Source organism: Kitasatospora sp. NE20-6 (genome assembly GCF_045862635.1).
Genome location: NZ_BPRL01000038.1, coordinates 57,113 through 114,569 on the forward strand (window position 1 = coordinate 57,113; position 57,457 = coordinate 114,569).

At 73.3% G+C, this 57,457-nt stretch carries 51 protein-coding genes and 1 tRNA gene (2 of these 52 cut by a window edge); 40 read left to right on the forward strand and 12 right to left on the reverse strand.

What is annotated here, in order from left to right:
* Positions 1-547 carry the end of a DUF6745 domain-containing protein gene (locus SNE206_RS24525; RefSeq protein ID WP_407915658.1) on the forward strand. It extends 617 nt beyond the left edge of the window, so only the last 547 of its 1,164 coding nucleotides appear in the window; its start codon lies off the left edge, out of view; it ends in the stop codon at positions 545-547.
* A 211-nt stretch (positions 548-758) separates the two neighbouring features.
* Positions 759-1,619 carry a fumarylacetoacetate hydrolase family protein gene (locus SNE206_RS24530; RefSeq protein ID WP_407915659.1) on the forward strand — a complete coding sequence of 287 codons (861 nt, stop codon included), beginning with the start codon at positions 759-761 and terminating at the stop codon, positions 1,617-1,619.
* Between the two features lie 94 nt (positions 1,620-1,713).
* Here SNE206_RS24530 and SNE206_RS24535 read toward each other — a convergent pair whose 3' ends face one another.
* Positions 1,714-2,640, reverse strand: a complete 927-nt coding sequence (locus SNE206_RS24535) for a TetR/AcrR family transcriptional regulator (RefSeq protein ID WP_407915660.1) — start codon at positions 2,638-2,640, stop codon at positions 1,714-1,716.
* A gap of 248 nt (positions 2,641-2,888) precedes the next feature.
* On the opposite strand from SNE206_RS24535, the gene SNE206_RS24540 reads away from it, so the two are divergent.
* The 3 genes from SNE206_RS24540 to SNE206_RS24550 all read left to right on the forward strand — a co-directional run bounded on the left by SNE206_RS24540 (position 2,889) and on the right by SNE206_RS24550 (position 7,378).
* Complete coding sequence (locus SNE206_RS24540; protein ID WP_407915661.1) at positions 2,889-4,601, forward strand: DUF885 domain-containing protein; 1,713 nt, start codon at positions 2,889-2,891, stop codon at positions 4,599-4,601.
* Between the two features lie 192 nt (positions 4,602-4,793).
* Entirely contained in the window at positions 4,794-6,314 is a 1,521-nt protein-coding gene (locus SNE206_RS24545; protein ID WP_407915662.1) for an MFS transporter, read from the forward strand.
* A gap of 263 nt (positions 6,315-6,577) precedes the next feature.
* The gene (locus SNE206_RS24550) at positions 6,578-7,378 is read left to right on the forward strand and encodes a trypsin-like serine peptidase (RefSeq protein ID WP_407915663.1); all 801 of its coding nucleotides are present in this window, start codon (positions 6,578-6,580) and stop codon (positions 7,376-7,378) included.
* On the opposite strand, the gene SNE206_RS24555 is transcribed toward SNE206_RS24550, so the two are convergent.
* Positions 7,362-7,961: an ATP-binding protein gene (locus SNE206_RS24555; protein ID WP_407915664.1), complete on the reverse strand. Its 600-nt coding sequence runs from the start codon at positions 7,959-7,961 to the stop codon at positions 7,362-7,364. The two genes, SNE206_RS24550 and SNE206_RS24555, sit on opposite strands and share 17 nt — an antisense overlap.
* Before the next feature lie 82 nt (positions 7,962-8,043).
* Here SNE206_RS24555 and SNE206_RS24560 point away from each other — a divergent pair, with 82 nt between their 5' ends.
* Positions 8,044-8,811: a GntR family transcriptional regulator gene (locus SNE206_RS24560; protein WP_407915665.1), complete on the forward strand. Its 768-nt coding sequence runs from the start codon at positions 8,044-8,046 to the stop codon at positions 8,809-8,811.
* 165 nt (positions 8,812-8,976) lie between these two features.
* On the opposite strand, the gene SNE206_RS24565 is transcribed toward SNE206_RS24560, so the two are convergent.
* Positions 8,977-9,048, reverse strand: a tRNA-Arg gene (locus SNE206_RS24565).
* A gap of 165 nt (positions 9,049-9,213) precedes the next feature.
* On the opposite strand from SNE206_RS24565, the gene SNE206_RS24570 reads away from it, so the two are divergent.
* From SNE206_RS24570 to SNE206_RS24705, 28 genes are all read left to right on the forward strand, one after another.
* Complete coding sequence (locus SNE206_RS24570) at positions 9,214-9,687, forward strand: response regulator (RefSeq protein WP_407915666.1); 474 nt, start codon at positions 9,214-9,216, stop codon at positions 9,685-9,687.
* A gap of 82 nt (positions 9,688-9,769) precedes the next feature.
* A complete protein-coding gene (gene argS, locus SNE206_RS24575; protein WP_407915667.1) occupies positions 9,770-11,425 on the forward strand; it encodes an arginine--tRNA ligase in 1,656 nt (551 codons plus the stop codon).
* Positions 11,426-11,514: 89 nt separating this feature from the next.
* Entirely contained in the window at positions 11,515-12,909 is a 1,395-nt protein-coding gene (gene lysA / locus SNE206_RS24580; RefSeq protein ID WP_407915668.1) for a diaminopimelate decarboxylase, read from the forward strand.
* A 129-nt stretch (positions 12,910-13,038) separates the two neighbouring features.
* Positions 13,039-14,331: a homoserine dehydrogenase gene (locus SNE206_RS24585; RefSeq protein ID WP_405011575.1), complete on the forward strand. Its 1,293-nt coding sequence runs from the start codon at positions 13,039-13,041 to the stop codon at positions 14,329-14,331.
* A gap of 6 nt (positions 14,332-14,337) precedes the next feature.
* Positions 14,338-15,429: a threonine synthase gene (thrC, locus tag SNE206_RS24590; protein WP_407915669.1), complete on the forward strand. Its 1,092-nt coding sequence runs from the start codon at positions 14,338-14,340 to the stop codon at positions 15,427-15,429.
* 323 nt (positions 15,430-15,752) lie between these two features.
* The gene (gene thrB, locus SNE206_RS24595) at positions 15,753-16,670 is read left to right on the forward strand and encodes a homoserine kinase (protein WP_407915670.1); all 918 of its coding nucleotides are present in this window, start codon (positions 15,753-15,755) and stop codon (positions 16,668-16,670) included.
* Positions 16,671-17,227: 557 nt separating this feature from the next.
* A complete protein-coding gene (gene rho / locus SNE206_RS24600) occupies positions 17,228-19,381 on the forward strand; it encodes a transcription termination factor Rho (RefSeq protein WP_407915671.1) in 2,154 nt (717 codons plus the stop codon).
* A 150-nt stretch (positions 19,382-19,531) separates the two neighbouring features.
* Positions 19,532-20,644, forward strand: a complete 1,113-nt coding sequence (locus SNE206_RS24605) for an LCP family protein (protein WP_407915672.1) — start codon at positions 19,532-19,534, stop codon at positions 20,642-20,644.
* A gap of 121 nt (positions 20,645-20,765) precedes the next feature.
* Positions 20,766-20,990: a 50S ribosomal protein L31 gene (rpmE, locus tag SNE206_RS24610; RefSeq protein WP_407915673.1), complete on the forward strand. Its 225-nt coding sequence runs from the start codon at positions 20,766-20,768 to the stop codon at positions 20,988-20,990.
* Between the two features lie 108 nt (positions 20,991-21,098).
* The gene (gene prfA, locus SNE206_RS24615; protein ID WP_407915674.1) at positions 21,099-22,175 is read left to right on the forward strand and encodes a peptide chain release factor 1; all 1,077 of its coding nucleotides are present in this window, start codon (positions 21,099-21,101) and stop codon (positions 22,173-22,175) included.
* A gap of 18 nt (positions 22,176-22,193) precedes the next feature.
* Positions 22,194-23,060, forward strand: a complete 867-nt coding sequence (gene prmC / locus SNE206_RS24620) for a peptide chain release factor N(5)-glutamine methyltransferase (protein WP_407915675.1) — start codon at positions 22,194-22,196, stop codon at positions 23,058-23,060.
* A gap of 92 nt (positions 23,061-23,152) precedes the next feature.
* The gene (locus SNE206_RS24625) at positions 23,153-23,800 is read left to right on the forward strand and encodes an L-threonylcarbamoyladenylate synthase (protein ID WP_407915676.1); all 648 of its coding nucleotides are present in this window, start codon (positions 23,153-23,155) and stop codon (positions 23,798-23,800) included.
* Positions 23,801-23,832: 32 nt separating this feature from the next.
* Entirely contained in the window at positions 23,833-24,471 is a 639-nt protein-coding gene (locus SNE206_RS24630; protein WP_407915707.1) for a protein-tyrosine-phosphatase, read from the forward strand.
* 332 nt (positions 24,472-24,803) lie between these two features.
* Positions 24,804-26,096: a serine hydroxymethyltransferase gene (gene glyA, locus SNE206_RS24635; protein WP_407915677.1), complete on the forward strand. Its 1,293-nt coding sequence runs from the start codon at positions 24,804-24,806 to the stop codon at positions 26,094-26,096.
* A 236-nt stretch (positions 26,097-26,332) separates the two neighbouring features.
* The gene (locus SNE206_RS24640; RefSeq protein ID WP_407915678.1) at positions 26,333-27,697 is read left to right on the forward strand and encodes an MraY family glycosyltransferase; all 1,365 of its coding nucleotides are present in this window, start codon (positions 26,333-26,335) and stop codon (positions 27,695-27,697) included.
* Between the two features lie 286 nt (positions 27,698-27,983).
* Positions 27,984-28,415: a hypothetical protein gene (locus SNE206_RS24645; protein WP_405011563.1), complete on the forward strand. Its 432-nt coding sequence runs from the start codon at positions 27,984-27,986 to the stop codon at positions 28,413-28,415.
* 264 nt (positions 28,416-28,679) lie between these two features.
* On the forward strand, positions 28,680-29,507 hold the full coding sequence (gene atpB / locus SNE206_RS24650; protein ID WP_405011562.1) for a F0F1 ATP synthase subunit A: 828 nt from the start codon (positions 28,680-28,682) through the stop codon (positions 29,505-29,507).
* 81 nt (positions 29,508-29,588) lie between these two features.
* Positions 29,589-29,816, forward strand: a complete 228-nt coding sequence (gene atpE / locus SNE206_RS24655; protein ID WP_355650837.1) for an ATP synthase F0 subunit C — start codon at positions 29,589-29,591, stop codon at positions 29,814-29,816.
* Between the two features lie 41 nt (positions 29,817-29,857).
* Positions 29,858-30,412 carry a F0F1 ATP synthase subunit B gene (locus SNE206_RS24660; RefSeq protein WP_407915679.1) on the forward strand — a complete coding sequence of 185 codons (555 nt, stop codon included), beginning with the start codon at positions 29,858-29,860 and terminating at the stop codon, positions 30,410-30,412.
* Entirely contained in the window at positions 30,409-31,224 is an 816-nt protein-coding gene (locus SNE206_RS24665) for a F0F1 ATP synthase subunit delta (RefSeq protein WP_407915680.1), read from the forward strand. The genes SNE206_RS24660 and SNE206_RS24665 overlap by 4 nt, the downstream gene beginning before the upstream one ends.
* 161 nt (positions 31,225-31,385) lie before the next feature.
* On the forward strand, positions 31,386-32,960 hold the full coding sequence (gene atpA / locus SNE206_RS24670) for a F0F1 ATP synthase subunit alpha (RefSeq protein WP_407915681.1): 1,575 nt from the start codon (positions 31,386-31,388) through the stop codon (positions 32,958-32,960).
* A gap of 32 nt (positions 32,961-32,992) precedes the next feature.
* Entirely contained in the window at positions 32,993-33,907 is a 915-nt protein-coding gene (locus SNE206_RS24675) for a F0F1 ATP synthase subunit gamma (RefSeq protein WP_407915682.1), read from the forward strand.
* Between the two features lie 2 nt (positions 33,908-33,909).
* Positions 33,910-35,355 carry a F0F1 ATP synthase subunit beta gene (gene atpD / locus SNE206_RS24680; protein WP_407915683.1) on the forward strand — a complete coding sequence of 482 codons (1,446 nt, stop codon included), beginning with the start codon at positions 33,910-33,912 and terminating at the stop codon, positions 35,353-35,355.
* Positions 35,356-35,540: 185 nt separating this feature from the next.
* The gene (locus SNE206_RS24685) at positions 35,541-35,924 is read left to right on the forward strand and encodes a F0F1 ATP synthase subunit epsilon (RefSeq protein ID WP_407915684.1); all 384 of its coding nucleotides are present in this window, start codon (positions 35,541-35,543) and stop codon (positions 35,922-35,924) included.
* Positions 35,925-36,066: 142 nt separating this feature from the next.
* Entirely contained in the window at positions 36,067-36,567 is a 501-nt protein-coding gene (locus SNE206_RS24690) for a DUF2550 domain-containing protein (protein ID WP_407915685.1), read from the forward strand.
* Between the two features lie 21 nt (positions 36,568-36,588).
* Positions 36,589-37,161: a cob(I)yrinic acid a,c-diamide adenosyltransferase gene (locus SNE206_RS24695; protein WP_407915686.1), complete on the forward strand. Its 573-nt coding sequence runs from the start codon at positions 36,589-36,591 to the stop codon at positions 37,159-37,161.
* Positions 37,162-37,259: 98 nt separating this feature from the next.
* The gene (locus SNE206_RS24700) at positions 37,260-38,441 is read left to right on the forward strand and encodes a sensor histidine kinase (RefSeq protein ID WP_407915687.1); all 1,182 of its coding nucleotides are present in this window, start codon (positions 37,260-37,262) and stop codon (positions 38,439-38,441) included.
* Positions 38,438-39,094, forward strand: coding sequence for a response regulator (locus SNE206_RS24705; RefSeq protein WP_407915688.1), 657 nt, complete (start codon positions 38,438-38,440; stop codon positions 39,092-39,094). The genes SNE206_RS24700 and SNE206_RS24705 overlap by 4 nt, the downstream gene beginning before the upstream one ends.
* 19 nt (positions 39,095-39,113) lie before the next feature.
* Here the strand turns inward: SNE206_RS24705 and SNE206_RS24710 are convergent, their stop codons facing one another.
* A complete protein-coding gene (locus tag SNE206_RS24710) occupies positions 39,114-39,425 on the reverse strand; it encodes a hypothetical protein (protein ID WP_407915689.1) in 312 nt (103 codons plus the stop codon).
* A gap of 191 nt (positions 39,426-39,616) precedes the next feature.
* On the opposite strand from SNE206_RS24710, the gene SNE206_RS24715 reads away from it, so the two are divergent.
* The 3 genes from SNE206_RS24715 to SNE206_RS24725 all read left to right on the forward strand — a co-directional run bounded on the left by SNE206_RS24715 (position 39,617) and on the right by SNE206_RS24725 (position 43,570).
* The gene (locus SNE206_RS24715) at positions 39,617-40,483 is read left to right on the forward strand and encodes a 3-hydroxyacyl-CoA dehydrogenase family protein (RefSeq protein WP_407915690.1); all 867 of its coding nucleotides are present in this window, start codon (positions 39,617-39,619) and stop codon (positions 40,481-40,483) included.
* Between the two features lie 326 nt (positions 40,484-40,809).
* Positions 40,810-41,181 (forward strand): STAS domain-containing protein, encoded by a 372-nt coding sequence (locus SNE206_RS24720; RefSeq protein ID WP_405011551.1) that lies wholly within the window; start codon positions 40,810-40,812, stop codon positions 41,179-41,181.
* A gap of 181 nt (positions 41,182-41,362) precedes the next feature.
* A complete protein-coding gene (locus SNE206_RS24725; RefSeq protein ID WP_407915691.1) occupies positions 41,363-43,570 on the forward strand; it encodes an ATP-binding protein in 2,208 nt (735 codons plus the stop codon).
* A 69-nt stretch (positions 43,571-43,639) separates the two neighbouring features.
* On the opposite strand, the gene nucS is transcribed toward SNE206_RS24725, so the two are convergent.
* The gene (gene nucS / locus SNE206_RS24730; protein WP_405011549.1) at positions 43,640-44,299 is read right to left on the reverse strand and encodes an endonuclease NucS; all 660 of its coding nucleotides are present in this window, start codon (positions 44,297-44,299) and stop codon (positions 43,640-43,642) included.
* Positions 44,300-44,855: 556 nt separating this feature from the next.
* On the opposite strand from nucS, the gene SNE206_RS24735 reads away from it, so the two are divergent.
* Complete coding sequence (locus SNE206_RS24735; protein ID WP_407915692.1) at positions 44,856-45,248, forward strand: SCO5389 family protein; 393 nt, start codon at positions 44,856-44,858, stop codon at positions 45,246-45,248.
* A 58-nt stretch (positions 45,249-45,306) separates the two neighbouring features.
* On the opposite strand, the gene SNE206_RS24740 is transcribed toward SNE206_RS24735, so the two are convergent.
* Positions 45,307-46,440, reverse strand: a complete 1,134-nt coding sequence (locus tag SNE206_RS24740; protein WP_407915708.1) for an LLM class flavin-dependent oxidoreductase — start codon at positions 46,438-46,440, stop codon at positions 45,307-45,309.
* Between the two features lie 331 nt (positions 46,441-46,771).
* On the opposite strand from SNE206_RS24740, the gene SNE206_RS24745 reads away from it, so the two are divergent.
* Positions 46,772-47,092, forward strand: a complete 321-nt coding sequence (locus SNE206_RS24745; RefSeq protein WP_407915693.1) for an ATP/GTP-binding protein — start codon at positions 46,772-46,774, stop codon at positions 47,090-47,092.
* A 49-nt stretch (positions 47,093-47,141) separates the two neighbouring features.
* Here SNE206_RS24745 and SNE206_RS24750 read toward each other — a convergent pair whose 3' ends face one another.
* Positions 47,142-47,906: an ABC transporter permease gene (locus tag SNE206_RS24750; RefSeq protein WP_407915694.1), complete on the reverse strand. Its 765-nt coding sequence runs from the start codon at positions 47,904-47,906 to the stop codon at positions 47,142-47,144.
* Positions 47,907-47,908: 2 nt separating this feature from the next.
* A complete protein-coding gene (locus SNE206_RS24755; protein ID WP_407915695.1) occupies positions 47,909-48,928 on the reverse strand; it encodes an ABC transporter ATP-binding protein in 1,020 nt (339 codons plus the stop codon).
* A 91-nt stretch (positions 48,929-49,019) separates the two neighbouring features.
* On the opposite strand from SNE206_RS24755, the gene SNE206_RS24760 reads away from it, so the two are divergent.
* Complete coding sequence (locus SNE206_RS24760) at positions 49,020-49,814, forward strand: alpha/beta fold hydrolase (protein ID WP_407915696.1); 795 nt, start codon at positions 49,020-49,022, stop codon at positions 49,812-49,814.
* A gap of 61 nt (positions 49,815-49,875) precedes the next feature.
* Here the strand turns inward: SNE206_RS24760 and SNE206_RS24765 are convergent, their stop codons facing one another.
* The 4 genes from SNE206_RS24765 to mce form a co-directional block, all read right to left on the reverse strand.
* Positions 49,876-51,180 (reverse strand): esterase-like activity of phytase family protein, encoded by a 1,305-nt coding sequence (locus tag SNE206_RS24765; protein ID WP_407915697.1) that lies wholly within the window; start codon positions 51,178-51,180, stop codon positions 49,876-49,878.
* 138 nt (positions 51,181-51,318) lie between these two features.
* Entirely contained in the window at positions 51,319-52,248 is a 930-nt protein-coding gene (locus SNE206_RS24770) for a cellulose-binding protein (RefSeq protein ID WP_405011542.1), read from the reverse strand.
* Between the two features lie 107 nt (positions 52,249-52,355).
* Complete coding sequence (locus tag SNE206_RS24775) at positions 52,356-56,765, reverse strand: hypothetical protein (protein WP_407915698.1); 4,410 nt, start codon at positions 56,763-56,765, stop codon at positions 52,356-52,358.
* A 484-nt stretch (positions 56,766-57,249) separates the two neighbouring features.
* Positions 57,250-57,457, reverse strand: the end of a protein-coding gene (gene mce, locus SNE206_RS24780; RefSeq protein WP_405011541.1) for a methylmalonyl-CoA epimerase. Its footprint extends 224 nt past the window's final position; 208 of the gene's 432 nt are visible here — the last part of the coding sequence; its start codon lies off the right edge, out of view — the gene reads right to left on this strand; it ends in the stop codon at positions 57,250-57,252.

Below are 57,457 nucleotides of genomic sequence, written 5' to 3' on the forward strand. Positions count from 1 at the left end.
ACCCGGCGGCCTCGGCCCGCTGGCCGAGGTCGCCGCGCAGACCGGCTGGTGGTGGCCGTACGAGGGGGTCGTGCTGATCGCCGAGCGCCCGGTCGCCCTGCACCGCGACGAGGCCGGCCGCCTCGACCGCGCCGACGGCCCGGCGCTGGCCTTCGCCGACGGTTTCGCCCTGCACGCATGGCGCGGCATGCCGGTGCCGGCCGACTTCCTCGCCGACCTGGCCGGGGTGACCGCCGAACGGATCCGCACCGAGGCGAACGCCGAACTGCGGCGCGTGATGCTGGAGTTCCACGGGTACGACCGCTATCTCGCCGAGTCCGGGGCCGAGCCCGTGCACCGCGACGACACCGGGGTGCTCTGGCGGATCCAGCTGCCCGGCGACGAGGCGGTCGTCATGGTGGAGGTGGTCAACTCCACCGCCGAGCCGGACGGCACGTTCCGCACCTACTGGCTGCGCGTGCCGCCCTCCACCCGCACCGCCCGGGCCGGCGTCGCCTGGACCTTCGGGGTGACCGAGGAGGAGTACCGGCCGCAGCGCGAGACCTGAGCAGGCCGTCCCGCCCCGGCCCCGCGTCCGGCGGTGTCAACCGTACGGGCCCCCGATTCCGGCCCCGCCGCGCGGAGCCGACTTCGGAGGAACTCGCCCACGCGCACTCCCTGGTTCGCCGGGGAGCGCCGTTGATATACCTCGGATGCACAGCGCGGGCCGGTGATCGGCACCCCCGCCGACCTGCCACGAGACAAGGCGGTGACGGTCAGTGAAGTTCCTCCGTGTCGGCCCCGCGGGCTCCGAGCGGCCCGCCGTTCTCGGACCCGACGGCGCCGCGTACGACCTGTCGGCCCGCGTTCCCGAGATCGACGGGGCGTTCCTCGCCGGGCTCGGCCCGGCGGCCGCCGCAGACCTTGCGGCCCTGGCCGCCTCCGGCACGCTGCCGCGGATCGACCTCGACGGCGTACGGATCGGCGCGCCCGTCGCCCGGCCCGGCAAGGTCGTCGGCATCGGCCTCAACTACCGTGACCACGCGGCCGAGGCGGGTGCCGCGATCCCCTCCGAGCCGGTGGTCTTCCTCAAGCCGGGCAACACGGTCGTCGGCCCGTACGACGAGGTGCTGGTGCCGCGCGGCAGCCGCAAGACCGATTACGAGGCCGAGCTCGCCGTCGTGATCGGCCGCACCGCCCGCTACCTGGAGACCGACGCCGAGGCGGCCGCCGCCGTCGCCGGCTACGCCGCCGTCAACGACGTCACCGAACGGGCCTTCCAGCTCGAACACGGCGGCCAGTGGGCCAAGGGCAAGGCGGCGGAGACCTTCACCCCGCTCGGCCCCTGGCTGGTCACCCCCGACGAGGTCGGCGACCCGCAGCGTCTCGGGCTGCGGCTCTGGGTCAACGGCCGGCTGCGGCAGGACGGCTCCACCGCCGACATGATCTTCCCGGTGCTGGAGATCGTCCGCCACCTCAGCCGGTTCATGGTGCTGGAGCCCGGCGACGTCGTCGTCACCGGCACCCCGGCGGGCGTCACCCTCGGCCACCCCGGTGCGGCGTTCCTGCAGCCCGGCGACGTGGTCGAACTCGCCGTCGACCGGCTCGGCCGGCAGCGGCAGGTGTTCGGAGCCGCTTGAGCGCGGGCTGCCTGCGCGTGGGCCGCCTGAGCGTGGTCCGCTGCGCGGGGCCGCCGCGCCGTGCCTCGGGGTGTGCCTCGGGGTGTGCCCGGGCTCACGCCGGGTCCGGGCGGTCGCCCGGCCCCGGCAGCAGGCCGCGCAGCCGTGCGACCAGCAGGCCCGCCGGCCCGTCCGGGCGCTCCATCGCCAGCAGCCCGGCCAGCATCTCCGCGGTCTGCGGGTCGTGGGCCGCCGTCGCCGCGCTCATCGCCACGAACTCGTCGACGAGCCAGTCCCGCAGGGACTCCGGCGGGATCTGCCGTCCCTCGTCCAGCCAGCTCAGCGCGGTCGCCTCGACCACCGAGATCCAGGCCCGCACCAGCAGGGTCAGCCGCGGCCCCGCCGAGCGCACGCCGAGGTGGCGCAGCGTCTTGCGGAGCGCGATCCGGCGGACCTCGTCGACGATCGACGTGGTGCGCCCGGTCTCCACGACCGAACCGCCGCGGAGCAGCGCGCCGTAGCCTGCGGCGTGTCCGGCCACGAACGCGAAGTAGCCGTCCAGCACCTCGGCCAGCTGCTCGGTGGGCGTGCCCACCCCCGACACCCGGAACCGGCGGCTCAGTTCGTCGGCCGCGGTCCGCAGCGCGGCCTCGTAGAGCTGCTGCTTGCCGCCCGCGAAGTACCGGTACACCAGCGGCCGGGAGGCACCCGCGGCCTGCGCCACGTCGTCCAGTCCGACCTCCTCGGGGGCCCGGGTGCTGAAGAGCTCCAGCGCCACCGAGATCAGCTGCTCGCGGCGCTGCTCCACCGTCAGCCGCCGGTACCCGGACCTGCGCGGCCGGTCCGCGCCCGCCGCGCCGTCGCCCGCCGCAGCGCCGGCCGTCCCGCTGTCGCTCGCCGTCCCGCTGTCGCCCGCCGCGGCGCTGCCCGCCGCGCCGTCGTCCCCCGCCGCGCCGCCGTGCGGGGCGGACGCGCTGCCGCCGTTCTCCACGGAGCGCGAGGCCCGTCCGGCACCGCGCGCGGGTACGTCTCTGACTGCCATGCCCGCCAGCCTAGGCCCTGCCCGGAACCGGTGTCCGGGGCCGCTGCCGGCCGGTCCGCGCGGGGCGGACGCGGTGTCCACCGCCCGTCCTCGGCCAACACGTTGGGCGTGCTCACGGGCAGGCCCCGTGACACCGCGGGGTCGGGGCGCCGGGCGGTCGGCGGCCCCCGTGTCCGACCGTCCGTCAAACCTGCGAGAGGCAGCCCTGAGGGTCTTGAAATCGCCCGGCGCTGCGACAGGATGGCCGAATGGTCCAAGAACCGATCACCCTCGACGTCGACGGCACCACCCCCCGCCGTATTGCCGACGCCTATGTCCACGCCCTCGCCGAACTCGACCCGCTGACCGCGGTCTACCTCGGCCTCAACCCGGATGACGACCGCATCACCGACCTCTCACCGGCCGGCCGCGCGGCGATCGTCGGCCTCGCCCGGACGACCCTCGCCCGGCTCGACGCCGCCGAGGCCGCGGGTGCCGCCGCCGACGACGCCGAACGCCGCTGCGCCCGTCTGCTGCGCGAACGGCTCTCCGCCGAACTCGCGCTCCACGAGGCGGGCGAGGACTTCCGCTCGCTGCGCAACCTCGGCTCGCCCGTGCACGACGTCCGTGAGGTCTTCACCCTCATGCCCACCGGCACCGAGGCGGAGTGGGAGCTCGTCGGCCGCCGCCTGGCCCGCGTGCCCGCCGCCCTGGAGCAGTACCGCAGCACCCTCGCCGAGGGCATGGACCGCGGCCTGCTGTCCGGTCCGCGGCAGGTCACCACGGTGGTCGGCCAGATCGCCGAGTGGCTGGAGGGCGAAACGCCGGGCGGCTGGTTCGGCGCGTTCGTGCAGGACGCCCCCGAGTCGCTGCGCGAGCGGCTGACCGCGGTCGCGGTCGAGGCGTCCGGCGCGCTCGCCGCGCTGCGGGACTGGCTGCGCGACGTGTACGGTCCGGCGGCGTCCGGCACCTCCGACACGGTCGGCCGGGAGCGGTACGCCCGCTGGGTCAGCTACTGGACGGGCGCCGAGCTCGATCTCGACGAGGCGTACGGCTGGGCCTGGGAGCAGTTCCACGACCTGGACGCGCAGATGCGCGCCGAGGCGGAGAAGGTGCGGCCCGGCGCGACCCCGATGGAGGCGATGCGCTGGCTGGAGAACGAGGGTCCCGCCATCGAGGGCGCGGAGAGCGCCCGCTCCTACCTCCAGGGCCTGATGGACCAGGCCATCGGCGACCTCCAGGGCACCCACTTCGATCTTGCCGAGCCGCTGCTGCGCGTGGAGTCGAGAATCGCGCCGGTCGGCAGTGCCGCCGCGCCCTACTACACCCAGCCGTCGCTCGACTTCTCCCGTCCCGGCCGCACCTGGCTGCCCACGCTGGGCCGCGAGTCGTTCCCGGAGTGGGACCTCGTGTCGACGTGGTACCACGAGGGCGTCCCGGGCCATCACCTGCAGCTCGCCCAGTGGACGTACATCGCCGACCGGCTCTCCACCTACCAGGTCAGCCTGGGCGCGGTCAGCGCCAACCTGGAGGGCTGGGCGCTCTACGCGGAGCGGCTGATGGACGAGCTCGGCTACCTCACGGACGCGGGGCACCGGCTCGGCTACCTCAACGCCCAGATGATGCGCGTGCTGCGGGTCATCGTCGACATCGGCATGCACGCCGGCCTGGACTTCCCCGCGGACTCCCCGTACCGGCCCGGCGAGCCGATGCACCCGGACGACGCACGGGAGTTCTTCGGCCTGTACTGCGGGCTCTCCGCCGACTTCCTGGACAGCGAGCTGGTCCGCTACCTGGGGATGCCCGGCCAGGCCATCGGCTACAAGCTCGGCGAGCGCGCCTGGCTGCGCGGCCGGGCCGCCGCCCGGGCGGCGGCGACGGCCCGCGGTGAGGAGTTCGACCTCAAGGCCTGGCACATGGCCGCCCTCTCGCAGGGTTCGCTCGGCCTGGACGACCTGGTCGCCGAGCTCTCCGCGCTCTGACGGGCGCCGGGGCCGCGGATCCGGTCCTGCGGAGGGCGGAGTTCCGCCGCAGGACCGGGCAGGTTTAGGACTTTAGTCCCAATTCGTACATTTCTGCACAAACCGCCTTGCCGTCGGGCGGTCCGAGGGCTTGTCTGGAGGAGGCGCTGCGTGCGCCCCTCCTCCCCCATCCTCTCCGGAAGGCGGCCCCCGGTGTCCCTCCAGCACGCACAGGACGAGGAAACGGTCGACCCCCGCCGCTGGTGGGCCCTGGCGGTCATCGCCATCGCCCAGCTGATGATCGTCCTCGACGCGACCATCGTGAACATCGCCCTGCCGTCCGCCCAGAAGGCGCTCGGCATATCCGACGCCAACCGGCAGTGGGTGATCACCGCCTACACCCTCGCGTTCGGCGGCCTGCTCCTCCTCGGAGGCCGCATCGGCGACCTCTACGGCCGCAAACGCACCTTCACCGTCGGCCTGATCGGCTTCGCCCTCGCCTCGGCGATCGGCGGCTTCGCCACCGAACCGTGGATGCTGTTCGGGGCCCGCGCCCTGCAGGGCGCCTTCGGCGCGGTGCTCGCGCCCTCCGCCCTCTCGCTGCTCTCCAACACCTTCTCCGACCCGCGGGAGCGCGCGACCGCGTTCGGCATCTTCGGCGCACTCGCGGGCGGCGGCGCCGCCATCGGCCTGATCATGGGCGGCCTGCTCACCGAGTACCTGAACTGGCGCTGGTGCCTCTTCGTCAACATCCCGATCGCCCTGGGCGCCGCCGTCGCCGCGTTCTACCTGCTCAAGCGCGACCACATCGAGAAGGGCCGGAGGATCAGGCTCGACCTGCCCGGCGCCGTCCTCGGCTGCGGCGGCCTGCTCGCGATCGTCTTCGGCACCTCGGAGGCCGTCAGCCGCGGCTGGGGCGACTGGCTGGTGCTGACCTGCCTCATCGGCGGCGCCGTCCTGCTCCTCGTCTTCGTGCTCTTCGAGCGCCGCACCACGCACCCGCTGCTGCCGCTGCACATCGTCGCCGACCGCAACCGCGGCGGCGGAGCGATCGCCGTCGGCCTGGCGGTGATCGGCATGTTCGGCCTGTTCCTCTTCCTCACCTACTACATGCAGGTCGTGAAGGGGTACTCCCCGATCATGGCGGGCGTCTCCTTCCTGCCGATGACCGCCGCGATCGTCATCAGTGCCACCGGCATCGCGGCCCGCCTCATGACGCGGGTGCCCACGCGGACCCTCGTCGTGCCCGGCCTCCTGCTGGCGGCGGGCGGCATGGCCTGGCTGACCCAGATGAAGGTCGACAGCCCGTACGTCGGCATGGTGCTGCCCGCCGAGATCCTGCTCGGCCTGGGCATGGGCCTGGTCTTCATGCCGTCGATGAGCCTCTCCACCCTCGGGGTCGCCCCGCACGAGACGGGCGCGGCCTCCGCCATCATCAACAGTGCCCAGCAGGTGGGCGGTTCGATCGGCACGGCGCTGCTCAACACCATCGCCGCCAGCGTCACCGCCTCCTGGCTGGTGGGCCGCGACGCCGCGGATCCGCTCGTCGTCAACGAGGGCGCGGTGCACGGCTACGCGGTCGCGACGACGGTCGCGATGGGCATCCTGCTGGCTGCCTCCGTGATCGCCTTCTTCATGATCGACCACAGGCCGGCGCCCGGTGAGGCCGCCGACGCGGGAGCGGAGACCCCGTCCAGGGCCGCCGCCGCGGGGGCGTCCCCCGAAACCCCCTGACGCCGCCCGCCGCCCGCTGCCCGCTGCCCGCCGCGCACCGCCTGCACCACCCGCGCCCGTCGCACAGCAGCGGCGCGGGCGGTGCCGGACCCGCCCGGCGCGCGCCGCCGACGACACGCCCGTCGCGCGCGCTGGACGCCGACCCACCGGGAACGGGATCGTGTACGGATTCTCACCGGGTTCCCATCCGGTGATCACCTGACGGTCGGCCCCGTCGAGCAGGCTGGGCCCACGACCGCCCGTGGCCAGGAGGGGTACCGCCGATGAGCCGTGACCGGATGCCGCGCCGCGCCCTGCCGCCGGCCGTCGGCCGCACCCTCCTCCTCCTGGCGGTGCTGCTGCTGATCGGCGCCAACACCCTGGGACTGTCGCTGGTCGGGGTGCCGGTGGGCGCGGTGGCGTCCGCCCGGACCACGCTCGGCACGACCGCCGTCGCCCCGGCCGACGGCAGTGCGGCCCGGGTGGGTGCGCTGTTCACCGGCGGCGTCGGGCCCGGCCGTCACTTCTGCTCGGCGAGCGTCCTGCAGAGCCCCACCCGCGACCTGGTCGTCACGGCCGCGCACTGCGTCGGCACCACCGACGGGCTGCTCTTCGTCCCCGGCTACCGCGACGGCGCCGCCCCGTACGGCAGCTGGAAGGTCACCCGGATCTTCACGACCGCCGGATGGTCCGCCGCCCGCGATCCTGACGAGGACTTCGCCGTGCTGCGGATCGCCCCGAACGGCGGGCACCGCATCGAGGACGTCGTCGGCGGCAACGCCCTCGGCCTGGACGACACCCTCACCCGGACCGTCCGGCTCTACGGCTACCCCTCCCGCAGCGAGGCGCCCCTGCTCTGCACGAACGCCGTCACCGCGTACTCCGCGACCCAGCGCCGCATCGAATGCCCGGGGTACCCCGGCGGCACCAGCGGCGGCCCCTGGGTCAGCACCCGGACGGGCGAGGTGATCGGCGTGATCGGCGGCCACCAGGAGGGCGGCGACACCCCCGACGTCTCCTACACCGCCTACTTCGGCGCGGCCCTGGCCGGCCTCTACCGCCAGGCCGTCACGGGCACCGCCTGACGGCCGGCCCCGGCCGCCGCACGGGAGCGGGCGCGGGCGCGGGCACGCCGGCCGGGACGGCGGGCCGCGGCCGGGGGAGCGCGGGCCCGTCGCCGCAGACCGGGACGCCGGACACGCCGGGCGCTGCGGACCGGCCGCCGGACCACGCCCGGTGCGGCGCGGCCGGCCCCGCCGCGGGACCCAGCTCGGCCCACACGGTGCGCCGCCCGCCGGCCTCGCCGCTCGCACCCCACCGGTCGGCCAGCGCGTCGACGATCGTCAGGCCCCGCCCGAAGTCCGTCAGCTCCTCCGGCGAGCGGTACGTCGGCTCGCCGTCGAGCGGGCCGTCGTCCGTCACGGCGATCCGGGCGGTGACCCGCCGCCACCGCAGCTCGATCCAGAGCGCACCGGCCGCGCCGGACCGGCTGTGCACGATGGCGTTGGTGGCCAGCTCGGAGACGATCAGCTCGGCGTCGTCCGCCTGCGGGAAGGGCCGGAGTGCCTCACGGGCCATCCGGCGCGCGGCCCGTACGGTCTCGGGCACCCCGGGAAAACGGGCGATCCACATCATGCGGCCGCACCCCTCCGATATCTCTGCGCTCACGTCCCGCTACGTTCGGTACATCTCGAATACGAGCTTGAAAGCTCGGGAGCGGGATTGTCAAGCTGATCGGAGGAACCGAGAGATGGGGGTCGACGTGGGCGAACTGGGGCGACCGGCCTACCTGAGGCTGGCCGACGTGCTGCGGGCGCGGATCCTGTCCGGCGACTACACCCCCGGCTCGCGGCTGCCGAGCATCGCCGAGCTCGGCCGTGACCACGAGGTCTCCGAGCAGCCGGTCCGCCAGGCCCTCCGCGTGCTCGCCGCCGAAGGACTCACCGAGGGGCGCCCCGGCTCGGGCACGTACGTCCGGTTCCGCCCGGCCCCGGCCCGGATCCCGCGCGAACGCCACGACGCCGCCGGCAGCCCGTTCGCCGCCGACGGCACCGCGGAGGGCGGCCCGCCCTGGACGCACGACTCGCAGAAGTCCTACGCGACGCGCGGGCTCGCCGACCGCCTCCGGATCTCCGAGGGCGACCCGATCATGCAGACCCAGTACGTCAGGGCGGCCGGGGACGGCCCCGCCCGGCTCTCCACCAGCTGGGAGCCGCTCGCCCTGACCGGCGGCACCACCGCGGCCCTCCCCGAGCTCGGGCCGCTCGCCGGCCGCGGCGTCGTCGAGCGCATGGCCCTGATCGGCCTCACCGTCACCCGGGTCACCGAGGACGTCACCGCCCGGCCCGTCCTGGAGGCCGAGTCGGTACCGCTCGGCATCCCCCTCGGCGCCACCGTCCTCGCCGTCGAGCGCACCCACTGGGCCGGCGACCTCCCCGTCGAGACCGCCGACATCGTGCTCGCCGCCGACCACTGCCGGCTCTCCTACGAACTCGGCGTCCGCACCCCCCGCGGCTGACCCCGGCCCGGCGCGGCATCCGCGCGTGCGGGCTGGCGGACCGTCACCCGGGCCGGCGGCCGAGGAGCACGGGCCGGGACGACCGGCCCCGGCCGGAAAACGACGAAGGCTCAGATCTGCGGATCAACTCCGCCGATCTGAGCCTCACTTGCACTTCCTTCGAAGTGCCCCCGGTAGGATTCGAACCTACGCACCCGCCTCCGGAGGGCGGTGCTCTATCCCCTGAGCTACGGGGGCCTGTCGGCCGTCGCGACTTGCTGCGACGTGGAGAACACTACCAGGCCCGGGGCGTGATCCGTGCAAGGGTTTGCGCGGTCGGCGGCGCGGTGGGCGGCGGGCCGCCGGCGGCGGAAACGGGCAAAGGCCGGACGCGGCGGTGGGGGCGCGGCTACCCTCGGTGATGTGCCGGGAACGTCCGGGCGGGTCCTCGTGGTGGACGACAGCGAGGTGATCCGCCAGCTGATCAGAGTGAACCTGGAGCTAGAGGGCTTCGAGGTGGTCACCGCCGCCGACGGCGCCGAGTGCCTGGAGGTCGTCCGCCGGGTGCGCCCGGACGTGGTGACGCTGGACGTCATGATGCCGCGGCTCGACGGGCTGCGGACGGCGGCCCGGCTGCGGGCGGCGCCCGAGACGTCGGCGCTGCCGATCGCGATCGTGAGCGCGTGCACCCCGGCGGATCTCGACCGGGGGGAGTCGGTCGGGGTCGACGGCTACCTGGCGAAGCCGTTCGAGCCGGCCGACCTCGTGACGCTGGTGCGGAGGCTGATGCCCGCAGGCACAGACACAGCCGCAGGCGCGGCCGGGTCGGGCCGGGTCGACGCCGGGCCGGTGGAACGGTCGGTGGAATTCCGCTCTCGGCGAACAGATCGGGCTTGACGGTGCCCCTCACCGGTGCAACGCGTCTCAACGGGTAAACCGGGTGGCGGTCGGGCACCCCGTCTCGCCTACGCTTGGCGTCGTGACACCCGCAGAGCTTTCCCAGGCAGTCCAGGCCGCAGTGAGCGCCGCCGTCGAGGCGGGCGAGCTGGCCGTCGCCGTGCCCGAGCACGTGACGATCGAGCGGCCCAAGAACAGGGACCACGGCGACTACGCCACCAACGTGGCCCTCCAGCTCGCGAAGCCGGCCGGCCGGCCGCCGCGAGCCGTGGCGGAGCTCGTCGCCGACCGCCTGCGCGGGATCACCGGTGTGGCCGGGGTCGACATCGCCGGCCCGGGCTTCCTCAACATCACCCTGGACGCCGCGACCCAGGGCGAGCTGGCCCGCATGATCGTCGAGGCCGGCGAGGCGTACGGCCGCAACGAGGCGCTCAAGGGCCTGCGGATCAACCTGGAGTTCGTCTCGGCCAACCCGACCGGCCCGATCCACATCGGCGGCGTCCGCTGGGCGGCCGTCGGCGACTCGCTGGCGCGGGTGCTCAAGGCCACCGGCGCCGAGGTCTCCACCGAGTACTACCTCAACGACGCGGGCGTGCAGATCACCAAGTTCGCCGCCTCGCTGCAGGCCGCCGCGAACGGCCGCGAGGTGCCGCAGGACGGCTACGTCGGCGAGTACATCGGCGACATCGCGAAGGCGATCACCGACGGTGTCCCCGGCGTCCTCGACCTGCCCGAGGACGAGCAGCTGACGGTCTTCCGCACCGAGGGCCTCCGGCTCATGGTCGCGGAGATCAAGCGGTCGATGGACGAGTTCGGGGTGCAGTACGACACCTACTTCTCCGAGCAGAGCCTGCACGACTCGGGCGCCGTCGAGAAGGCCATCGACCGGCTGCGCGAGCAGGGCCACGTCTTCGACCGGGACGGCGCGATCTGGCTGCGCACCACGGACTTCGGCGACGACAAGGACCGCGTCCTCATCAAGGCCGACGGCGAGACGACGTACTTCGCCGCCGACGCCGCCTACTACCTGAGCAAGCGGGACCGCGGTTCCGAGGTCTCCGTCTACATGCTGGGCGCGGACCACCACGGCTACGTCAACCGCCTCAAGGCCATCGCGGCCTGCGCCGGCGACGACATGGACCGCAACATCGAGGTCAAGATCGGCCAGTTCGTCAAGATGGTCCGTGACGGCCAGGAGGTCCGGCTGTCCAAGCGGGCCGGCAACATCATCACGATCGACGACGTCGTCGACTGGATCGGCGTGGACGCCGCCCGCTACATGCTGGCCCGCTCCTCGACCGACTCCACCATCACGATCGACATCGACCTGGTGACCAGCCGGTCCAGCGAGAACCCGGTCTTCTACGTGCAGTACGCGCACGCCCGGATGTGCTCGGTGCAGCGCAACGCCGCCGAGAAGGGCATCGTCCGCAGCGCGGACTTCAAACCCGAGCTGCTCTCCACCGAGTGGGAGTCCGTGCTGCTCGGCCAGCTCGGCGAGTTCCCGCGGGTGCTGGCCTCGGCCGGCGAACTGCGCGAGCCGCACCGGGTGGCGGTGTACCTGGAGAAGCTCGCCCGGGAGTACCACCGGTTCTACGACCACTGCCAGATCCTGCCCAAGGGCGACGAGGAGGTCACCGACCTCACGCACGCGCGCCTCTGGCTCGCCGACGCCACGCGCACGGTGATCGCCAACGGGCTGACGCTGCTGGGCGTCTCCTCGCCCGAGCGGATGTAAGTACGACCCCCAAGCGCACGGAGGGGGCGGTGGACGGTCGACGGAGACCGCTCACCGCCCCTCGCCATAAGCCAAGGAAGTAACCACAGATGAGCCGCTCCGCCCACCCCGCCGGCCCGCGCCACGGTGACGTCCTGCCCGAGGGCCACTACCAGGCCCCGCCGGCCGACCTGAACGCGCTCGACCCCAAGGTGTGGTCGCGCACCGTCGCCCGCGGCGCCGACGGTGCGGTCACCGTCGGCGGCCTCGACGTGAAGGAGCTGGCGGCGGAGTTCGGCACGCCGGTCTACGTCATGGACGAGGCGGACTTCCGCGCCCGGGCCCGCGCCTGGCGGGACGCCTTCGGTGCGGACGCGGACGTCTACTACGCCGGCAAGGCGTTCCTCTCCAAGGCGGTCGTCCGCTGGCTGCGCGAGGAGGGCCTCAACCTCGACGTGTGCAGCGGCGGCGAGCTGGCCGTGGCGCTGGCGGCGGGCATGCCGGGCGAGCGCCTGGCGCTGCACGGCAACAACAAGTCGGTGTCGGAGCTGGAGCAGGCGGTGAAGGCGGGCGTCGGCCACGTCGTCGTCGACTCGTACGAGGAGATCGAGCGGCTGGCCGTCGTCGCCGAGCGGCAGGGCGTGCGGCAGCCGGTGCTGATCCGGGTGACGGTGGGCGTCGAGGCGCACACCCACGAGTTCATCGCCACCGCGCACGAGGACCAGAAGTTCGGGCTGTCGCTGAGCGGCGGTGCCGCGGCGGAGGCCGTCCGCCGGGTGCTGGCGCACCCGGAGACGCTGGAGCTGCGCGGCATCCACTCCCACATCGGCTCGCAGATCTTCGACACGGCGGGGTTCGAGGTGGCGGCCCGCCGGGTGGTGGGGCTGCTCGCCGAGGTCCGGGACGAGCACGGCGTCGAGCTGCCGGAGATCGACCTGGGCGGTGGCCTGGGCATCGCGTACACGAGCGACGACGACCCGCGCGAGCCGGCCGAGATCGCGGCCTCGCTGGCGGAGATCGTCCGCCGCGAGTGCGCCGGCGCCGGCCTCACGCCGCCGCGGCTGTCGGTGGAGCCGGGCCGGGCGGTCGTCGGCCCGACCACGTTCACGCTGTACGAGGTGGGCACGGTCAAGCCGCTGGAGGGCCTGCGCACGTACGTCAGCGTGGACGGCGGCATGTCGGACAACATCCGCACCGCGCTGTACGACGCCGCCTACTCCGTCGCGCTGGTCTCGCGGACGAGCGAGGCCGAGCCGATGCTGGCCCGCGTGGTGGGCAAGCACTGCGAGTCGGGCGACATCGTCGTGAAGGACGCGTTCCTGCCCGCCGACCTGGTGCCGGGCGACCTGATCGCGGTGCCGGCGACCGGTGCGTACTGCCGCTCGATGGCGAGCAACTACAACCACGCCCTCAAGCCTCCCGTGGTCGCCGTCGTGGACGGATCGGCCCGGGTCATCGTCAGGCGCGAGACGGAGGAGGATCTCCTGCGCCTCGATATCGGCTGACGAAATTCTTGTCTCAGAACGTGGACCGGCCGTAGATCTGTGCGGAAAGTCCCGGAGACTGGTGGAGACCGAATACCGTCGGGCATCGGGAATTGCCCGAGGGAGACCGAGAATGCAGAGCGGAGTCGGATGATGCGTACGCGCCCGCTGAAGGTGGCGTTGCTGGGCTGTGGTGTGGTGGGCTCCGAGGTGGCGCGCATCATGACGACGACGGCCGACGACCTCGCCGCGCGGATCGGTGCACCGGTCGAGCTGGCGGGCATCGCCGTGCGCCGGGCCGGCCGCCCGCGGCCCGGGGTGCCCGAGCACCTGATCACCACCGACGCGGAGGCCCTGGTCGGCCGCGGCGACATCGACGTGGTGATCGAGGTGGTCGGCGGCATCGAGCCGTCCAAACAGCACATCCTCTCCGCCTTCGCGAACGGCGCCTCGGTGGTCTCCGCCAACAAGGCGCTGCTCGCCCAGGACGGCGCCGAGCTGCACGAGAAGGCCTCCGCGGCGGGCGTCGACCTCTACTACGAGGCCGCCGTGGCCGGGGCGATCCCGCTGATCCGGCCGCTGCGCGAGTCGCTGGCCGGCGACAAGGTCAACCGGGTGCTGGGCATCGTCAACGGCACCACCAACTTCATCCTCGACAAGATGGACTCCTCCGGCGCCGGGTACTCCGAGGCCCTGGAGGAGGCCACCGCGCTCGGGTACGCCGAGGCCGACCCGACCGCCGACGTCGAGGGCTTCGACGCCGCCGCGAAGGCCGCGATCCTGGCCGGCATCGCCTTCCACACCCGGGTGACCGCCGCGGAGGTGTACCGCGAGGGCATCACCGAGGTCACCGCGGCCGACATCGCGTCCGCGAAGCAGATGGGCTGCGTGGTCAAGCTGCTGGCGATCTGCGAGCGGGCCGCCGACGGCGCGTCGGTGACCGCCCGCGTGCACCCGGCGATGATCCCGCTGAGCCACCCGCTGGCCTCGGTCCGCGAGGCGTACAACGCGGTGTTCGTGGAGTCCGAGGCCGCCGGCCGGCTGATGTTCTACGGGCCGGGTGCCGGTGGCGCGCCGACCGCCTCCGCAGTGCTCGGCGACCTCGTCGCGGTCTGCCGCAACCGGATCAACGGCGCGACCGGCCCCGGCGACTCCGTGTACACCCGGCTGCCGGCCAAGCCGATGGACGAGGTCGTCACCCGGTACCACGTCAGCCTCGACGTGGACGACCGTGCGGGCGTGCTCGCCCAGGTCGCGTCGGTCTTCGCCGAGCACGGCGTGTCGATCGACACCGTGCGGCAGCAGGGCCGCGACGGCGACGCCTCGCTCGTCGTGGTCACCCACCGCGCCACCGACGCCGCGCTGTCGGCGACGGTCGACAAGCTGCGCGCGCTGGACAGCGTGCGTGACGTGGCCAGCATCATGCGGGTCGAAGGGGAGTAATCGATCATGAATGCCGTCATCGCCAGAGGCGCCCACACGCAGCAGTGGCGCGGCCTCATCGAGGAGTACCGCGACCGGCTGCCGGTCAGCGACGCGACGCCCGTGGTCACCCTGCTGGAGGGCGGCACGCCGCTCGTCCCGGCCCGGGTGCTGTCCGAGCGCACCGGCTGCGACGTCTACCTCAAGGTCGAGGGCGCCAACCCGACCGGGTCCTTCAAGGACCGCGGCATGACGATGGCCATCTCGAAGGCGAAGGAGGACGGCGCCCAGGCCGTCATCTGCGCCTCCACCGGCAACACCTCCGCCTCGGCCGCCGCGTACGCGGTGCGCGCGGGCATGGTGCCGGCGGTGCTGGTGCCGCAGGGCAAGATCGCGCTCGGCAAGATGGGCCAGGCCATCATCCACGGCGCGAAGATCCTCCAGGTGGACGGAAACTTCGACGACTGCCTCACGCTCGCCCGTGAGCTGTCCGAGAAGTACCCGGTGGCGCTGGTCAATTCGGTCAACCCGGTGCGCATCGAGGGCCAGAAGACCGCGGCCTTCGAGATCGTCGACATGCTCGGCGACGCCCCCGACATCCACGTCCTGCCGGTCGGCAACGCGGGCAACATCACCGCGTACTGGAAGGGCTACCGGGAGTACGCCGCGGACGGCATGTCCGCCCGCAAGCCGCGGATGTGGGGTTTCCAGGCGGCCGGGGCGGCCCCGATCGTCGACGGTGCCCCGGTGCTCAAGCCGGAGACCCTGGCGACCGCCATCCGCATCGGCAACCCGGCCTCCTGGGACTTCGCGCTCGCCGCGCGGGACGACTCCGGCGGCCTGATCGACAAGGTCACGGACCGTCAGATCCTGACCGCCTACCGCCTGTTGGCGTCGCAGGAGGGCGTGTTCGTCGAGCCGTCCTCGGCGGCCGGCGTGGCCGGCCTGCTGGCCAAGGCGGAGGCCGGGCTGGTCGACCCGGGCCAGCGCATCGTCTGCACCGTCACCGGCAACGGCCTCAAGGACCCGGACTGGGCGGTCGCCGGTGCGCCGCAGCGCCCGGAGATCGTGCCGGTCGACGCGTACGCCGCCGCCCAGCGCCTCGGACTGCTCGACTGACGGCCGCGGAGCCGCCCGACACGGCGGGCCGACCCTTTCGGGGGTCGGCCCGCCGTTGTGCGTGGATGACACGTACGTGTTGATTCATCCGCGATTTCCCCGCCCATTTCCCCGCCGTTTTCGGCCGGAAACGGCAACACGGCGGATCAATGGGGAGCGGGGTGTACCGCTGTGGAACCTCTCTTCGATAGGCTGGTTCCGACGGGACACGCGTGGACGCGTGCTCTCCCGCTCCGCCGGGTCCTGCAGTCCAGGCTCCGCAGCCGTACCACCGCTGGCCCCACCCCACCGGGCAGCCCTCACTCCCCAGGAGAGTCCACCGCATGGCCGGTCCTGCGTTCCGTGCCGCCGCCGTCCGGGTCCGGGTCCCCGCGACCAGCGCCAACCTCGGCCCCGGCTTCGACGCCTTCGGACTCGCCCTGGGTCTCTACGACGACATCGTCGTCCGGGTCGCCGACTCCGGGCTCTCCGTCGACATCGCGGGCGAGGGCGCCGACAACCTCGCACGTGACGAGCGCCACCTGGTCGTCCGCTCGATGCGGGCGGCCTTCGACCGGCTCGGCGGACAGCCGCGCGGCCTGGAGGTCGTCTGCGCCAACCGCATACCGCACGGCCGCGGCCTCGGCTCCTCCTCCGCCGCGATCTGCGCCGGCATCGTCGCCGCCCGCGCCGTCACCATCGGCGGCAGCTCCGCGCTGGACGACGACGCGCTGCTCGCCCTGGCCTCCGAGATCGAGGGCCACCCGGACAACGTCGCCGCCTGCCTGCGGGGCAACTTCACGGTGGCCTGGACGGCCGAGGACGGCGCGCACACCATCGTGCTGGACCCCTCCGACCGGGTCGTCCCGGTCGTCTTCGTGCCCGCGACCGAGGTGCTCACCGCGACCGCCCGCGGCCTGCTGCCCAAGACCGTCCCGCTGTCCGACGCCGCGGTCAACGCCGGTCGGGCGGCCCTGCTCGTGGAAGCCCTCACCCGCCGTCCCGAGCTGCTGCTGACCGCCACCGAGGACCGCCTCCACCAGGACTACCGGGCCTCCGCGATGCCCGACAGCGCCGCCCTCGTGGCCGCGCTGCGCGCGCAGGGGGTGCCCGCCGTCATCTCCGGTGCCGGCCCCACCGTGCTGGCCCTCTCCGACGAGGCGGGCGCCGACAAGGTCCTCGGTCTCGCCGGGCCCGAGTTCGCCGCGCACCGGCTGGAGTTGGACCGCACCGGCGCCTGCGTCCTGCCGCTCGACGTGTGAGCGGAAACGGGATGCGGACGGACCCGCGGGGACGGACACGATTGACAGGAACTGGGCTGGGGAATGTGTCAGGGGGTCGGTAGTGTTAACCTCAATGCTGCACCAGGTGCCCTCCGGGGCTCGGTGCGCCACGTCCCGATCCCGCCCCTTCAGGTTCGCAGTGTTCGCACCTGCAGGGTCCGGAAGGACGGGACCACGATTTTCCGGGAGCCCACCACGGCGCGTACGCAGCCTGCCTGCGCGACTGCGGCGCATCCCGAAGCCGTGACGGCACCTGACTCCCACCCGCGGCCTCCGGACTGAGGCACGGGCGGGCGGAGCCCGAGGTACCGCCACGCGGCGGGGGCCCGGGAACCACAACAGGCAGCGAGGCCGGCACGAGACCGGCCCACCGCGCCGATTCGCACCACAGTGCACCGCACATCGCAGCTTCTCCCGATCGGCTGGTCCTTTCGGGGGACAACCGCCTCGGACCAGCGTGATTCGGCGTTGGTCAGGACAGCACAACCGGTCGCCGAGCCAGACAGGCCGACGTCCGCTCCAGGGAAGGACCCTTAGTGAGCGACACCACCGATCTGATGGGCGCGCGCCCGGACGCCGAAGCGTCGGACGCAGCCGCCGCCCCCGCGGCCCCGGCCAAGCGCCGTCGCAGCGCTGCCGCAGGCCTCGACGGCCTGGTCCTGGCCGAGCTTCAGAAGCTCGCCACGGGCCTCGGTATCAGCGGAACCGGACGGCTGCGCAAGAGCCAGCTCATCGAGGCGATCAAGGAGAAGAGCGGCGGAGACCCGCTGCTCGCCGGCGCCGCGGCGCCCGCTCCGGCCGCCAAGCGCGCCGCCGCCAAGGCCGCCCCGGTCGAGGAGGCGCCCGCCGCCGCCCCGGCCGCCGCGGAGAAGCCGGCCCGCCGCACCCGTACCGCTCCCGCCGCGGCCGCGGCCGCCGAGGAGCAGCCGCAGGCCCAGATCGACATCCCGGTCCAGGCCGCCGCGGAGGCCGCTCCGGCCCGCGCCGAGCGCACCCGTCGCCGTGCGACCTCCGCCGCGGGTGCCCCCGTCGCCGAGGCCGCCGAGTCGGCCGGCGCGGTCGTCGCCGAGGCCAAGGCCGAGACCCGTTCCGAGGCCAGGACGGCCGAGCCGCGCACGTTCGACGGCGAGGGCCGTACCGAGCGCCGTGACCGCCGTGACCGCCGTGACCGCCGCGACGTGGGCGAGCGCACCGAGGCCGTCGAGGCCCAGGACGCCGACTCGCGCGAGTCCCGCCGTGACCGCCGCAACCGCCGTGACCGCGACCGGGCCGAGCGCCAGGGCGGCCAGGGCGGCGGCCAGGGCGGTCAGGGCGGCGGCCAGCCGCAGCAGCAGGCCGGCACCCAGCAGGAGCAGGCCCCCCGCCAGGGCGGCCAGACCGCCGGGCAGGGCCAGCAGCCGCAGGCCGGCGGCTACGACGACGACGAGTTCGGCGACGGCCGCCGCGGCCGCCGCGGTCGTTACCGCGACCGCCGGGGCCGTGGCAGCAGCGGCAGCGGCAGCGGCCGTCGCGAGGGCTTCGACACCGGCGCCCCCGAGCCGCAGATCGGCGAGGACGACGTCCTGATCCCCGTCGCGGGCATCCTCGACATCCTCGACAACTACGCGTTCGTGCGGACCTCCGGCTACCTGCCGGGCCAGAACGACGTCTACGTCTCGCTCGCCCAGGTGCGCAAGCACGGCCTGCGCAAGGGCGACGCCATCACCGGTGCGGTGCGCCAGCCCCGCGACGGCGAGCGCCGCGAGAAGTTCAACGCGATGGTGCGCCTCGACTCGATCAACGGCATGGACTCGGAGGGTTCCCGGAACCGTCCCGAGTTCGGCAAGCTGACCCCGCTCTACCCGCAGGAGCGGCTGCGCCTGGAGACCGACCCGGGCGTGCTGACGACCCGGATCATCGACCTGGTGTCGCCGATCGGCAAGGGCCAGCGCGGTCTGATCGTCGCCCCGCCGAAGACCGGCAAGACGATGATCATGCAGGCGATCGCCAACGCGATCACCCACAACAACCCCGAGTGCCACCTGATGGTCGTCCTGGTCGACGAGCGTCCGGAGGAGGTCACCGACATGCAGCGGTCGGTGAAGGGCGAGGTCATCTCCTCGACCTTCGACCGCCCGGCCGAGGACCACACCGTCGTCGCCGAGCTCGCCATCGAGCGCGCCAAGCGCCTCGTGGAGCTGGGCCACGACGTGGTGATCCTGCTCGACTCCATCACCCGCCTGGGCCGCGCCTACAACCTGGCCGCGCCCGCCTCCGGCCGCATCCTGTCCGGTGGTGTCGACTCGACCGCGCTCTACCCGCCGAAGAAGTTCTTCGGTGCCGCGCGCAACATCGAGAACGGCGGCTCGCTGACGATCCTCGCCACCGCCCTGGTGGAGACCGGCTCCCGCGCCGACGAGGTCGTCTTCGAGGAGTTCAAGGGCACCGGCAACATGGAGCTCAAGCTCGACCGCAAGCTCTCCGACAAGCGGATCTTCCCCGCGGTGGACGTCGACGCGTCCTCCACCCGCAAGGAGGAGATCCTGCTCGGCAAGGAGGAGCTGGCGGTCACCTGGAAGCTCCGCCGGGTGCTGCACGCGCTGGACTCGCAGCAGGCCATCGAGCTGCTCCTCGACAAGATGAAGCAGACCAAGAGCAACGCCGAGTTCCTGATGCAGATCGCCAAGACCACTCCCGGTTCCGGCGACTGACAGGGCTCGTCCCCGGGTGGGCCCCGGACCGCTTCGGCGGTCCGGGGCCCACCCGTTTTCCGGTGCCGCGGCGGGCGCCGGCCGTCCACCGGTCGGCGGTCGGGGGATTCCCTTATGCTCGAATGACCCGTTCGAGAGAAATGGGATGAAATGACCGACAAGCCGAAGCCCCGCAGCAGGCGCCGCCGCGTCCTGCGGATCGCGGTGTTCTCGGCGGTCGGACTGCTGCTGATCGGCGCCGGCGCGGCCGGCTACGCCTACTGGAAGCTCAACGGCAACATCCGCAGCGTCGACATCGACACCCAGCTCGGCACCGGACGCCCGCCCGCCTCCGTCGGCGGCGCCTTCAACCTGCTGGTGCTCGGCTCGGACTCCCGGGCCGGCGCGAACGGCTCGCTGGCCGGCGGCGCGGTCGGCGACGGCGCCCGCTCGGACACCGCCATGGTCGTGCACGTCAACCGCGAGCACAGCGCCGCGTCGGTGGTCAGCATCCCGCGGGACACCCTGGTCGCCCGGCCCGCCTGCACGTCCCCCGAGGGAACCCCCGTGGCGGCCGTGCGCAGCGCGATGTTCAACTCGGCGTACGAGGTCGGCGGCCCCGCGTGCGCGGTGAAGACCGCGGAGAAGCTGACCGGCCTGCGGATGGACCACTTCGTCGAGATCGACTTCGCCGGGTTCGCCAGGCTGGTCGACGCGATCGGCGGTGTGGACGTCACCACCACCGTCGCCATCTCCGACCGGGACAGCGGCCTGCACCTGGCGCCCGGCCACCACCACCTGGCCGGGGCCGAGGCGCTGGCCTTCGTCCGCACCCGGCACGGCGTGGGCAACGGCAGCGACCTCGGCCGGATCGAGCTCCAGCAGCAGATGGTGCGGTCGATCATGGAGCAGGTGGGCACGGTCGGGGTCACCTCCAACCCGGCCCGGCTGTGGTCGCTGGCGGACAAGCTCACCAGTGCCATGACGACCGACTCCGACCTCGCCTCGGTCAGCGCCCTGGTGGGCCTCGCGAACACGCTCAAGGGCATCGGCCCCGCCCAGCTGACGATGGTCACCCTGCCGGTCGTGACCGCCCCCGTGGACCCCAACCGGGTGGTTCCGCGCACGCCCCAGGCCGGGCTGCTGTGGGCCTCCCTGCAGGCCGACACGGGGGTGCCGGAGGCGGTCGTCAGCGTCCAGCCGTCCAACCCGGCCGACACCACCCCGAGCGCCCCGGCCGCCTCGGGCGTCCGGGCCCCGGCCGGGGGCGGCCCGCGGGAATAGCCGCACCCGGCTCCCGGTTTGGGAAGATGCGGCCGGTGCTGGCACACTGGTCCGTCGGTCCCGGTTCACGTGCGGCTGCCTGCCGCCGACCCGGGCCCCTCCCGATCACTAGGAGATTCCCTTGAAGCCCAACGTTCACCCCGAGTACGTCGTGACCAAGGTCACCTGCACCTGCGGCAACGAGTTCACGACCCGCTCGACCGAGACCAGCGGCGAGATCCGCGCCGAGGTCTGCTCCGCCTGCCACCCGTTCTACACCGGCAAGCAGAAGATCATGGACACCGGCGGTCGCGTGGCCCGCTTCGAGGCCCGCTTCGGCAAGAAGCTCAGCGGCGGCAAGGCCTAGCGCTTCCACGGCGCCGGTCTCGGCGCTCCCGCATCCACCGCGGGGGCGCCGGGCCGGCGCCGTTCGCATCCCCGTCCCAACCGCACTCCCGGGAAGTAGGCCCATCCGATGTTCGAGGCAGTCGAAGAGCTCCTCGTCGAGCACGCCGCCCTCGAGATGCGGCTCGCCGACCCGGCGGTCCACGCCGACCAGGCCAACGCCCGCAAGGCCGCGAAGCGCTACGCCGAGCTGACGCCGATCGTCACCGTCTACCGCGCGTGGCGGCTGGCGGGCGAGGACATCGCCACCGCCCGCGAGCTCGCCGCCGAGGACCCGGACTTCTACGCCGAGGCGAAGACCGCCGAGGCGCGCCGTGACGAGCTCACGGAGGAGCTCCGGGTGCTGCTCGTGCCGCGCGACCCCAACGACGACAAGGACGTCATCCTGGAGGTCAAGGCGGGCGAGGGCGGCGAGGAGTCCGCGCTGTTCGCCGGCGACCTCCTGCGGATGTACCTGCGCTTCGCCGAGCGGGTGGGCTGGAAGACCGAGCTCATCGACGCCAACGAGTCCGACCTCGGCGGCTACAAGGACGTCTCCGTCGCCGTGAAGACCCGCGGCGGGGCCGAGCCCGGCCAGGGCGTCTGGGCCCGGCTCAAGTACGAGGGCGGCGTGCACCGCGTGCAGCGCGTGCCGGCCACCGAGTCGCAGGGCCGCATCCACACCTCCGCCGCGGGCGTGCTCGTCACCCCGGAGGCCGAGGAGGTCGAGGTCGAGGTCCACGCGAACGACCTGCGGATCGACGTCTACCGCTCGTCGGGCCCCGGCGGGCAGTCCGTGAACACCACCGACTCCGCCGTCCGGATCACCCACCTGCCGACCGGTATCGTGGCTTCCTGCCAGAACGAGAAGAGCCAGCTCCAGAACAAGGAGTCGGCCATGCGCATCCTGCGCTCGCGGCTGCTGGCCGCCGCCCAGGAGGAGGCCGAGCGGGAGGCCTCGGACGCGCGCCGCAGCCAGGTCCGCACCGTCGACCGCTCCGAGCGCATCCGCACGTACAACTACCCGGAGAACCGCATCTCCGACCACCGCACCGGCTTCAAGTCGTACAACCTGGACCAGGTCCTGGACGGCGACCTGAGCCCGGTGATCCAGTCCTGCGTGGACGCCGACGCAGCGGCCAAGCTGGCCGCCGCCCAGGAGAACTGAGTACGAGGGGTCGGTCGGATGAACCTGCTGCTCGCCGAGGTGGCCCAGGCCACCCAGCGGCTGGCCGCCGCCGGGGTGCCGTCACCGCGCTTCGACGCGGAGGAGCTCGCGGCGCACATCCACGACGTCAAGCGCAGCCAGCTGCACACCGTCGCGGACGCCGACTTCGACGCCCGGTACTGGGCGGCCGTCTCGCGGCGCGAGGCCCGTGAGCCGCTCCAGCACATCACCGGGCGGGCGTTCTTCCGCTACCTGGAGCTGGAGGTCGGGCCCGGCGTCTTCGTGCCCCGGCCCGAGACCGAGAGCGTCGTCGAGTGGGCCATAAACGCGGTCCGCGACATGGACGTCGCCGAGCCGCTCGTGGTCGACCTGTGCACCGGCTCCGGCGCCATCGCGCTCGCCCTCGCCCAGGAACTGCCGCGCTCCACCGTGCACGCCTTCGAGCTCGACGAGGGCGCGCTGGCCTACACCCGGCGCAACGTCTCCGCCAGCCCCGACCGCGCCCGCGTCTCCCTGCACGAGGGCGACGCCACCCGCGCGTTCGAGGGGGAGCACGGCTGGGAGGGCCGCTTCGACCTCGTGATCAGCAACCCGCCGTACATCCCGCTCACCGAGTGGGAGTACGTGGCGCCCGAGGCCCGTGACCACGACCCGCAGATGTCGCTGTTCTCCGGCGAGGACGGCCTCGACACCATCCGCGGCATCGAGCGCGTCGCCGCCCGGCTGCTGCGCCCGGGCGGTGCGGTGGTCATCGAGCACGCCGACACCCAGGGCGGCCAGGTGCCGTGGATCTTCAACGAGGAAGCCGGCTGGACGGACGCCGCCGACCACCGCGACCTCAACAACCGCCCGCGCTTCACCACCGCCCGGAAGGCGACGCTGTGAGGCCCCGGCGGGAACCGGCGGTGCACCGCACCGCCGCGTGGATTTCGTGAGTTCACCGTGTTCGCTGTGATGTTCGGAAGGGGACCGCACCGATGAGCCGCCGCTACGACTGTGCCGATACCGGGGACCGCGCCACCGGACTGCGCGAGGCCGCCTCGGCGATCCGCCGGGGCGAGCTCGTCGTGATGCCCACCGACACGCTGTACGGCATCGGTGCCGACGCGTTCTCCCCGGAGGCCGTCGCCGCCCTGCTGGACGCCAAGGGCCGCGGCCGCTCCATGCCGTCCCCGGTGCTCGTCGGCTCGCCGACCACCCTGCACGGCCTGGTCACCGACTTCTCCGAGCAGGCCTGGGAGCTCGTCGACGCCTTCTGGCCCGGCGGCCTGACCCTCGTCGCCCGGCACCAGCCCTCGCTGCGCTGGGACCTCGGCGAGACCCGCGGCACCGTCGCGGTGCGGATGCCGCTGCACCCCGTCGCCCTGGAGCTGCTCAACACCACCGGCCCGCTCGCCGTCTCCAGCGCGAACAAGACCGGCGGCCCGTCGCCGGCCACCTGCGACGAGGCCCAGGAACAGCTCGGCGACGCCGTCTCGGTGTACCTCGACGGCGGCCGGGCCGACCACGCGACGGCGTCCACCATCGTCGACGTCACCGGCAAGATCCCCGTCGTGCTGCGGGCCGGCGCGATCAGCGTCGAGCAGCTGAGGGAGGTCGTCCCGGACCTGGAGGCCGGCAGTTGACCGCTGCGTCGCTGTACGCCGCGGGCCCCGGAATATCCCCGTACGCGGCGGTCTCCCCGCGTCCGGTGGACGGCTTCCGGATCCTCTTCGTCTGCACCGGCAACGTGTGCCGCTCGCCCATCGCCGAACGGCTCACCCGCCACGAGCTCGACGCCCGGCTCGGCGACGCCTCCGGACGGTTCGTGGTGGAGAGCGCCGGCACCTGGGGCCACGAGGGCGCACCGATGGAGGTGCACGCCGCCACCGTGCTCGGCGAGTACGGGGTGGACAGCGCCGGCTTCGCCGGCCGTGAACTGCTCGACGAGCACGTCATCGACGCCGACCTGGTGCTCACCGCGACGCTCGACCACCGGGCGCAGGTCATCTCCATGGGCCACTCGGCCGGGCTGCGGACCTTCACGCTGAAGGAGTTCACCCGGCTCGTCCGCCGGATCGACCCGAGCACGCTGCCCGACCCGCGCGGCGGCGCGCAGCTGCCCGAGCGGGCCCGCGCCCTGGTGCGGGCCGCCGCCGCGCTCCGCGGCTGGCTGCTCGCGGCCTCGCCCGAGTCGGACGAGGTGGACGACCCGTACGGCGCGCCGATCGGCATGTTCCGCAACTGCGGCGAGGAGATATTCGGCGCGCTCGACCCGGTGGTCACCGCGCTCACGGGCGTGCACGGGCGCGTCTGAGCCTCCGCAGCCGTCCCGGGGCCCTTCCGGGGCCCTTCCGGGCCGTTCCGGGGCCGGCCGGGCGTCCTGCCCGGGGTACGGGGCGGGCGGTGCTGCCGGGGCGTGCGCGCACCCGGCGGGCGTGCGGGACGGCCGCAGGCCCCGGCCGGGGTCCGGCACGCGTGGGGGAGTGCAGGGGATCGCGTGAAGGAAGCGTGGCGAACCGGTGCCTTTCCCGCGGGGCCCGATCCGCCGGCCCCTGACGGCGGTACGCCGCACCGCGTGGGCGGGCCCGCCCGGAGGCCCCGACCTACGCTGGAAGGATCCACCCGCCGCTGCCCGGGAGCTGCGCCATGTCCGTCATCCACGCCGAGCAGGGCCCCACCGACACCCGCGCCGCCGGCGGAGCGCCCTGGCAGCCCTCCGAGGCCCTCCGGACCGCCGACCCGCTCCTCGCCGACCTGCTCTCCGCCGAGGCCGAGCGGCGCACCGAGAGCCTGCAGCTGCTCGCCGGTGAGAACGTCACCAGCCCCGCCGTGCTCGCCGCCCTCGGCGGACCGCTGATCGACAAGTACGCCGAGGGGTACCCGGGCCACCGCCACCACACCGGATGCGCGCTCGCCGACACCGCGGAACTGCTCGCCGTCGACCGCGCCCGCGAGCTGTTCGCCGCCCCGCACGCCAACGTCCAGCCCCGGTCCGCGACTTCGGCGATGCTGGCGGCCTACGCGGCACTGCTGCGGCCCGGCGACGTCGTCCTCGCGATGTCCCTGGAGCACGGCGGCCACCTCAGCTGCGGCTCCCGCGCCAACTTCTCCGGCCGCTGGTTCGACTTCGTCGGCTACGGCGTCCGCGAGCACGACGGCCTCGTCGACCTCGACCAGGTGCGCGAACTCGCCCACCGCCACCGCCCCAAGGCGATCATCGCCGGCGGCATCTCCTACCCCCGGCACATCGACTGGGCCGGCTTCCGCGCCGTCGCCGACGAGGTCGACGCCTACCTCGTCGCCTCCGCCGCCCAGACCACCGGCCTCGTCGCCGCCGGCCTCGCCCCCTCCCCGGTGCCCCACGCCGACGTCACCGTGGCCGCCACCCACAAGCTGCTCCGCGGCCCCCGCGGCGGGATGCTGCTCTGCACCGCCGAGCTGGCCGACCGGGTCGACCGCGCGGTCTTCCCGTTCACCCAGGGCGGCGCGGCCATGAACGAGGTGGCCGGCAAGGCCGTCGCCCTCGCCGAGGCGGGCACGCAGGAGTTCGCCGCCTACCTCCGGCGGGCCGTCGACGGCGCGCAGGCCCTGGCCGCGGCCCTCGCCGGGTACGGCGTGCCGCCGACGACCGGCGGCACCGACACCCACCTGGTCACGGCGGACGTCAGCCCGCTCGGGCTCAGCGGCGTCGAGGCGGAGCGCCGCTGCGCCGCTGCCGGCCTCATGCTCGGCAAGTGCGCCCTCCCGTACGACCCCGCGCCGGCCGCCGAGGCCTCCGGGATCCGCCTCGGCACCGGTGCCGCGGCCGCCCAGGGCATGGGGCCCGCCGAGCTGGCCGAGGTCGGCGCCCTGATCGGGGAGCTGCTGAGCGGCGGACCGCAGCCCCGGATCACGGACCGGGTCCGTGCGCTCGCCCGGTCGTTCGCGGTCCGGCACTGACGCCGGACGGTCCCTGCCGGAGGGCCGTCGGAGGGCCGGACGAGGGCCGGACGAGGCGGCCGGGAACCCCGCCGGGGGTGGCGTCCGCCACTGTTCGGGCCGCAGGGAGAACCGCGGTGCACGTCCCGCCCGTCCCACTCAATAAGGTGTGAGGGTGGCGACGCACCTCGAACCCCGAACTCTCCCGGGAGTACCCTGCGTACTCATCCGTCGGACCGCGCTGCAGGAGGCCAGTGGTGCGTGAGTATCTCCTGGTGCTGTTCGTCACCGCAGCCGTGACGTACCTGCTGGTCAGCCCGGTGCGGAAGTTCGCCATCGTCGCCGGCGCCATGCCGCCGGTGCGCGCGCGCGACGTGCACCGCGAGCCCACCCCGCGGCTCGGCGGCATCGCGATGTTCGGCGGCCTGTGCGCGGGCCTGCTGGTCGCCTCGCAGCTCACCACCATCGGCCGGCTGTTCATCCAGAGCGCGGACGTCCGTGCGCTGCTGTCCGGCGCCGGGATCATGTGGATCCTCGGCGTGCTGGACGACAAGTGGGGCGTCGACGCCCTGGTGAAGCTGGGCGGTCAGATGATCGCCGCCGGCGTCATGGTCTGGCAGGGCGTGACGGTCATCTCGATCCCGGTGCCCGGTGTCGGCCCGGTCGCCGTCACCCCCACCCAGGGCATGATCATCTCGGTGCTGCTGGTCGTCGTCATGGTCAACGCGGTCAACTTCATCGACGGCCTCGACGGCCTCGCCGCCGGCATGGTCTGCATCGCCGCGATGGCGTTCTTCCTCTACTCCTACCGGCTGTGGATCGGTTACGGCGTCAACGACGCCGCCCCCGCGGTGCTCTTCAGCGCCGTCCTGATCGGCATGTGCCTCGGCTTCCTGCCGCACAACCTGCACCCCGCCCGGATCTTCATGGGCGACTCCGGCTCGATGATGCTCGGCCTGATGCTGGCCGTCGCCGCCATCTCGATCACCGGCCGCGTCGACCCCGACCTGATCACCGACCGGACGGGTTCGCAGACCGCCACCGTGCACGCCCTCGTGCCGATCTACATCCCGCTGCTGCTGCCGCTGACCGTCATCGCGCTGCCGCTCGCCGACCTGCTGCTCGCCGTGGTGCGTCGCACCTGGGCCGGGAAGTCGCCGTTCGCCGCGGACAAGCAGCACCTGCACCACCGGTTGCTGCAGGTCGGCCACTCGCACAGCCGGGCCGTCCTGATCATGTACTTCTGGGCCGCGCTGATCGCCTTCGGCACCGTCGCGTTCTCCATCACCAACACCGGCCGCACGGTCGTCCTCGCGTTCGCGGGGCTGTGCCTGATCGGCCTCGTGGTGCTGCTGATGCCGCGCTTCCGGCCGCACGCGCCGCGGGCCGTGCAGGCGATCGTCCCGCCGCGCTACCGCAAGGCGCGGTGGGCCGCCGGGGACGCCGCCGCGGACGCCGCCGGGCCCGCGGGGGAGTCGTCCGCGGGGGAGCCGCCCGCAGCCGGCGGGGAGCCCGCCGACGCCCCGGCGATGGCCGAGCTCTCGGCCAAGGACAAGGCCCTGCTGAGCAGGGTCGGCAGCGGCGCCACCGCGGTCGGTGCGAGGGGTCGCACGAAGGGCTGACGGCCGCTCAACAACGCTCACCCGCACGGCGGCACCCTTGGGCCATCGGTGTGACAGGTACCACACGTTCATGGTAAAGCTCTCATCAAATAGTTTGTGATACCGTTCACGAGTACCGAGAACACGCCGAAAGAACCGACAGGTGGAGTGCTTCCGCCCCCGGTCGGTCTTCCTCGTCCGGCTCGCTGTCGAGCGGCCGGCCTGCGGCTGTGGATCTCGGTGCGGTGTCACCACCGCACACCTGCGCCCGTCCCCCCGTCACCGACATGCCGCCGGAGCTGCCGACATGCCGTCCCCCGACGCCCGGATCATCCGCGGCGCCGCAATCCCCACTGCGGTCGCCGGCGTGATCGCCGCTGCGATCTCCACCGCTGTCGTGGGGACGAAGGGGTTGATCGGCGCCGTCTTCGCCACGCTCCTGGTGATGGCGTTCTTCACCTTCGGCCAGGTCGCACTCGACCGGCTGACCCGGAACAATCCGCAGATCCTCATGGCAGCAGCGCTGTTGGTGTACACCACGCAGATCCTGCTGATCGCGATCGTTCTCGCCGTGTTCAAACACACGACACTCTTCGACACCAAGGTCTTCGGCTTCACGCTGCTGGGCTGCGCCCTGGTCTGGACGGCTTTCCAGGTGCGCGCCGCCATGAAGGCGAAGATCTACTACGTCGACCCCGAATCCCGCGACGACAAGCCGAAATCGGGGCGTCAACCGTGAAGGGGGCAGGCTGTCCCCCTCGCACGGGGGGCGGTGTTTATGCCCTCCTGACGGACTGCTATCGTCCGTCCCAACAACGGAGTACGGGATGCGGCCAGGTCCCTCCGATCATCGGACGGATCGCCCCCCGACTCCACGAAGTCTTCGAAGATCCCGCGGCAGGGATACGCGCCGTGCAGGGTCCGCGAGACATCCATCAAGTTCCAGTGCCGCTCCGTGGCCCAAGGCCGCGCCGACACACCGAGGTTGCCGTAACCATGCGTCATGACGAAGGAGTCTGTGGTGGGTGCTGACGTCCAGCTCGCCTCTGAGGCCGGGTGCCACCTGTTCTCCGGTTGCGGCTTCCCGGCACCGGGCCTGAACGAGTTCGACTTCGAGCCGATCTTCACGGTCGGAGGCATCGAGTTCAACAAGCCGATGCTGCTCTCGATCATCGTCGCGATGCTCGTGGTCGTTTTCTTCTGGGCCTCCTTCGCGAAGCCGAAGCTCGTCCCCGGCAAGCTCCAGCTCGTCGGTGAGATCGGCTACGACTTCGTGAAGCGAAGCATCGTGCTGGAGACGATCGGCAAGAAGGGCGAGAAGTACGTCCCGATGCTCGTCTCGATGTTCTTCTTCATCTGGCTGATGAACATCATGTCGATCATCCCGTTCGCCCAGTTCCCGGTGACGGCCGCGATCGCCTTCCCCGCCGGCCTCGCAGCCGTCGTGTGGGTCACGTACATGAGCCTGACCTTCAAGAAGCACGGCTTCGTGGGCGGCCTGAAGAACCTCTGCTGGCCGTCGGGCATCCCCGGCTGGGTCATGTTCATCCTGGTGCCGATCGAGTTCTTCTCGAACATCTTCGTGCGCCCCTTCACGCTCGCGGTCCGAGCCTTCGCGAACATGTTCGCCGGCCACCTGCTGATCGTGATGTTCTCCATCGCCTCCTGGTACCTGCTCAGCCCGAGCCTCGGCGCGCTCTACGGCACGGCGTCCTTCGTGGTCACCATCGGCCTCACCGCCTTCGAGCTGCTGGTCCAGTTCCTGCAGGCCTACATCTTCGTGATGCTGGCCAGCAGCTACATCGCCGGTGCCCTCGAAGAGGCGCACTGAGCACCGCAGCCCCGAGGCTGCGCCCCGAACTCCCGGTGGCCAACACCCACCGGTACTCCATCCCGCAAAGGATTAGCTGAGATGTCCGCTCTCGCTGAGGTTTCCGGTTCCGTCGCGTCCATCGGCTACGGTCTCGCTGCGATCGGCCCCGGCATCGGTGTCGGCCTGATCTTCGGCAACGGTGTCCAGGCGATGGCCCGCCAGCCCGAGGCTGCCGGCCTGATCCGCTCCAACATGTTCATCGGCTTCGCGCTGACCGAGGCGCTGGCGCTCATCGGCATCGTCATGCCGTTCGTGTTCGGTGTCTGATTCCGGCACACCGGTAGCCCTTTTCGACGAAAGGTTCTGATATGAACCCCGTGGTCTTCCTCGCGGAAGAGGAGAAGATGAACCCTCTTCTCCCCGCGTGGCCCGAGGTCATCATCGGCCTGATCTGCTTCTTCATCGTCTTCGGCATCCTCGGCAAGAAGCTCCTCCCCAGCATCGAGAAGGTGCTGTCGGAGCGTCGGGACGCCATCGAGGGCGGCATGGAGCGTGCGGAGGCCGCTCAGGCCGAGGCTCAGGCCCTGCTGGAGCAGTACCGTGCCGAGCTCGCCGAGGCACGTCACGAGGCCGCTCGGATCACCGAGCACGCCCGTGAGCAGGGTGCTGCCCTGGTCGCCGAGATGCGCGAGGAGGGCCAGCGCCAGCGCGAGGCCATCGTCGCCGCCGGCCATGCCCAGATCGACGCCGACAAGAAGCAGGCGACCGCCGCCCTGCGCCAGGACGTGGGCTCGCTGGCCTCCCAGCTGGCCTCCCGCATCGTGGGCGAGTCCCTTGAGGACCACGCCCGCCAGAGCGGCGTCATCGACCGGTTCCTCGGCGAGCTCGAGGCCAAGGCCGCTGCATCGGCGGGCACCAAGTGATCGGCGCCAGCCGCGAGGCGCTGGCCGCCGGCCGCGAGAACCTCGAAAGCCTGACCGACAACACTTCGGTGGACGCGGCCAAGCTCGCCGAGGACCTCACCGCCGTCACCGGCCTGCTGGACCGCGAGGTCTCGCTGCGCCGCGTGCTGACCGACCCCTCGCGGTCGGGCCAGGACAAGGCCGGTTTCGTCACCACGCTGCTGGCCGGCCAGGTCTCCGGCGAGACGGTCGACCTGGTCTCCGGACTGGTGCGTTCGCGCTGGTCCGGCGGCCGTGACCTGGTCGACGCGGTGGAGGAGCTCTCGGCGTACGCCGAGATCATCGCCGCCGAGCGCGCCGGCACGCTGGACGACGTCGAGGACGAGCTGTTCCGCTTCGGGCGGATCGCCTCGGGCTCGCACGACCTGCGGTCCGCCCTCACCGAGCCCAAGGCAGGCAAGGCCGCCAAGGCCGCGCTGGTCGCCAAGCTGCTCGGAGGCCGGGCCGACGCGGGCACCGTCCGCCTGGTCGTCTCCCTCGTCACGACCCCGCGTGGTCGTAGCCTGGAACAGGGCCTGGAGACCTACGCCAAGCTCGCCGCGGCCCGCCGCGGCCGTGTGGTGGCCCTGGTCACCACGGCCGTCCCGCTGTCGGACGCCCAGAAGGAGCGGCTCGCCGCTGCCCTGGCCGGCCTGTACGGCAAGCAGGTCCACCTGAACATCGACGTCGACCCCCAGGTCGTCGGCGGCATCCGGGTCGAGATCGGCGACGAGGTCATCGACGGCACGGTGTCGAGCCGCCTTGAAGGCGCTCGTCAGGGCCTCGAAGGCTGACCAACCCCCCAGAGCATCATCCGACCCTCGGTCGGGCGTCGGTTCACACCAGGTGAGCCGGCAAATCGTACGGCCGGTTCACCCGACCCGGCCGAGAGTCGAGTACTTGCGGCCCTCAATGGCGGGCCGAGGATCGCAAACTAGGAGAGCAGGGAAGCCTGATGGCGGAGCTTACGATCCGTCCGGAGGAGATCCGGGACGCGCTGGCCGACTTTGTCCAGTCGTACCAGCCGGACGCGGCCTCGCGTGAAGAGGTCGGCACGGTCACCGAGGCCATGGACGGCATCGCCAAGGTCGAGGGCCTGCCCTCGGTCATGGCCAACGAGCTGCTGAAGTTCGAGGACGGCACCCTCGGCCTCGCACTGAACCTCGACACCCGTGAGATCGGTGTCGTCGTCCTCGGTGAGTTCTCGGGCATCGAGGAGGGCCAGCGGGTGCAGCGCACCGGCGAGGTCCTCTCCGTCCCGGTCGGCGAGGGCTACCTCGGCCGCGTCGTGGACCCGCTGGGCAACCCGATCGACGGCCTGGGCGACATCGCCTCGACCGGTCGTCGTGCCCTGGAGCTGCAGGCCCCCGGCGTCATGGTCCGCAAGTCGGTCCACGAGCCGATGCAGACCGGCATCAAGGCCATCGACGCGATGACCCCGATCGGCCGCGGCCAGCGCCAGCTGATCATCGGCGACCGCCAGACCGGCAAGACCGCGGTGGCGATCGACACGATCATCAACCAGCGCGACAACTGGCGTTCCGGCGACCCGAAGAAGCAGGTCCGCTGCATCTACGTCGCCATCGGCCAGAAGGGCTCGACCATCGCGTCGGTCCGTGGCGCCCTGGAGGAGGCCGGCGCGCTGGAGTACACCACGATCGTGGCTGCTCCCGCCTCCGACCCGGCCGGCTTCAAGTACCTCGCCCCGTACACCGGTTCGGCCATCGGCCAGGAGTGGATGTACGACGGCAAGCACGTCCTCATCATCTTCGACGACCTGTCGAAGCAGGCCGAGGCCTACCGCTCCGTCTCCCTGCTGCTGCGCCGCCCGCCGGGCCGCGAGGCGTACCCGGGTGACGTCTTCTACCTGCACTCCCGCCTGCTGGAGCGCTGCGCGAAGCTCTCCGACGCGCTGGGCGCGGGCTCGATGACCGGTCTGCCGATCATCGAGACCAAGGCCAACGACGTGTCGGCGTACATCCCGACCAACGTCATCTCCATCACCGACGGCCAGTGCTTCCTGGAGTCCGACCTGTTCAACGCCGGCATCCGCCCGGCCGTGAACGTCGGCATCTCGGTCTCCCGCGTCGGTGGCTCCGCCCAGATCAAGGCGATGAAGTCGGTCGCCGGCCGTCTGCGTCTGGACCTGGCCCAGTACCGCGAGCTGGAGGCGTTCGCCGCCTTCGGTTCCGACCTGGACCCGGCCTCCAAGGCCCAGCTGGAGCGCGGCGCGCGCATGGTCGAGCTGCTGAAGCAGGGCCAGTACCAGCCGTTCCCCGTCGAGGAGCAGGTCGTCTCCATCTGGGCCGGCACCACCGGCAAGCTGGACGACGTCCCGGTCGCCGAGATCCGCCGCTTCGAGCGCGAGTTCCTCGACCACCTGCGTCTGGAGCACAAGGGCATCCTCGCCGGCATCGTCGAGACCCAGAAGCTGGAGGACGGCGCCATCGAGGCGCTGACCGCCGCGATCCAGGGCTTCAAGCAGGGCTTCACGACGGCCGACGGCAAGCTCCTGTCCGAGCAGGCCTGAGTCCGGTAACGAGGGAAAGGACGTAACGGCCCATGGGAGCACAGCTTCGGGTCTACAAGCGCCGGATCCGCTCTGTCACCGCGACGAAGAAGATCACCAAGGCGATGGAGATGATCTCCGCGTCGCGCATCGTCAAGGCGCAGCGCGCGGTGGCCGCCTCCACTCCGTACGCCGACGAGCTCACCCGGGCGGTGACGGCGGTGGCCACCCGGTCCAACGCCAAGCACCCGCTCACCACGGAGAACCCGCAGGCCACCACGGCTGCGGTCCTGCTGATCACGGCGGACCGCGGCCTGGCCGGCGGCTACTCGACCAACGCCATCAAGCAGGCGATCGCGCTCACCGCGCGGCTGCGTGCCGAGGGCAAGGACGTGGTGTCGTACATCGTCGGCCGCAAGGGTGTCTCGTACTACAACTTCCGCAACCTCACCGTTGCGGAGTCGTGGACGGGCTTCTCCGACAAGCCGTCGTACGGTGACGCCAAGACCGTGGCGAGCGACCTCATCAAGGCGTTCACCGCGGAGACCGGCGGCGTGGACGAGCTGCACCTGGTCTCCACCAAGTTCGAGTCGATGCTGACGCAGACGGCGGTCGACGCCAGGCTGCTGCCGCTCCGGCTGGACGAGGTCGAGCTCAGCGACGCGTCGAAGGCCACGCACCAGATCTTCCCGCTGTACGACTTCGAGCCGTCGGCGGAGGGCGTCCTCGACGCCCTGCTGCCGCGGTACGTCGAGAGCCGGATCTACAACGCGCTGCTGCAGTCGGCCGCCTCGGAGCACGCCGCTCGCCGGCGCGCGATGAAGAGCGCGACCGACAACGCGGGAGAGCTCATCAAGTCGCTCACGCGGCTTGCCAACTCGGCCCGTCAGGCCGAGATCACCCAGGAAATCAGCGAGATCGTCGGTGGCGCCAACGCGCTCGCCGACGCTAGCCGCGGGAGCGAATGAGTATGACCACCACAGTTGAGCCGACCACGGCGACGGGCCGCGTCGCGCGGGTCATCGGCCCGGTCGTCGACGTGGAGTTCCCCGTCGACGCGATTCCGGACATGTTCAACGCCCTGCACGTCGAGGTGGACAACCCCGACGGCACGGGCAAGAAGATCCTCACCCTTGAGGTCGCGCAGCACCTCGGCGACGGCATGGTCCGCGGCATCTCGATGCAGCCGACCGACGGCCTCGTCCGTGGCGCGCAGGTCTCCGACACCGGTTCGGCCATCTCCGTGCCGGTCGGCCAGATCACCAAGGGCAAGGTCTTCAACGCCCTCGGTGAGGTGCTGAACGTCGACAAGGACGAGTTCGAGTCCCAGGTCGAGGTCCGCTGGCCGATCCACCGCAAGGCTCCGGCGTTCAAGGACCTCGAGTCCAAGACGGAGATGTTCGAGACCGGCATCAAGGTCATCGACCTTCTCACCCCGTACGTCCAGGGTGGCAAGATCGGTCTGTTCGGTGGTGCCGGTGTCGGCAAGACCGTTCTGATCCAGGAGATGATCTACCGCGTCGCCGAGAACTTCGGTGGTGTGTCGGTGTTCGCCGGTGTCGGTGAGCGCACCCGTGAGGGCAACGACCTCATCCACGAGATGGTCGACTCGGGCGTCCTGGACAAGACCGCGCTGGTCTTCGGCCAGATGGACGAGCCGCCGGGCACCCGTCTGCGCGTCGCGCTCTCCGCGCTGACCATGGCGGAGTACTTCCGTGACGTGGAGCAGCAGGACGTCCTGCTCTTCATCGACAACATCTTCCGGTTCACCCAGGCCGGTTCCGAGGTGTCGACCCTGCTCGGCCGCATGCCCTCCGCGGTGGGCTACCAGCCGAACCTGGCCGACGAGATGGGCCTCCTGCAGGAGCGCATCACCTCGACCCGCGGTCACTCGATCACCTCGATGCAGGCGATCTACGTCCCCGCGGACGACCTGACCGACCCGGCGCCGGCCACCACCTTCGCCCACCTCGACGCGACGACGGTTCTCTCCCGTCCGATCTCCGAGAAGGGCATCTACCCGGCCGTCGACCCGCTGGACTCCACGTCCCGCATCCTGGACCCGCGTTACATCGCGCTGGACCACTACGACACGGCCATCCGTATCAAGGGGATCCTGCAGAAGTACAAGGACCTCCAGGACATCATCGCGATCCTCGGCATCGACGAGCTGTCCGAGGAAGACAAGATCACGGTGCAGCGCGCCCGCCGCATCGAGCGCTTCCTCTCGCAGAACACCTACGTGGCGAAGCAGTTCACCGGTGTCGAGGGCTCGACCGTGCCGCTGTCGGAGACCATCGAGGCCTTCAACGCGATCGCGGACGGCAAGTACGACCACGTCCCGGAGCAGGCGTTCTTCATGTGCGGTGGCATCGAGGACCTCGAGCGCAACGCTGCCGAGCTGCTGAAGAAGTGATCGGACCGGCCGACGGCTGAGTGACGTGAGGGGTGGACCCCGGCTTTCGGGGGCCACCCCTCACGGCGCAACCGGCTGTGATCCCGGTCATCTCCGTGTCCCTGGTTTCATGTCGGGGGTGCGGGCCCGTTATTCTTACCGAAACCGCCGAGTAATCGACGGTTTCAAGAGCTTAGGAGCCCACGTTGGCTGAGCTGCACGTCGAGCTGGTCGCAGCCGACCGCAAGGTGTGGTCCGGTGCGGCCACCATCGTTGTCGCCCGCACGGCCTCCGGTGACACCGGCATCATGCCCGGTCACACCCCGGTGCTGAGCGTGCTGGAGACCGGTCCGGTCACCATCCGCACCACCGACGGCGGCACCGTCGTCGCCGCGGTCCACGGCGGTTTCATCTCCTTCGCCGACAACAAGCTGTCGATCCTCGCGGAGATCGCCGAGCTGGCGGACGAGATCGACGTCGCCCGGGCCGAGCGCGCGCTGGAGTCGGCACGGTCCGAGATCGACGCGCACGCCGAGCGCCGCGCGGAGGTCCGCCTGTCGGCGACGCGCGGCCTCAAGGCCCGCGCCTGAGCACCGGACCCTGACTGCGGGGTCGACCGACGGTCCCGGGGACGCGGAAGCGTGACCCCGGGACTGTCGTATCAGTTGGTAGGACAGGGCGGCCGGTGACACGGCCGTCACGGGGACGCGGGTAGCGAGGAGGTCGGTGAGCATGGTCCTCGCCCTTGTGGTGTGCGCGGCCGTCGTGGCCGTCGCGGTGGTGGGCCTGGTGGCGTTCGCAGTACGCCGCCGCGTCATCCAGCGCGTCGGAGGAACGTTCGACTGCAGTTACCGGCTCAAAATGCCCGCCGACGCCTCGACGGAGCCCGACCTCGACGAGAACGGCCAACCCACCCCGGCCCCGGTCCCCACGACCGACGGCAAGGGGTGGGTTTTCGGTATCGGCCGGTACAGCGGCGACTCCATCGAGTGGTTCCGGGTGTTCTCGTACGCGCCCCGCCCGCGCCGGACGCTGCCCCGCACCGAGATCGAGGTGCTCGGCCGGCGCTACCCCGAGGGCCAGGAGGAGCTCGCCCTGCTCTCCGGCTCCGTGGTGCTGCGCTGTCTGCACAACGGCTCCCCGCTGGAGCTGGCGATGAGCGACGACGCGCTCACCGGCTTCCTCGCCTGGCTGGAGGCGGCCCCTCCGGGGCAGCGCGTTAACGTCGCCTAACCGGCAGGCTAGGCTGCGGCCATGGTGAACCTGACGCGCATCTACACCCGCACCGGCGACGACGGCACGACGGCCCTCGGCGACATGAGCCGCACCACCAAGACCGACCCGCGGCTGATCGCGTACGCCGACACCAACGAGGCCAACGCCGCGATCGGCGTGGCCATCGCGGCCGGCGCCCTGCCGGACGACGTGTCGGCGGTGCTGACCCGCATCCAGAACGACCTCTTCGACGTCGGCGCCGACCTCGCCACGCCGGTGGCCGAGAACCCCGAGTACCCGCCGCTGCGGGTCGAGCAGGGCTACGTCGACCGGCTGGAGTCCGACTGCGACCACTACCTGGAGTCGCTGGAGAAGCTGCGGAGCTTCATCCTCCCCGGCGGCACCCCCGGCGCCGCCCACCTCCACCTGGCGTGCACCGTCGTGCGGCGCGCGGAGCGGTCCACCTGGGCGGCGATCGACCTGCACGGCGACACCGTCAACCCGCTGACCGCGAAGTACCTCAACCGGCTCTCCGACCTCCTGTTCATCCTGGCCCGGACGGCCAACAAGGAGGTCGGCGACGTGCTGTGGGTGCCCGGCGAGAACCGCTGAACCGCGGGCCGAGGGGGCGGCGGGTACATCTTTCGACGGACCGGGGATCACCCCGCAGGCTGTCCCGCGCCGGGTCCGCCGGGTGGTGGGATGGGAGGGTGAACCTTCCACCGCGCCGGCAGGACCAGGCGATCGCCCTCGCCGGGCTCTGCTCCGGCGTGCTGCTGATCGCCTTCGGCGCGTACGACCACCACGACACCGTGCCGCCGTGGGCGGCGCTCCTGCCGGTGCTGGCCATGGCGGCCCTGGAGCTCGTCCGCCGCACCCGCACGGTGTGGACGGCCACGCTCGGCGGGCTCGCCCTGATCGCCTGCGGGCTCACCGGCTCGGTGCTGGCGACGGTGGTGATGTACACCGACCTGCTGTACGCGGCCGTGCTGTACGGGCCCGCCCGGATGTCCCGGGTGCTGCACCTCACCGGCGGTGCCACCACGGTGGTGCTCACCGGCCTCACCCTGCTGTACGGCGAGGTGCCCGACGCGCTGGTCGTGGCCGGCGTCTGCGGGCTGGTCTTCATCGCCCCCGTGTGGACGGCCGACCTCGTCCGCCGGCACCGGGACGCCGCCGAGTCCGAACGGCTGCGCGCCGAGCAGACCGCCCTCCTCGCCGAGCTCGACCGCCGTACCGCGGTCGGCGCCGAACGCGCCAGGATGGCCCGCGAGCTGCACGACGTCATCGCCAACCACCTGTCGGCCATCGCCGTGCACGCCACCGGCGCGCAGTCGGTGGCGCGCCGTCAGCAGCGGCCCGCCGACGACCCGTTGGTGGCGGCGCTCGCGGTCATCCGCGAGAACAGCGTCCAGGGGCTGGCCGAGATGCGCCGCATGATCGGCCTGCTGCGCGACGAACGGCCCGGCGAGTCGTACGCCGCGCCGCGGCTGTCGGCGCTGGACACCCTGCTCACGCAGGCCCGGGAGGCGGGCCGGAGCACGGGGCTGGCCTTCGACTACGAGCCCACCGGCGATCCCGGCGGGCTCCCCGCGCCGCTCGACCTGGCCGCCTACCGGATCCTCCAGGAGTCGCTGACCAACGCGGTCAAGCACGCCGCCCCCGGCACCGTCCGGCTGCGCGTGGACTACCGGGCCGACGCCGTGGAGATCGCCGTGGACAGCCCCTACCGGGAGGGCGCCGGGCGGGCGGTGCCCGGGGCCGGTGCCGGGCTGGTCGGCATGGGGGAGCGCGCCCACCTGCTGGGCGGAAGTTTCGACGCCCGGCCCGTGGCGGGCCGCTGGCAGGTCAGGGCGGTGCTGCCGCGCGGGGTGAAGGGGGAGACCGGATGACGATCCGGGTGCTGGTGGCGGAGGACCAGGCGGCCGTCCGGGCGGCGCTGGTGATGATCGTGGGCTCGGCCCCCGACATCGAGGTGGTCGGCGAGGCCGCGGACGGCGAGGAGGCCGTCCGCCTCGCCCTGGCGCTGCGGCCCGACGTGGTGCTGATGGACATCCAGATGCCCCGGCTCGACGGGGTCGGGGCGACCCGCGCGATCGTCGCCGAGGACGCGGCCCAGGTGCTCGTGCTCACCACCTTCGACCTCGACGAGTACGTGTTCGGCGCGCTGCGGGCGGGCGCCGCCGGCTTCCTGCTCAAGGACGCCGACGCGGACAGCCTGATCGAGGGCATCCGCACGGTCGCCCGCGGCGACGGCGCCCTCGCGCCGTCCGTCACCCGGCGGCTGATCTCCTCCGTCGCCCGGCCCGGCCGCACGGACACCGCCGAGGCCCGGGCCGCCGTCTCCGCACTCACCGGACGGGAGCGCGAGGTGCTGGTCTGCCTGGGGGAGGGCCTGTCCAACAGCCTGATCGCGGACCGGCTCGGCATGGCCGAGGCCACCACCAAGACCCACGTGAGCCGCATCCTCGCCAAGCTCTCGCTGAGCAGCCGGGTGCAGGCGGCCGTGCTCGCCCAGGAGCTGGGCATCGTGCCGGGCCGGTGACACCCGACCGGGCGGGCCGTCAGCGGCGGTCCAGCACCTGGCGGGCCCGGGCCGAGTCCTCCGGCCACACCATCAGCCGCGGTCCCGCGCTGGTGCCGACCAGGGTGTGCCGTACGCCCTCGACGGTCAGCAGGGCGGACATCCGGGAGGCCTCGGCCGCGTCCGGCGGGGCGGCGACGCTGACCAGCAGACCGTACTCGTCCGGGTTGCCCGCGCTGGGCCGTCCGGCCACCGGCGACCGGCCGCGCCCGTACGTCCGGCGCAGCAGCACGAGCACGCCGACGAGCGCCAGGCCCACCACCAGGCCCACCAGCGGATGCACCCCGGTCATCGCCCGCAACCCCTCAGCGTCGGGTACAGATCACACATCCCAATCTCACCACGGAGCGTCCGCGGGCATTAGAGTCCGGGCCGTGAGCGGCGCGGCTCCGGCGGGTGACCCCTGCCCGTGGCCGCCCCCCCAGCGAGCGCCCCGAGCCCCAGGCCGGCGGAGGGCCAGGACCAGGACTCGGGAGACCAGCCATGAGCAACGCACCCACCCAGCGGATCGCCGTGATCGGCGCGGGCCTGATGGGCGCCGGCATCGCCCAGGTGTCCGCGCAGGCCGGGTACCCGGTGGTGCTGCGGGACGTCACCGACGCCGCACTGCAGCGCGGCCTGGACGGCATCCGGGCGTCGTACGCGAAGTTCGTCGGCAAGGGCCGGATGACCGCGGACGAGGCCGAGGCGGCCCTCGGGCTGATCACCACCACCACCGACCTCGGGGCGGTCGCCGACGCCGACATCGTCGTCGAGGCGGTCTTCGAGCAGCTCGACGTCAAGGAAGGCGTCTTCCGCGAACTCGACAAGGTCGCGAAGGAGGGCGCGGTGCTGGCGTCCAACACCTCCGCCATCCCGATCACCCGGATCGCCGCCGCCACCGGGCGCCCCGAGAGCGTCGTCGGCGTGCACTTCTTCTCCCCGGTGCCGCTGATGCGCCTCGTCGAGCTCGTGCGCGGCTACAAGACCTCCGACGCGACGCTGGCCGCGGCCCGCGCCTTCGCCGAGGGCGTCGGCAAGGAGGTCGTCGTCGTCAACCGCGACGTCGCCGGCTTCATCACGACCCGCCTGATCACGGCGCTCGTCGTGGAGGCGGCGAAGCTCTACGAGTCGGGCGTGGCCAGCGCGGAGGACATCGACACGGCCTGCCGCCTCGGATTCGGCCACCCGATGGGCCCGCTGCAGACCGCCGACCTCACCGGCGTCGACATCCTGCTGCACGCCGCACGGAACATCTACACCGAGACCCAGGACGAGAAGTTCGCCCCGCCCGAGATCATGGCGCGCATGGTCACCGCGGGCGATCTCGGCCGCAAGAGCGGCCGCGGCTTCTACCCGTACGAGGCCTGACGGACCCGCTGCGGGCTGTGCGCCGACCGGCGTACAGCCCGCCGTGTGACCCGTCCCTCACAGCGACGCACCCGTGCGGGTGAGTTTGCTCACGATGCTGCCGCGGACGGGTGATTTGGGCGGTAATCGAGCGTAGGTATGGGGAGTTCCTGCGTATATTCCCTCGGACGGGTGAAGTTCCGGAGACTCCGCCGAAGGGGAGAAACCTGCGGAGTTGGTTGACCGTCAGATGAGGGGGGACACCGGCACGGCACCGGCGCGCGGAGCACCACGCCCCGGCCGGCCAGGGCCCCGGACCACCCGAACGGCGAGCGGAGGAGGAGAGCGTGCGCATCACCGGCGACCACACCGGTCTGGCCATCGAGGGCCGGCTCGACGTCCGCAGCGCCGCCGACGCCCGGGCCCTCCTGCACTCCGCCGTCGACGGCGGCCAGGGCGACCTCGTGCTCGACCTCGGCCGGCTGGAGTTCTGGGACGCCACCGGTCTCGGCGTCATCATGGGCACCCACCGCCGCGCCGGCCGCATCGGCCGCAGGCTCGTCCTGCGCAACGTGCCGGCCCAGCTGCAGCGCCTGCTGGTCGCCACCCGGCTGCACCGCATCCTCGCCGTCGAGGGCACCGTCCCCGACGCGTACGGCACCACCCTCCCCGCCCTGGGCGCCCTGCCGACCGGCCCGCTGGCCCTGCCCACCCTCTGACGGCACCGCCGTCCCCGCCCCCGCGGCGTTACTTCGGGGTACCGGTCTGTGCTCCGGCTCACGAGTGTGGAAAAGTCTGCGCTCAGAAGTACGGCTGCGCGGGCCCGACGGCCCCGGTGCGCGGCCATTCCACAGCGCCGCCGGCTTCCGCCGGGCGGCCGGACCCTGGGTGGAGCACAACGTGGGACAGCCGACCGGTGACTTCGCGCAGGAAGGCGTGCGCCCCCGCACCGGCGAGGTCGTCTCCGGCGACCTCCTGCTGGCCGTCGGAGGCCCGGACGGCTCGGAGGCGCGTCCCTGCCCCGACGGCTGGCGCCCCGAACCGCGCCGCATCCGGGGCCGCCGCCAGGACCGCCCCGAACTCGGCCCCAGCCCGGCCGTCGGCCCGCTCGCCCTCGGCGGCGCCCCCGAGGACCTCCCGCTGCTCGACCGGGCGGAGGACGTCTCCCGGGTCGTCGCCCTGCTCGCCGAGGGCCGGTCCGTCCGTCTCGTCGGCCAGGCCGGCTCCGGCCGCAGCACCCTGCTGGCGGCGGTCGCCGACGCCGCCGACGGCATCGCCCCGGACGGCGTGGTCCGCCTCAGCGGGCACCACCGCACCGGCCCCGACCTCCAGCAGGACCTCTTCGCCGCCACCCACCACGCGCCCGGCTTCCGGCCGGACCCGCGGACCCTCTCCGGCCTGCTCGCCCGGGTCGGCGCCGTCGTCGTCATCGACGACCTCGACGTCGACGACCGTGAACTCGACGAACTGCTCGCCGCCGCACCGGAATGCGCCTTCCTGGTCAGCGCCCCGCCCGGCAGCCCCGCGATGCCGCCCGGCGCCCGGCTGGAGGACCACCTCGTCGCCGGCCTCTCCCGCAGCGCCTGCCTCTCCCTCGTCGGCCGCCTGGCGGGCCGTCAGCTCGACGACTCCGAACGGGCCTGGGCCGTCGACCTCTGGTTCGAGTCCGAGGGGCTGCCGCTGCGCTTCGTCCAGGCCGCCGCCCTGCTGCGCCAGCGCGACCTCGCGGTCGACACGCTCGTCGCCGCGCAGGAGGACCGCCACCACGTGTTCGGCCTCGTCAAGGAGATCGAGGAGCCGGACGACCCGGCCGTGCTGGAGGGTGAGCTCCGCCGCACCGTGCCGCTGCCGACCGTGGCGGAGAGCGCCGCGCCCGCCGTCCGGCTGGCGGAGGGGCTCAGCGAGCCGGCCCAGGCCGTCCTGCGGCTGGCGCTCGCCTTCGGCGGCGAGTGCCCCACCGCGCCGCACCTCCCGGCGCTCATCGACGTCGGCCTCGGCGAGAGCGCGCTGCGCGAACTCGTCGACGTCGGGCTGGCGGTGTCCATCGGAGGCCACCACCGGCTCACCACCGGCGCCACCGAGCTGCTCGCCCCCCGCTTCGACCCCGGCACCGTCGCGTACGGCGCCGCCGAGCACTTCTCCTGGTGGGTCGGGCACGGGTCCGTGACGATCGAGCAGATCGCCGCCGAGGCCGAGGTCGTCGTCGGCGCGCTCGTCGCCGACCGCGAGGCGGGCCGCCCGGAGGCCGTCCTGCGGCTCGCCAGGGCGGCCGCCCCGGCGCTGGCGCTGTCCCTGCGCTGGGGCGCCTGGGAGCGGGTCCTCAAGCTCGGCCTGGAGGCCGCGAGGGTCCTGCGGGTCGCCGTCGAGGAGGCGTGGTTCCACCACGAGCTCGGTGTGCTGGCCCTGTGCACCGGGGCCGACCAGCGGGCGCTGGCCGAGCTGGAGTCCGCGGTCGCGCTGCGGGCCGCGTTCGGCGACCCGCGGACCGGCGCCGCCGGGCGCCGGATGCTCGACCTCCTCCGGGCCGGCACGCGGCAGCTGACCGCGGGCGAGCAGGAACTCCCGCCGGTCGGCCGGCGGCCCGTCATCCGGGTCATCGCGCAGGTGCCGCAGCGGTTCCGCAGCATCCGCAGGAGCGGTGACACCCGGCGTACGGTGATCGCCGCAGCGGCGGCCGTGGTCGCCCTCGGCGTGCTCGGCACCGCGGTGGGCCTCACCGTGGGCGGCGGGGATCCGGCCGGCCCCAGCACCATCGGGCCCGGCAGCAGCTCGGTCGACTCCGGGTCGACCGGCGGGGACGGCGGTGCCGGCACCCTTCCCGTGGCCACCACGTCCCCGGGCCCGTCCGCGCCGTCGGAGAGCCCGGTCGCGAGCCCGTCCGGCACGGCGACCGGCGAGGCTCCGGCCCAGCCGGGCGCCACGGGGACGAAGAAGCCCGCCTCGACGAAGCCGGGCAGCACGGCGACGACGCGGACCACCCCGCCGACCGGTACGACGTCCAGCTCGACCAGGCCCGGCTCGCCGTCGCCGGTCCCGTCGAGCAGCAGCCCGACCACGGACCCGTCGCCCAGTGACTCGCCGAGCGCCAGCGTCTCCGTCTCGCCGTAGGCGGGCGGTCCGGGCGGGTACCGCCGCCCCGCCCGGGTCACCGCCGTGGTGCCCGGGCCGGAGCAGGGGTCAGAAGAGCTTGAGCTTGTCGCCGTCGATGCCGCGCAGCTCGTCGTAGTCGAGCACGACGCAGCCGATGCCGCGGTCGGTGGCGAGGACGCGGGCCTGGGGCTTGATCTCCTGGGCCGCGAACACACCCCTGACCGGGGCCAGCAGCGGGTCGCGGTTGAGGAGTTCGAGGTAGCGGGTGAGCTGCTCGACGCCGTCGATCTCGCCGCGGCGCTTGATCTCGACGGCGATCGTCGTGCCGTCGGAGTCGCGGCACAGGATGTCGACGGGGCCGATCGCCGTCGGGTACTCGCGGCGGATCAGCGACCAGCCGCTGCCGAGCACCTCCATGCGGTCGGCGAGCAGCTCCTGGAGATGGGCCTCCACGCCGTCCTTCACGAGACCGGGATCGACCCCGAGCTCGTGCGAGGAGTCGTGCAGCACCTCCTCCAGGGAGATGATCAGCTTCTCACCGGCCTTGTTGACGACCGTCCAGGTGTCGCCCGCCTCCTTGAGCGTGCAGGGCGGCGACATCCAGTTGAGCGGCTTGTAGGCGCGGTCGTCGGCATGGATGCTGACGCTCCCGTCGGCCTTCACCAGGATGAGCCGGGTGGCGGACGGGAGATGGGCGGAGAGCCGACCGGCATAGTCGACCGAGCAGCGGGCAATTACGAGACGCACGGTCGACCACGCTAGCCCACCGGGGCCAGTTGATGCGATTCCGCGACGACGGGGTGAAGAATCCGCGTGAACGGCGAACCATGGTGTTCGTACGGTCACACGCCGTGCACGCGGCCTCCGCCTGCCCGCGACGGCCGGTGGTCGTCCGACGGGCGGGGAACGCGGGACGAACACTCCGACACGATCCGGCCAATCTGGGTCGGTCGGGGCCGAACCTGATGATATTCGACGGATTCTGCCGTCGCGCTGAGCAATCGCCTGTCACTCTGGTGTGAGCGTCCGTCGCCCTGCGCGACCACGTGTTCCGGCGTCGACGCCTGCCCGGGTGTCGTTCGTGCGCCCGATCGCCACCCGCCCCATGCTGTCGACGCACCCGCGGAGCCCAGGACAGGGCGCCCCGGGTGCACCCCGGTCCACTGCCGAGCCGACCGGCCGTCAGGTCGGTCACCCGCGCCAGGAGTCCGCGGACGCGTCCTGTCCGCACCGCCGCACCACCGGTACCAACGCACGACCACCCCGGCGGGCCGCGCCGTGGTGGACCGCGAGAGGAGAACCCATGTCGCTCGACGTCTCACCGGCCCTGCTCGAGATGGCCGAGAGAGGCGAGGTCGACGAGAGGGAGTTCGTCGACTGCGTCCGCACCTCCCTTCCGTACGCCTGGGAGCTGATCAGCTCGCTGGTTGCCCAGACCAAGGTCGACGGCACCGACTTCGCCGACAACCACGTCCCGCCGCCGAGTGAGCAGGCCCGCGGCCAGCTCCTCCGCGCGATGGCCAGCGACGCGATCCGGGGTGCCCTGCAGCGGCACTTCGGGGTGCAGCTGGCGTTCCAGAACTGCCACCGGGTGGCGGTGTTCGCACCGTCCGAGAAGAACGAGGAGCGGTACAGGCGCTTCACGTCCGTCCGTGCCCAGCTGCTCAACCAGTCGCCCGAGCTGCGGGACTGCTGACACCGTCCGCGGGGCCGTCCGGCGCACCGGTGCCGGGCGGCCCCGCGGAGCGCGGGCGTCAGCCCAGCCGGGGGAGGACCTCGCGGCCGAGCCGGGCGATGTTGTCCAGGGTCGCCGCCCGGTCGCCGGACCCCTCCGCGAGCAGGGCGAACCGGCGGATGCCGGTCCGCTCGGCGGTGGCGAGCAGCCGGTCCGCGCACTGCTGCGGCGTGCCCACCGCGTGCAGGTCGCAGAGGAGTTCGGTGTACGCGTGCGGGTCGCGCATCCGGCGCTCGCGGCCGTCGACGGTGCGGTGCGCGCCGAGCCCGTACTCGAACCAGCCGGGCATCGCCCGGAGCAGGCTGGCGCGGGCCGCGGACGTCCGGTCGTCGACCTGGGCCACACCCGCCGCGACGTGCTCCCGCTCGACCGCGGCCAGCTGCTCCTCGCCGCGCCCGCAGGCCCGCCAGGCGTCCCGGTAGGCGGCGAGCATCTGCTGCTTGTCGTCGTCGCCGGAGTGCATGCCGAGGAGCATCGGCAGACCGCGCTCGGCGGCCGTGCGGACACCGCCCGGGGAGGTGCAGGCGACCACCACCGGCGGGCCGGCCGCCGGGAGGGCGCCGACCTCCTGGCGCTGCCGCGGGAAGTGCCGCAGCGGCCCGCCCTCGCGGTCCTCGCCCCCTAGCCCCAGCCAGTCGGCGAGGTCCGGCAGCCGGGCCGGCTCGCTCGCGCGGGGCACCACCGCGACCTCCGGGAAGCTGAACTGCGGCCCGTCCGCGCCCACCCGGGAGCCGCGCAGCCACCGCAGCAGCAGGTCGAGCCGCTCCGGGAAGCCCGACTCGAACGCCGCCACACCGGTGCCGAAGACGTCCAGGTCGATCCACGGCCCGCCGCGGCCCACCCCGAGGGTGAACCGCCCGCCCGAGGTGAGGTGCAGCAGGGCCGCCCGCTCGCCGAGGGCCACCGGGTGCACCGTCGACAGCACGCTGACCGCGGTGCCGATCCCGATCCGCCGGGTGCGCCCGAGGAGCATCGCGGCGAGGGTCGCCGCGTCCGGGCAGACGCCGTACGGCACGAAGTGGTGCTCGGCGAGCCAGACCGCGTCCAGCCCGGCCCGCTCCGCGGCGACCGCCGCGTCGACCGTGCGCTGCAGCACCTCGCCGTGGCCCTGCCCGGGGAACTGCGCCGAGAGCAGGAACGCGCCGACCCGGATCCGGTCGGTGTCCGCGGAACGGCTGCCGCCGGCCGTCGGAGCGGGCTCGGGCGCGGCGGTGCCGGCCGGCCCGTCGGCGGCGGGCCGCTGGGTGGTCTGGGTCATCGGGGGCCTCCTCGGGAGTGCGCAGGGGCTGCGAACTCCGCTGCCTCACCTTGTGAGTAGCCGATGTCATGTGCCAACGGCACGTCGTTCCACCAATTTCCCAGGAGATCGGGTGGATCTCGGGAGAAACACCGGAGTGCCTTTCGATGTCGTGATAGTGGCACACCGGCGGCCCGCCCGGCCCGTACCCTGGAGGTGTTCCGTGCCCGGCCGAGAGGTGGTTGTCGTGTCGCCCCGTCGCAATCGAGTCAGCAGTTCCGGCGACGGCGAGCAGCCGCCCGCGGCCCCGTTCGGCGGCTCGCTGCGCCGCACCGAGAGCTACCGGGGCGAGGAGTGGGTCGTGCAGACCGTCGCCGGGTCGCCGGGCCGGTTCTACCGCTGCCCGGGCTGCGACCAGGAGATCCCGCCGGGCGTCGGGCACGTCGTCGCCTGGCCGGACCTCGGCGCGGGGGTCGAGGACCGGCGGCACTGGCACCGGGCCTGCTGGGGGGCGAGGGAGCGCCGCGGGGCGGGCCTGCTGCGCGGCCGCGGGGCGCCGAAGTACTGATCCGCCGCCGGCACCGCCCGGGGCGGCACCGACGGCGCGGGCGGCCCGCTCAGGCGTCGCGGCCGCGGAGCACCAGCGCGCCGCCGGCGAGTGCGGCGAGCGTCCAGACCAGGCAGACGGCGAAGCCCGTGCCCGGGCCGTAGGGCTGGCCCGACTCCTGGTAGACGAGGAACATCCGCTGGCCCGCGTAGTCGGGGAAGTAGTGCGCCACCGACTTCACCTTCGGCACGGCGCTCAGGATCGGCGACAGCAGGAAGAAGAACGGCACCAGCACGCCGAGCGCCAGCGTCTGGTTGTGCAGCATGGTCGTCACGCCCGCCGAGAACAGGCAGATCATCGTCAGGTACCCGGCCGCGCCGAACACCGCGCGCAGCACGTGCGGGTCGCCGATGCCGACGCTGTGGCCGCCGAGCAGGGCCTGCCCGAGGAAGAAGGCGGTGAAGACCGTCACGAGCGACACGGCCAGCGCGAGCGCGCAGACCACCACGGCCTTCCCGGCGAGCAGCGTGACGCGCTGCGGCACGGCCGCCAGCGACACCCTGATCATGCCGCTGCTGTACTCGTTGCCGATCGCCAGGACCCCGAAGACCACCATGGCGATCTCGCCGAGGATGATGCCGGCGAAGGCGGTGCCGGTGGCGTCGAAGGGCGAGCCCTCCGGGGCGAAGTCGTCGAAGTTGTGGTTGGCCAGGGTGGTGATGAGGGCGCCGAGGCCGACGGTCGCGACGAAGGCGGGGGCGAGCGTCCACGCCGTCGAGCGGACGGTGCGGAGCTTGGTCCACTCGGACTGCAGGACGGCGGGGAAGGCGGCCATGCTCAGTTCTCCTTCTTCGTGCCGCGGGCCTGCCAGTCGGCGCCCCAGGCGGGCGCGGGGCCGGGCGCGGGCGCGGGTGCGGATGCGGGGCCGGCTGGACGGTCGGCCGGCTGCCCGCCCGCGCCGGCGTGGTACTCCACCGACTCCGCGGTCATCTGCATGAAGGCCTCCTCCAGCGAGGCCTGCTGCGGGCTGAGTTCGTGCAGGGTGATGCGGTGCTCGGTGGCGAGGTCGCCGAGGAAGGCGAGGTCGCCGTCGGGCACCTCGTACGCGCCGTCGGGGCCCGGCTCGGCGCCGAGACCGGCCCGGTGCAGGGCGTCCAGCAGGAGTTCGGGCTGCGGGGTGCGGATGCGCACCGCGGAGCGGGAGTTCTGCTTGATGAAGTCGGCCATCGGCAGGTCGGCGAGGAGCCGGCCGCGGCCGATGACGACGAGGTGATCGGCGGTCAGGGCCATCTCGCTCATCAGGTGCGACGAGACGAAGACGGTGCGGCCCTCGGTGGCGAGGCCCTTCATGAGGGTGCGGATCCACAGGATGCCCTCCGGGTCGAGCCCGTTGACCGGCTCGTCGAACATGAGGATCTCCGGGTCGCCCAGCAGCGCGGAGGCGATGCCGAGCCGCTGGCTCATGCCGAGGGAGAAGCCGCGGGCGCGCTTGCGGGCGACCGCGGTGAGCCCGACCATCTCCAGCACCGCGTCGACCCGGCCGACCGGCAGCCCGTTGCTCTGCGCCATCCACAGCAGGTGGTCGCGGGCGGTGCGGCCCGGGTGCACGGCCTTGGCCTCCAGCAGGGCGCCGATGTACCGGAGGGGGTCGTTCACCTGCCCGTACCGGCGGCCGTCCAGGGTGACCTGCCCGGCGGTGGGCCGGTCCAGGCCGAGGATCATGCGCATCGTGGTGGATTTGCCGGCGCCGTTCGGGCCCAGGAACCCGGTGACGACACCGCGGGGGACCTGGAAGCTCAGGCGGTCGACGGCCAGGGTGTCGCCGTAACGTTTCGTCAGCTCGTGCAGCTCGATCATGTCCGCTCCCTCGTCCCCGTCAGGCTATGACAAAGGGGACAAATGCTTGCGATGGCTGCACCGGCTCGGCGAGCCGCAATACGGTGGCGGTATGACCCTCCCCAGCGCCCCGGCCGCGCCCGAGAACGGCACCGGAACCCCGCTCGTCCTGCTGCACGCCTTCCCGCTCTCCGCCCGGATGTGGGCCTGCCAGCTGGACCGGCTGCCCGGCCCGGCCGGCGAGGCGGCCCGCGTGATCGTGCCCGACCAGCGGGGCTTCGGCAGCGCGCCGCTCGGCGACGACGAACCCTCGCTCGACGCGGTCGCCGACGACGTCGCCCGCCTGCTGGACGGCCTCGGGATCGAGCGCGCCGTCCTCGGCGGCCTGTCCATGGGCGGCTACGCGGCGATGGCCTTCGCCCGCCGCCACGGCGACCGCCTCGCCGGCCTCGTGCTCGCCGACACCAAGGCCACCCCCGACACCGAGCAGGCCCGCGCCAACCGCGAGCGCATCGCCCGCGCCGTCGAGGCCCGCCGCAGCGTGGGCATCCTCGCCGAGGAGAAGATCGAGGAGGGGCTGCTCGGCCCGGCCACCGACCCCGACCTCGTCGCCCACGTCCGCGCGATGATCGCCGAGGCGCCGCCCGCCGCCGTCGCCTGGGCACAGCGGGCGATGGCCGCCCGCGGCGACTCGCTGGAGGTGCTCGCCGGGGTCCGGGTGCCGGCCGCGGTGATCGTCGGCGAGGCGGACACCGTCACCCCGCTCGCCGAGGCCCGGCTGATGACCGCGGCCCTGCCGGACGCCGAGCTGACCGTCATCCCCGCCGTCGGCCACCTGAGCTCGCTGGAGGCCCCGGAGACGTTCAACGCGGCCGTCCGGGCGCTGCTCAAGCGCGTCCGCGGCTGACCCGGCCCCCAGGGGTCCGGGCCGGGGCGGGCGCGCGCAGGGAGCCCGCCCCGGCCCTGCCTCAGCGGCGGTCCAGGACGACCGCGCCGGCCGGCAGGGTGTAGCGGTCGACCCGGCTCACCGCGCCGTTCGGCACGACCACGCCGTTCTCGACCGCGCCCACGCCGAAGTCGTTGTCGCCGACGAGGAACAGCTCGACGGTGCCCCGGCGGCCCGGCAGCACCGAGATGCCCTCGATCTTGCCGTTCGTCAGGCCCGCCGCCGCGGCGTCGAACACCGGCCGCTTCGCACCCAGCACCACCGAGGAGGCGTCCAGCTCCAGCGCGGGCACGGTCGCCGGGTCGTCCCAGCGGCTGCCGAGCAGGTTGGTGGCCCGACCGAAGTCGACCTCGGAGAGCCGCGTCCAGACCGTCGGCCGCAGGCCGTCCCGCTCCTCGACCAGCAGCCGGTCCGGGCCGAGCCAGCTGATCGCCGAGGTCGACCAGCCGCCGTCCGTCGCGCTGTCCGCCTCGCGGGCGAACGCGAACTCGCCGGTGAGCCTCGGGGTGCTCCGCGAGACGTCGATCCGGAAGACCCGCTGCACCCGCGACTTCTTCGCGGCCTTCGAGTCCGGGTTGGAGAGCTGCGTCTGCTGCGCGGCGTACAGCGTGCGGCCGTCCGCGGAGACCGTCAGGCCCTCCAGGCCCTTGTTGCTCTTCTGCTTGGCCTCGACGGCCGGCAGGATCGCCAGCACCCGCACGCCCGGCGCGGTGTACGCCGACCCGGCGGGCACCAGCACGGTGTCGAGCACACCGGAGGCGGAGAAGTGCAGCAGGCTGGAGCCGTACTCGCTGCTGATCCAGAACGAGCCGTCACGCAGCCGCACCAGGCCCTCGCTGTCGAGCCCGTACGGGTCGTTCGGCAGGACGTCGCCCGCGAGGCCGACCGGACGCTCGGCGGTCAGCGCGGCCGGCGGCAGACCGGTCAGGTAGCGGGTGCCGGTGACCGGGTCGGTCCGCCCCGCCGGGACGCGCAGCGGGATGCGGCGGACGATCTCGATGCCGCCGTCGCGGCCGAGCCGGATGCGCAGGATCTGCGGGGTGTAGTCGGGCTTGAGGAAGATCTTGTCGGTGTCCACCGCGGCGTCGGCGTTCGGGCCGCGGTCGGTCACCGTCCAGAACTCCCGGCCGGAGGAGTCGGCCGGAACGAGGTCGCTGAAGCCGCCCAGGCCCAGCCCCGCGCCGATCGGGGCGGGGGAGCGGTACGTCCAGCTGCCGTCGTGCCGCGGGGCCGGCAGGTCGGTCGGCAGGTCGGCGGCAGATGCGGTCGCAGGGGCGGTCAGGGCCAGCACGGCCGCCGCGAGCGGGGCGATACGGGAGAGTCGCATGGCGCACCAGCCTGCGCCCCGCGGCCCGTCCGGCGCGCGGATTCGGACGGAAGGACCGGTGACGGTCCGGTGAACGGCGGAGCGGCCCCCGCCGTGAGGCGGGGGCCGCTCCGGTGATGCCGCGTCAGCGGTACGGCGTCAGCGCGACTGCTGCGCCGGGACGCCCAGGCCGTCGTCGGAGGGCAGGGTGGCCGCGGCCACGGCCGCACCGGTCAGCGTGGCGAGCATCTCGCGCACGTTGGTGAGCTGCGCGTTGATCGAGTCGCGGCGGTTGGTGAGCGCCGCCAGCTCGCGCTCGGACTCGCTGCGCACCCGGTCGGCCTTCGCGTTCGCGTCGGCGACGATGTCCTCGGCCTGGCGCTGCGCGGTCTCCACCGTCTGGCGGGCCCGGCGCTCGGCGTCCGTGCGGAGCTTCTCGGCCTCCAGGCGGAGCTGCTCGGCGCGGTGCTCGATCTCGGCGAGGCGCTTCTCGGCCTTCGCCTGGCGGGCCGCCAGGTCGCGCTCGGACTGCTCGCGGCGCTTCGCCAGGTTGGTCTCGAACTCCAGCGCGGCCTGCGCGGCCTTGGTGCGGGTCTCCTCGAAGAGGGCGTCCGCCTCCTCGCGCTTGTTCTGCGCGTCCTTGTTGGCCTCGGCACGCAGCTGCGCGGAGTCGCTCTTGGCCTTGTCGACGATCCGCAGACCCTCGTCCTCGGCCTTGGCCTTGCGGTCCTTGGCGTAGTTCTCCGCCTCGGAACGGACCTGCTGCGCGGCGGCCTCGGCCAGCTCGCGGTGCTGCTCGGCGGCGCGGTGCGCCTCGTCGCGCAGGTCCTTCGCCTCCTCCTCCGCGAGGCGGAGGATCTTCTCCACGCGGGCGCCGAGGCCGGCGTAGGACGGCTCGGACTCCGTCACCGCGGCCTGCGCGGTCTGCGTCTCCAGGTGAAGCTCCTCGATGCGCTTCTCCAGCGCACCGATGCGGGACAGCGCGCTGTCCCGGTCGGCCACCAGCTTGGTGATCCGCTCGTCGACCTGGGCGCGCTCGTACCCACGGCGCACCAGGTCGAAGCCGTGGGGGGAGTGACTGTCGCTCATGGGGTTCTGGGCTTCCTGTCGTCAGACCGCTGAGTTGGTTGAGGGAATCCTGACACGTTATCGGAGTGTCAACGTCGAAATGTCGAGGCTTCGCGGACAATGTCCGCTCAATCGGGTGGCGGGCTCCCGGGACGATTGCCCGCCGACCGCTGGGCGCCCACACCTGCTCCTGCCCTGGGCGCCGCGTCCTTCCTTGCCGTACTTCCCCCGTTGGCCTGCTGCACCGGTGACGGCGCCTCGAAGGCCTCCAGGGCGGACAGCACGTCCTGCACCCTGGAGATCTCGGTGTTGATGTCCTTGCGGCGGCGCACCAGCTCGTCCAGCTCGTGCCGGCCCTCGTCGGTGACGCGCTTCGCCTCGGCCTTCGCCTCGCCCAGCAGGCGCTCGGCCTCCTCCTCGGCGAGCCGCAGCTGCTCCGCGGCCGAGTCGTCGGCCCGCTGCAGGCGCTTCTCCGCCTCCGCGGCGGCGGCCTCGATCTTCTCGTCGGCCTCCTCCTCGGCGTCGCGGAGCTTCGCCTCGGCCTTCGCGATCAGCGTCTCCGCCCGGTCGGCCGAGTCCGCGAGCTTCTGCTCGGCACCCTTGAGCAGGCCCTCCGCCTTGCGGACGGCCGCGATGCGCACCTTGCTGGCCTCCGCCGAGGCGTCCGAGGTGAGTTCGGCGGCCCGCTCCTCGGCGGCCGCGACGAGCTTCGCCGCCCGCTCCTCCGCCTCGGCGACGGCCGCCACCGCCTGGTCCTCGGCCTCGGTCAGCTGCTCCTGCGCCGCGGTCACCAGCGTGTCGACCCGCTCGCCGGCCGACTTCATGGCCTGCGCGTTCTCGCTGCGGGCCCGCTCGTGCAGCGCCTCGATCTCGGCGTCGGTGCGCTCGCGCAGCTCCTCGGCCCGCTCGCGGATCGCCGTCGAGTCGCGACGGGCCTCGGAGAGCAGGGCGTCCGCGTCGGCGCGGGCCCGCTCCACCTCGGCCTGGCCGGCGGCCTCGCCGGCCGCGACGAGCCGGTCGGCCTCCTTGCGGGCGGCCGCCACCATCGCGTCGGCCTGCTCCTCGGCGGCGGCGGTCGTCGCCAGCGCCGTGGTGTGGGCCTCCTCGCCGAGCTGCTCGGCGTCGCCGAAGGCCTTCTCCAGCAGCGAGGTGGCCCGCTCCCGGGTGGTGCGGTCGAACGTCTCGGCCGCGGCCCGGGTCTCCATCTCGAACGTCTCGGCCCGGCGCCGGGTCGAGGAGTCGAAGTCCTCCGCGAGCGTCCGGGTCGCCAGTGCGTACTCCTCGGCCTCCGCCCGCAGGGCGGCCGAGAACTCCTCCGCCTCCTGGAGCGACGCGGCCGAGCGCTCCTCGGCCTCCCTGACCACCCGGTGGGCCTCGGCCTCGGCCTCGGCGCGCTGCCGCTCCACGGCCTCCGCGGCCGTGCGGCGCTCCGCCCCGGCCTCCTCGCGCAGCGCGGCGTCGTAGGCCCGGGCCTCCTCGCGCACCCGCTCGGCCTCCGCGGCGGCGGCGTCGCGCTCGGCGGACAGTTCGGCGGCGGTGCGCTCGCGCAGTTCGGCGGTCTCGCGTTCGGCGGTGGCGCGCAGTTCGGCGGTCTCGCGTTCGGCGGTGGCGCGCAGTTCGGCGCTCTCACGCTCGGCGGTGGCCCGCAGTTCGGCGATCTGCTGCGAGGCGGACTCGTGCAGCCCCGCCACCGACTGGCGGATCCCGGCGGCCTCGTCCTCGGCCGCGGTGGTGAGCGCGGCCGCGTCGGAACGCGCCCGGTCGACCGTGTCCCCGGCCTCGGTGCGGGCCTGTTCCAGGGTCTCGGCGGCCTCGGCGGCCAGGGCGTCGGCCTGCTCGCGCGCCCGGTCGACCGTGTCCCCGGCCTCGGTGCGGGCCTGCTCCAGGGTCTCGGCGGCCAGCGCGTCGGCCTGCTCGCACGCCAGCCGGACGGTCTCCTCCGCCTCGGCGCGGGCCTGTTCCAGCGCCTCGGCGGCCTCCGTGGCGAGCGTCCCGGCCTGCTCACGCGCACCGGCCAGGATCTTCGCCGCCTCGGAGCGCAACTGCTCCGACTCGGTCCCGGCGGCCTGCCGTACGGCAGCGGTCTCGGCGGCGGTGCGCACGGTCAGCTCGGCGGCTTCCCGCTCCGCCGCCTCCCGGGCGCTGCGGGCGGCGGCCAGCTGCTCCGCCGTCTCCTCCTGCTCGCGGCGCAGCCCCTCGGCGGCGGCCTCCCGGGCGCGGCGGCTCTCCTCCCGCAGGGCGGCGGCGTCGGCCTCGGCCTCGGTGCGGACGCGGCCGACCCACGCGTCGGTCTCGGCGCGCAGCGCGTCGGCGGCCTCGGCGGCCTCGGTGCGGACGGTCTCCGCGTGGGCACCGGCCTCGGTGCGGACGGCCTCGGCGGCGTCCTCGGCCTCCGTGCGGAGCGCCTCCGCGGACTCCTCGGAGCGCTCGCGCAGCTGCTGCGCGGCGGTGGCGGCGGCCTCGCGGACGGCCTCGGCGGCCTCCTCGGCGCGGGCCTGCAGGGACGCGGCGTCGTCCGCGGCCTGCGTGCGCACCTGCTGGGCGTGGTCGGCGGCCTCGCGGCGCAGCTCCGCGGTCTCGCGTTCGGCGGCGGCGCGGTTGTCGGCGGCCGCGGCGCGGGCCGCGGCGAGCGCCTCCTGGCTCTGCTGCTGTGCGGTGGCGGTGAGCTTCTGCGCCTCCGTACGGGCCCGGGCGAGGGTCTGCTCGGCCCGGCCCTGGGTCGCGAGGGCGTGCTCCTTGGCCTCGGCGCGCAGCCGTTCGGTCTCGGCGGTGGCACCGGCCCGCAGCTCGTCGGCGTCGGCCTTGGCGCGGGTGAGGAGCTCCTCGGCGCTCTTCGCGGACTCCTCGATCTGGACGACGGCCTGGCGGCGGGCGTCGCCGCGCACCCGGTCGGCCTCGGCGGCGGCCTGGGCGCGCAGCTCCTCGGCCTCGGCGCGCAGGCGGGCGGCGTCCTCGTGCATCCGCTCCATCTGCTCGCGGATGGAGGCGGCGTCGTCGAGGGCGGCGTTCTGCGCCTCCTCGACGGCGGCCATGGCCTGCTCGCGCAGGCGCTCGGCCTCGGCGGAGGCCACGGTGCGCAGCCGGTCGGCCTCGGCGGCGGCCTCCTCGCGGGTGGTGCCGGCGTCGCGGGTGGCCCGGGAGAGCACCTCCTCGGCCTGGCGGGCGGCCTTGGCGAGGTGGACGGCGGCGTCCTTGGCCCCGTCGGCGCGGCCGCGCTCCTCGGCCTCGGCGCGCAGCGCCTGGGCGGCGGCCTCGGCCTCGGCGCGGATCGCGGCGGCCGCGCCCTCGGCCTCGGCGCGCAGGTCGGCGATGGCGGCCTCGGCGTCGGCGCGCAGTTCGGCGGCGACGGACTCGGCGGCGCCGCGCAGCCGCTCGCTCTCCTCGGAGGCGGCGGCCCGGGCGGCGTCGGCCTCGGCCTTGGCGGTGGCGGCGGACGACTTGATGAGGTCGGCCTCGCGGGTGGCGGCGGCCACCATCTTGGCGATCTCGGCCTTGGCGGTGAGGGAGCGCTGCTCGCTGGCGGCCTCGCCGTCGGCGACGCGCTGCTCGGCGGTGGCGGTGGCGTCGGCGTGGAGCCGTTCGGCGGCGGCGCGGGCGGCGGCGAGCTGGTCGGCGGCCTCCTGGCGGGACCGCTCGGCCTCGGCGTGGGCCTCGGCGCGGAGCCGTTCTATCTCGGCCTGGGCGCGGGCGAGGGCGGCCTCGGCGCGCTCCTGGTCCTGCAGGGCCTGGCGCTTGAGGCCGGCGATCTCGGCCTGGGCGGAGGCGAGGCGGTCCTCGGCGGCGGCGTGGGCCTGGGCGATCTGCTGCTGGGCCGCGTTGGCGGCGGTGCCGCGGAGCTCCTCGGCCTGGGCGCTGGCCTGCTGGGCCTGCTGGGAGGCGGCGCGCAGGAGGCGTTCGGCGTCGGTCTGGGCGCGGTGGAGGGCGGCTTCGGCGGCGGCCCGGGCCTCGCCGCGGGCGGCGTCGACGTCGGCGGCGGTCTGCGCACGGGCCTGGTCGGCGAGCGCGGTGGCCTCGGCGCGGGCGGCGGCCATCATGCGCTCGGCCTCGGCGCGGGCCTCCTGGAGGAGGCGCTGGGCCTCCTGCTCGGTGCCGGCGCGGGTCTGCTCGGCCCAGTTGACGTTCTCGTGGACGTGCTGCTCGGCGCTGCGGCGCAGTTCGGCGAGTTCGTCGTCGAGGTGGCGGCGGCGGGCGGCGAGTTCGGCCTCCAGCCGGGCGGTGCGCTCGGCGGCCTCGGCCATCAGCCGCTGGGTGGCGGCCTGCGACTCGCGCAGCTGGCGTTCGGCGTCGGCGCGCAGGGCCTCGGCCTGCATCTCCGCGGTCCGCAGGAGCTGCTCGGCCTGGCCGGAGACGGAGTCGAAGGCGCGCGGCTGCGCGAGCTGCCGCCGGGCCTCGTGCAGCTTGGCCCTGAGCACCTCCACCTGGTAGGCGAGGTCCTCGGCATGCTCGACGGTCTTGTCCCGCTCCTTGCGAGTCCGATCCATCTCGGCCTCGAACTGGGAGAGGTGATCCTCAACCTCGTAGCGGTCGTAGCCCCGCACTCCGCGGTCCCATCCATCTCCTGGTCGCGTCCTCGACCGGGCCTTACCGGCGCCCCGTGATGCTGTTGCCGGGGGCCGGACCGGCTGGTCCTTGCAGCCGCGGATCGTGCCGCGGTCGGAGGCCGTCGGCCGGGGGCGCGCGGGTGTACCGCGTTCCCTCGTCCGGGTGGACTCCTGGGCGAACTCCTGCCTCGTGGAGAATGGTGACAGATCCGGGCTGCGACCGTTCGGTCGTGCCCGGCCGATGGACTCTCCTGCGGCGTGGACCGGCCGGGTTCCTGCCCGTCCGCTCCTGCCTCGGCGGTGCCCGTCGGTCCGGATCCTGTCCGGAGCTCTGGCGCACCTGGGCATTGTAGTGTGCGCAGCTTGCAGCGGAATGGCCGAGTGGGGGTTTTCCGAGGTTACCGACGGGTTGCCGAGGAGGCCGCTTGCGGTACGGCCCCCTCCGCGCCGCGCCGGGCCGGGGCCCGGCGCGGGATCCCGCTCAGTGCGCGCCGGCCGCCGAGGTGACCAGTTCGGTGAGGACGCCGCCGCAGTCCTTGGGGTGCAGGAAGGTGATCCGCGAGCCCATCGAGCCGGTGCGCGGCTCGTCGTAGAGCACCCGGACGCCCTTGGAGCGGATGTCCGCGGCGTCGGCGTCGACGTCGGCGGTGCCGAAGGCGATGTGGTGCACGCCCTCGCCGTTCTTGGCG

What these genes read in the sequence shown, in the direction of transcription:
- SNE206_RS24535 (WP_407915660.1), bottom strand. Translation starts at nt 2,640, where the DNA reads ATGGCAGTCAGAGACGTACCCGCGCGCGGTGCCGGACGGGCCTCGCGC.
- SNE206_RS24540 (WP_407915661.1), top strand. Translation starts at nt 2,889, where the DNA reads ATGGTCCAAGAACCGATCACCCTCGACGTCGACGGCACCACCCCCCGC.
- SNE206_RS24550 (WP_407915663.1), top strand. Translation starts at nt 6,578, where the DNA reads ATGAGCCGTGACCGGATGCCGCGCCGCGCCCTGCCGCCGGCCGTCGGC.
- SNE206_RS24560 (WP_407915665.1), top strand. Translation starts at nt 8,044, where the DNA reads ATGGGGGTCGACGTGGGCGAACTGGGGCGACCGGCCTACCTGAGGCTG.
- lysA (WP_407915668.1), top strand. Translation starts at nt 11,515, where the DNA reads ATGAGCCGCTCCGCCCACCCCGCCGGCCCGCGCCACGGTGACGTCCTG.
- SNE206_RS24585 (WP_405011575.1), top strand. Translation starts at nt 13,039, where the DNA reads ATGATGCGTACGCGCCCGCTGAAGGTGGCGTTGCTGGGCTGTGGTGTG.
- thrC (WP_407915669.1), top strand. Translation starts at nt 14,338, where the DNA reads ATGAATGCCGTCATCGCCAGAGGCGCCCACACGCAGCAGTGGCGCGGC.
- thrB (WP_407915670.1), top strand. Translation starts at nt 15,753, where the DNA reads ATGGCCGGTCCTGCGTTCCGTGCCGCCGCCGTCCGGGTCCGGGTCCCC.
- SNE206_RS24605 (WP_407915672.1), top strand. Translation starts at nt 19,532, where the DNA reads ATGACCGACAAGCCGAAGCCCCGCAGCAGGCGCCGCCGCGTCCTGCGG.
- prfA (WP_407915674.1), top strand. Translation starts at nt 21,099, where the DNA reads ATGTTCGAGGCAGTCGAAGAGCTCCTCGTCGAGCACGCCGCCCTCGAG.
- prmC (WP_407915675.1), top strand. Translation starts at nt 22,194, where the DNA reads ATGAACCTGCTGCTCGCCGAGGTGGCCCAGGCCACCCAGCGGCTGGCC.
- SNE206_RS24625 (WP_407915676.1), top strand. Translation starts at nt 23,153, where the DNA reads ATGAGCCGCCGCTACGACTGTGCCGATACCGGGGACCGCGCCACCGGA.
- glyA (WP_407915677.1), top strand. Translation starts at nt 24,804, where the DNA reads ATGTCCGTCATCCACGCCGAGCAGGGCCCCACCGACACCCGCGCCGCC.
- SNE206_RS24645 (WP_405011563.1), top strand. Translation starts at nt 27,984, where the DNA reads ATGCCGTCCCCCGACGCCCGGATCATCCGCGGCGCCGCAATCCCCACT.
- atpB (WP_405011562.1), top strand. Translation starts at nt 28,680, where the DNA reads ATGACGAAGGAGTCTGTGGTGGGTGCTGACGTCCAGCTCGCCTCTGAG.
- atpE (WP_355650837.1), top strand. Translation starts at nt 29,589, where the DNA reads ATGTCCGCTCTCGCTGAGGTTTCCGGTTCCGTCGCGTCCATCGGCTAC.
- SNE206_RS24660 (WP_407915679.1), top strand. Translation starts at nt 29,858, where the DNA reads ATGAACCCCGTGGTCTTCCTCGCGGAAGAGGAGAAGATGAACCCTCTT.
- atpA (WP_407915681.1), top strand. Translation starts at nt 31,386, where the DNA reads ATGGCGGAGCTTACGATCCGTCCGGAGGAGATCCGGGACGCGCTGGCC.
- SNE206_RS24675 (WP_407915682.1), top strand. Translation starts at nt 32,993, where the DNA reads ATGGGAGCACAGCTTCGGGTCTACAAGCGCCGGATCCGCTCTGTCACC.
- atpD (WP_407915683.1), top strand. Translation starts at nt 33,910, where the DNA reads ATGACCACCACAGTTGAGCCGACCACGGCGACGGGCCGCGTCGCGCGG.
- SNE206_RS24690 (WP_407915685.1), top strand. Translation starts at nt 36,067, where the DNA reads ATGGTCCTCGCCCTTGTGGTGTGCGCGGCCGTCGTGGCCGTCGCGGTG.
- SNE206_RS24695 (WP_407915686.1), top strand. Translation starts at nt 36,589, where the DNA reads ATGGTGAACCTGACGCGCATCTACACCCGCACCGGCGACGACGGCACG.
- SNE206_RS24705 (WP_407915688.1), top strand. Translation starts at nt 38,438, where the DNA reads ATGACGATCCGGGTGCTGGTGGCGGAGGACCAGGCGGCCGTCCGGGCG.
- SNE206_RS24710 (WP_407915689.1), bottom strand. Translation starts at nt 39,425, where the DNA reads ATGACCGGGGTGCATCCGCTGGTGGGCCTGGTGGTGGGCCTGGCGCTC.
- SNE206_RS24715 (WP_407915690.1), top strand. Translation starts at nt 39,617, where the DNA reads ATGAGCAACGCACCCACCCAGCGGATCGCCGTGATCGGCGCGGGCCTG.
- SNE206_RS24735 (WP_407915692.1), top strand. Translation starts at nt 44,856, where the DNA reads ATGTCGCTCGACGTCTCACCGGCCCTGCTCGAGATGGCCGAGAGAGGC.
- SNE206_RS24750 (WP_407915694.1), bottom strand. Translation starts at nt 47,906, where the DNA reads ATGGCCGCCTTCCCCGCCGTCCTGCAGTCCGAGTGGACCAAGCTCCGC.
- SNE206_RS24755 (WP_407915695.1), bottom strand. Translation starts at nt 48,928, where the DNA reads ATGATCGAGCTGCACGAGCTGACGAAACGTTACGGCGACACCCTGGCC.
- SNE206_RS24760 (WP_407915696.1), top strand. Translation starts at nt 49,020, where the DNA reads ATGACCCTCCCCAGCGCCCCGGCCGCGCCCGAGAACGGCACCGGAACC.
- SNE206_RS24765 (WP_407915697.1), bottom strand. Translation starts at nt 51,180, where the DNA reads ATGCGACTCTCCCGTATCGCCCCGCTCGCGGCGGCCGTGCTGGCCCTG.
- SNE206_RS24770 (WP_405011542.1), bottom strand. Translation starts at nt 52,248, where the DNA reads ATGAGCGACAGTCACTCCCCCCACGGCTTCGACCTGGTGCGCCGTGGG.